The organism is Hoyosella subflava DQS3-9A1, from assembly GCF_000214175.1.
In the GTDB taxonomy this organism is placed as follows: Bacteria; Actinomycetota; Actinomycetes; order Mycobacteriales; family Mycobacteriaceae; genus Hoyosella; species Hoyosella subflava.
The window spans coordinates 4,694,928-4,738,809 of record NC_015564.1 but is presented as its reverse complement, the minus strand read 5'-3'; the positions used below and the strand labels follow the sequence as shown (position 1 = coordinate 4,738,809).

Here is a 43,882-nt window from a genome sequence, read left to right as displayed (position 1 = left end):
AGGTGTGGAGAACTATGAACGAACCCCGACCCTACACGCAGTGAGCTATCTCGTGCGCAGTGAGGTTCGAGGTTTCGAATGTGTGCAGTTTTCGGGCCCGTTGGGTAGTGGTCACCTGCTGGACCACTGACCGCAATGAGCATGTGACCTGAGACGCTAACAACATCAAGCGCGCCGTTGCAACGTTTTGGAGATAGTTGCAGTTCAGCACCCGCAAGGCGCATGATTGCGGCGACGGTCTGACGTACGTGGTGCTTGCGCGGGTATGTCAGTGTGCACTCAGTTTGACCCCACGTGCTGGGGTGAGTACTCTCGTGCAGTCACCAAACGTTACAAGAGTAGATGCATCTTTCGATGCAATCATGATTATGAGGAGTGTTGACCGTGGCGAAGGGCAAGCGGACGTTCCAGCCGAATAACCGGCGTCGCGCGCGTGTTCACGGCTTCCGACTCCGGATGCGTACGCGTGCTGGCCGTTCCATTATTTCAGCTCGCCGCCGCAAGGGGCGCGCAGAGCTAGCGGTGTAACACAGATTCGCGAGTGGCTGCGAGGTGCTGCCGCCAGCAAATCGGCTACGGTCGCATCGTGAGTTTACTAAGACGGTTCGCGGCGGCGTAAAAGTTGGCCAGCGCGATATCGTGCTGTACATCTTGCGGAGCGGTGAAACCGAACTGGCACGCACCGGAGGACCACGATTTGGACTCATCGTGAGTAAGGCTGTTGGAAACGCAGTTGAGAGGCATCGCGTGTCGCGCGTTCTGCGGCACGCGATGAGTCGTGTTTGCGCAAACGTTGATTGGCGGGCTGACGTGGTGGTCCGTGCCCTCCCGCGCTCACGTAATTCTTCTTATTTCGAGATGGTTCACCAGCTCGAGCGGGGTTTGACCAGGGCTGATGTTTTAGCGGGTGCACGGTGACAGACCAGGATGATTCAGCGACCGTCGAGATGTCGCGGCATTTACGCAGTTATCCAGCTAAGGTTCTTCTGGGCTTAGTGAGTTTCTACCAGAAATGGGTCTCTCCGTACCGGCTACCGTCGTGCCGGTTCGCACCCACTTGCAGTGATTACGCAGTCGAAGCATTGCAGCAGCACGGGGCCTTCAAAGGCGGCGCGCTTGCAATGCTAAGGCTGCTGAAATGCGGGCCATGGCATCCGGGTGGCTGGGATCCGGTGCCCGAACGTAAGAACAATGACGATCCTTGCGTCAGTTGCGCTGCGGAGGCGAGTGACGAAGTGAAGAGGAGTGCCTAGACCAGTGCTCAATTTCATCTACTATCCAGTCTCCGGAATTCTCTGGTTCTGGCACAAGGTGTTTGGGTTCATTCCCGGCCTTGGTCCCGATAACGGGATTACATGGGCACTCTCGGTAATTTTCCTTGTCTTCACCATTCGTGCGCTTCTCTACAAGCCGTTCGTCAAACAGGTGCGGACGACGCGGAAGATGCAGGAACTCCAGCCACAAATTAAGGCGCTTCGAAAGAAGTACGGCAAGGACCGTCAGCGCATGGCGCTGGAAATGCAGAAATTGCAGAAGGAGCACGGCTTCAATCCGCTCCTTGGCTGTTTGCCAATGCTCGCCCAGGTGCCTGTGTTTATTGGTCTTTACCACGTTCTTATGTCTTTCAACAGGACCGGCGGCTACGGCCCGGGCCGCCTGCATCTCGATCCTGAGCTCAACGCGAATCTCGGCAACTATGTATTCAGCGTTGATGACGTGCGTTCATTCCTTGACGCAAGGCTCCTTGGTTCCCCGCTCTCGGCGGCCATCGCACATGGTGACGATGTATTCAGTGCGTTCGACGCATCAGCGCTGTCCTCGGCACCACCGAGCCGAGTCGCAATTGGTTTCATCGCCGTCCCGCTGATGATCATTGCGTCGATCATGACGCACTTGAATGCGAAGCATTCGGTCTCCAGACAATCCGCTGCCGTTGCTGATCAGCCTCAAACGGCGATCATGAACCGGCTCGCGCTCTATGTTTTCCCACTCGGTGTCTTGGTCGGTGGTCCTTTCCTTCCCGTGGCTATTCTCCTGTACTGGGTTGCGAACAACTCGTGGACCTACTTGCAGCAGAAGATCGTTTACAAGTCCATTGATGCTGAAGAGGAGCAGAAGCGACTCGATGTTATCGAACGTCGTGATAGCTATGCCCCGAAGCCTGGCGCAAAGCCGACGAGCGGAAAGAAAACCGCCGCGAGCCAAGATGACGACGTAGTTGACCCTGAAGATGCTTCGGGTGACGCCGACCCCTCCCCTACTGCGGACCGACGCAAACCTCAGGCCGGAGCACGGCCAAGTACTCCAAATCGGACACGCGGGTCGAAATCGAGGAAGAAAAAGCGCAGGGGTCGGTAGGCACGTTTTCTGAGGATTCAGCACGATCCGCAGAGTGCTTATTTCACAAGCAATTGGGTACTGATCGTTTTGTAGGTGGCGGGGAAGGCTCCGCTGTAAGTCAGGAGATGGCGACGTGACAAACGCCGAGTCAACGGTTACTAGCGATGCTGGTGACGATCTCGAGGAACGGTTAGTAGAAGAGGGTGAACTAGCCGGCGATTACTTGGAGCAACTGCTCGATATCCTTGATTACGATGGTGACATCGATCTGGATGTCGAAGGCGATCGGGCTATCGTGGCGATCGATGGCAGCGAAGACCTTACTAAACTGGTGGGACGACATGGTGAGGTCCTGGATGCGCTTCAGGAGCTGACGCGCCTGGCAGTACAACAGGGCACCGGTGTCCGCAGTCGCTTGATGCTTGATGTTGCGGGCTGGCGCGCGCAGCGTCGCAACGATCTGGCCGCTCATGGGGCGACAGTCGCCCAACGGGTTCTGAACACGGGCGTTCAAGAATCACTGAAGCCCATGACCCCCTTTGAACGGAAGATCGTGCACGATGCCGTCGCCGGTGTCGAGGGTGTTAGGAGTGAAAGCGAAGGCGAAGAGCCGAACAGGCGTGTCGTCGTTATGAAGGTCTAATTTCTCCCGACTTTTGACGTTGTTCCGAGGGGGTGCGGCTTTAAAGCCGCACCCCTTCTGGGTCTGTAGGCATAATCCGACAGCCCTCTGCCCGGTCCGTGCCTATTACGTCATGTGACGTAACCTTTCCGCTTGTCGCGAGTGCATGCTCTGGATTTGTCCACGTGGCTGAGCCAGTTTGGGTGGCTCTCCGGGAAGTAGTCTCGCGCGGCCCGCTACTGTGACCTAGACTGAATGCGGAACTACATACATGTAGTTCGTCCCTCAACACCACACTGGGCGTTTCACGTGAAACATATTCCGGATCACTTGCAGGCTGCGGTCACCGAAATCTTCGGTGACCGTATCGACAATGCGACGAAATACCACGATTACCTCGCAAGCGAAGGTGTGACGCGGGGAGTTATTGGCCCGCGTGAAACTGATCGCATATGGGATCGTCATATCCTCAATAGCGCTGCAATCGGTGAACTGATACCCGAGAACAGCAGCGTCGTTGATATCGGGAGCGGCGGTGGCTTGCCGGGCATCCCCTTGGCGATCGCCAGACCCGATCTTCAAGTCACGTTGGTCGAACCGATGCTTCGCCGCACGCAATTCCTACTGGACTTTCTCGAGACGGCTGAGCTCAATGTAGTGGTGGTACGTGGGCGTGCGGAGCAGAAAGAAGTAGTGACAGAGGTGGGGGGCGCAGACATCGTGACATCGCGTGCGGTTGCGCCGCTGCTGCAACTCATGCGCTGGTCACTTCCTCTCCTGCACGACGAGGGTGTTGCGCTCGCCGTGAAGGGGGAAAGCGCCCGCGAGGAAGTTGCGCGAGATATGAAGGGCCTCCCTGCGATCGGCGCCGGTGAAGTCGATGTGCTCCTGTGTGGTCAGGGCGTTCTGGAAGTGCCTACCACTGTGGTGCGTGTGAGGAAGAGCGGGCATCGAAAGCGTTCACTACGTCGGAAGGGAAACTAGTCCGTGATGCCAACCGAGACTGATGGCCCTGTTTCACGTGAAACCAGCGGCAGCCTCGACTATGCGACATTGCCGAACGCCAAAGCAGAAGGTGGCAGCGTGATCGACGACATTCTTGCCGACAGCCCCATTGCGGCCGCAGCCCAGCGCGCGACCCGTGTTCTTCATGGAGCGTACTCACAACTCCCCCGACCAGAACGACAGCGCATTCTCACAGTTGCGAACCAGAAGGGTGGCGTGGGGAAGACGACGACAACCGTGAATCTTGCTGCCGCGCTGTCCGTGCACGGACTCCGCGTCCTTGTCATAGATCTGGATCCACAAGGAAACGCGAGCACCGCGCTGGGTGTGGACCACCGAGCCGGCGTACCGTCCAGCTATGAAGTGCTGATCGGTGAACTAGCCCTCGGTGAAGCGGTTCAGTCGTGTCCACTGAACGACAATCTGTTTTGCGTCCCGGCTACGATCGACCTTGCGGGCGCTGAGATTGAACTGGTGTCGCTCGAGCAGCGCGAATCCCGGTTGAAGGCGGCACTCGTAGCGGACAGCATCCGTGAACTCGAATTGGACTACATCATTATTGATTGTCCACCTTCACTGGGTTTGCTCACGCTCAACGCTATGGTCGGCGCCACAGAGGTCGTCATTCCCATTCAGTGTGAGTACTACGCGCTGGAAGGCGTGGGTCAATTGCTTCGTAACATCGAACTTGTGAGCGCACACCTCAATACGGATCTACATATTTCAGCGATTCTATTGACGATGTACGACGCGCGCACGAAGCTGGCGGAGCAGGTAGCGACCGAGGTTAAGCAGCACTTCGGGGAGGTGGTGTTGCGAACGTCGATTCCGCGGAGCGTCAAGGTTTCAGAGGCGCCCGGATACGGGATGACTGTCATCGAATACGACCCTGGATCCCGTGGTGCGATGAGCTACCTCGATGCAGGTCGCGAGCTGGCCACCCGTGGTGTTCAGAAACCTACTCGAATGAACGGCGACGCCAAATGAACCAGAATCGCAACAGAGGTGGCCTAGGTCGCGGTCTCGCCGCACTCATACCCACTGGCCCGACCAATGCACCGCAGCTCGGAAACGCGGCGGCGGATGTGATTATCGGCGGCGAGCACCGGACAAGCGCACCGTCGAGGCCGGGCAGCGGCGAGTATGAGGCGTCCACAACCAGGGTCACCAGCGTTCCGAAGCCCACAGCCGCCGTTTCACGTGAAACACGCACAACCGAAATCGCGGCTGTCTATCGGGAACTCGATCCCAGGCTGATTGAGCCGAACCCGCGACAGCCGCGGCAGGTCTTCGATGATGAAGCCGAGCATGAACTCATCCATTCCATTCGGGAATTTGGGATGATGCAGCCCATCGTTGTGCGGGAAATCGGCGACCGGTACCAGCTGGTCATGGGCGAGCGACGCTGGCGGGCGTGTACTGCGCTGGGGATGGAGTCGGTCCCAGCGATCGTGCGTGCGACTACTGATGACGCGTTGTTGCGCGACGCGCTCCTAGAGAACATCCACCGGGTGCAGCTGAACCCACTTGAAGAAGCTGCTGCATACCAGCAGCTCCTGGAGGAATTCGGCGTCACACATGACGAACTTGCTGCGCGCATTGGACGGTCCCGACCCGTGGTGACGAACATGATCCGTCTGTTACGCCTCCCCATCGCAGTTCAGCGCAGGGTTGCCGCGGGAGTTCTCTCTGCGGGTCACGCACGCGCACTCCTGGGCCTCGACGGAGGAGCGGGGGCACAGGAGGAACTCGCCGCACGCATCGTGGCCGAAGGTATGTCCGTCCGTGCGACGGAAGAAGCGGTGACGCTGATGAACAGGCGCAACGGGACGCCCAATGCAGCGGCTGAGCGGCCTAAAGTGCAGCAGCCCCCAGAACTTGGTGATCTGGCCACCCAATTGTCCGACAACTTCGACACGAAGGTGACAGTCAGCCTTGGGAAACGTAAGGGCAAGATTGTGGTCGAGTTCGGTAATGTCGACGATCTGCAGCGCATAGTTTCGCTGATGCAATCGGAGAGCTGACAGCCCGGTATCCTTGGAGCGGGAGGGTGAATCTCCCCGTCGAGGCCGCACGGTATTCGGCGGTGTCGAGCGAGGACATGGAGGAAAGCGAGAGCTGTGTCCACACGGGTTGCGCCCCTGACGCTCGAGACTTTGAACCTACTCCCCCACCACACACGTCGTTGTGTGTTCTGGGAGATGGATCCGGGCGCGGTGATCGACACACAAGCCTTCTGCGACACCGAACTGGAGAAGGAAGCGTGGCTGTCCTCGGTCTTATTGAACTGGGGTTCCTGCGGCCAGTTGCTGTACCTCAATCAAGGGGAAGCAGCTCACCTTCCGAAGGTTTCGGGATGCGCTCTCTATGCCCCGCCGAGTGTGGTTCCACGCGCAGGGCTCTTCCCCACTTCCCCAGTAAGTGCCGACGCGATCCTGCTTACCACGCTCTATGTCGACGGGATCGCTGAAGCAGAAGGCTTCCATGAAGTTCTCATTCGCGGGGTACTCGACGACCTGATCAAGCGCGGCGTGCGCGCGATTGAAGCATTCGGTCACATCCGTGAGGGTGAGTGCACGTCGCACGCATACTCACTGGTTCACCGCAAGCCAGGTGACTGTACACCGGAAACGTGCATGATCTCCGCGGAGCGGCTATTGGACGCGGAGTTCAAGGTTGTTGCGCCACATCACTATTTCCCGCGCTTCCGGCTCGAGCTTGATCGTGATCACGGCTGGAAGGCTGACGTTGAAGCGGCGCTTATGCGCCTCCTGGAGAGCTCAACGCTGTCGATGGCGGGACCGCCACCACCGGGAACCGTTTAACTCGCGAGAATCGATCTCAGTCCCGTTTTCCCTCAACGGCGAGCTCGTGTGCAAGCAGTTCTGCAAAGGTAAACGTGCCGGTGGGCTGGTCATCTTTTCCAAGAAGGTAGAGACGCTTCACTGCCACCACGATGGACTCCGCGATTGTGTCGCGCATCGCGGGGTCCGCGAGCAGAGCCGTGTCGTCTTCATTCGTGATGTACCCCACGTCAAGCTGCACGGTAGGCATCTTGGTCATCCGCAGAATGTCCCAGGTGCGTCCATGTGAGCGGCAGTCGAGAAGCTGTGTACGAGCAACGATTTCACGCTGAAGGAACCCGGCGAGCACTGCACCGATCATCGATTCAGAGCCATCGGGCACACCGTAATGGAATGTCGCAACCCCCCGCGCTAGAGGTGATTCGCTATGTGCACACTGCAGCGAGATCATGAGATCAGCATTGAGGTTGTTGGCCATGGCTGCTCGGTCAGCGACGGAAGGATCCTTGTGGCGGGGACGCGACAGGAACGTTTCCATGCCGGTCGCCCCCATGCGCCCTTCAAGCCGATTCGCAAGGTCCCAGAGGATGTCCGCTTCGGAAACACTCCCGCGGGGGCCCCGCACGATGCGGCCTGTGTTTCGGCCACCGAGACCGGGATCGAGAATGATCCGTTTGTTTCGAAGTTGCGGACCCGATTGGCGGACAACCTCTTCGGCGAGAATCGCGTGGGGTGAGCCACCGGTCACTCGGGTGCCAAGCATTTCGAGGGAACGGAGGGTTTCGGGCCCGCATATCCCGTCCACAACAAGACCGAATTCGCGCTGATAGGAGCTGAGAGCGCGATGAAGTCCAGGGCCGAAATAGCCGTCGATAAGGCCGGTGTAGAAGCCGAGGTCCTGCAACCGGGTTTGAAGAGCAGCGACATCATCGCCGTATTGGGGAGCTGACACGTGATACGCGAGTATGCGCGCCCCTAGCCGGTAGCCGGCCTCCTGGAGGGCACGAGAAGTGGCTTTGCCAACGAGCCCGTCTACAAGAAGGCCACGTTCCTGCTGGAAGCCACGCACCGCCGAATCCATTGCTGAATCGAAGACGGTACGGGCTTCAGCGAGGTCATCGTCGTCGTGGAGGAAGCCGAGGCTGATCAGTTTTGCCCGCACCTCGGCGACATCTGGACCAGAGTCTCCGAGCTGTAGAAATGGCATCCTGCGGGCCTCACTCTCGAGATCGGGTCTGGCTTTCAAGCGGGAATGACGTACGAACGAACAATCAAACTTCTGCTTGTGAGCCAGCGATCGGTCAGCAGCATCCCCATCTTAATGGGTATACGCCCGCAACCGTGACCTCTAGAGGAGGTCTTCGATTTCTTTGAGCAGAGCGGCCTTCGACTTTGCTCCGACGATCTGCTTCACCGGCTCGCCATCCTTGAAAAGGATCATCGTCGGGATCGACAGAATCTGAAAATCGCGCGGTACGCCGGGGTTCGCGTCGATGTCGAGCTTTGCGATAGTCAGCGTCTCAGCCTTCTCGTTCGAGATCTCTTCGAGCACCGGCGCGACCATACGGCATGGTCCGCACCACGTCGCCCAGAAGTCAACGAGCACAGGTTTCTCACTCTGAAGGACATCACTGGCGAACGTTGAGTCAGTGACGTTGATTGTGGACATTTTCCGGTTCTCCCTCGGAATTCGGATGGCAGGCTTGTGTAGGCGGCGGTGGCTAGGTGAGGGCCATGGCGGGATCCGCGGCCGCGGAACTCGCAGCATGCTCAGCGAGCCAGCGCTCGGCGTCAATCGCGGCAGCACAGCCAGTGCCCGCCGCAGTGATCGCCTGGCGGTAGGTGCGGTCCACGAGGTCGCCGGCAGCGAAGACTCCAGGCAGTGAGGCATGCGTCGTGGGTGTCTTCACAAGAACGTAGCCGTCTTCATCAACGTCGAGCTGATCGCGCACCAGTTCGCTGCGCGGATCGTGTCCAACCGCCACAAACATCCCAGTAACAGCAAGCTCACGTGATTCGCCTGTGACTGTGTCGGAGAGACGCAGCCCGGTGACGCTGTTATCGCCGAGCACCTCCTCGACCTTGGCGTTGGTAATGAAGGTGATCTTCTCGTTCGCCTTCGCCCGCTCGAGCATGATTCGGGACGCCCGGAACTCCTCGCGACGGTGGACAATCGTCACGCTGCGCGCAAATCGCGTCAGGAAGGTGGCCTCTTCCATCGCTGAATCCCCGCCGCCGATAATCGCGATGTCCTGGTCGCGGAAGAAGAAGCCATCGCATGTCGCACACGAACTGACACCGCGGCCGAGGAGACGTTCTTCGCCAGCTACACCGAGATAACGCGCGGCCGCACCCATCGCAAGGATGACGGCGCGTGCACGATAGTCGACCCCACCGGCGCTGACTATCTTCACGTCTCCGTCGAGCGTCACCGATTCGACGTCTTCCGTGCGAATATCAGTACCGAAGCGGAGTGCTTGTTCACGCATCTCGTCCATCAAAGCGGGACCCATGATGCCCTCACGGAAGCCGGGGAAGTTCTCGACCTCGGTGGTGGTCATGAGGGCGCCACCAAATTGAGTGCCCTCGAACATCAGGGGGTTCAGCTGCGCGCGTGCGGCGTAGACAGCAGCTGTGTATCCCGCTGGTCCTGACCCAATAATGATGACGTCATGCACGTCAGCAGATTCATTGCTGGTGCTGCGCTGGGCGGTAGTCATACAGGCCTTCCGGTCATTGCGATTCGCTCGTTATCGTGCTTCGCACTCGTAACGTGGTCAACAACAGGGTAGTCCGCGATGTTCCCGTAGGCGCGTTGTGGCACCTCAAACTGAGGGAACCGTGAAGGCGGAATGGTAGATACTTAGTGCGGTGCGATTTCTTCGGCAATTCCAGAGATCATTATTCGCAGCTTGCTTTCCAGCCACTCGTGCGGTTCTACCCCGATAGCCGCACGCCCCGCAGCGATAATCTCACTAAGCGACGGTTCCTCTGGATCGGCCGGATCAGACCAGTCTTCGGCCAATTTGTCACGTGACGGCATTGATTGCGACGGCACCCTGCCGTCGAGTTGCTCAGTTTTTCGTACATGGTCAACGACGAGGTCGGTGACGAATTCCATGGCAAGTACCGCCTTGTTCGGCTCGAACCCCAACGCCACCAAGCCAGCCATCATTTCAGCGCCACGCCTGAGCACCTGGTGAGTGAATGTCCCCCCCGCCAGTTCTGTCGCTATGCCTGGGTAGCGATCGAGCATCCCAGTCAGTGCGGCGGCTGTGTCCCAGAGGAACTGCCGCCAGTCTGCGGTACTGGGTTCGGGAAAGTCCGTGCGCTGGATCGCAAGATCAATAGCTTGCCGCACGAGATCATCACGGCTGACGACATAGCGGTAGAGGGTTGCGTGGTTGACGCCCAGTCGGCTTGCTACGGAAGTCATCGTGATGGTTGCCACGCCCATCTCCAGCGCGGTCTCGCAAATCTGTTCCCCGGTGACGATCGCGGGTCGCCCGCGCTTCCGCTTGACCGGCGCGGGTGAATCGTCCGAGCTGGTCTCAGAAAGGGCGGACTCCAAGTCGTCTGAACGTGTCACAAATTACACGTTACAGGTTTCGGACAGGACCTGACTAATTTCAATTATCATATTTTCGCACGTCACGGCTAACAACCTGTAGCTATGACCCAAGCACAGTGCGACTTATGAGTGCCGGATTACCGGCACCGCAACTTGGGCGGACTGTCAGCGCAATAACTCGAGCCGAGTGGGTTTCCGGCAACAGCAGGCGCACCGCCTGTTCACCGCTCACAATTTCTACGCTCGAGCCGAGCAGGGGCGTATCCCCCGAGAAGCCGTGCTCGCCCAGACACGCTGCAAGCGCGGAGCCACTGAGCAGACCGGTCTCCGCGCGCGAACCAATCGCCGAGAGTGGGCCGGTGCTCGCGGCGTCGGTCCCCTGATGCGATGGCTGCGCACTGAACGCAGGCGACTCAGATGGCGGCGCATCGAGAACAGCCGCCCCGGCAAAGACCGCAATGCCGGCTGCCGCGGTCCCGGCGAGGACCGCGACAACTGGACGGGTCCAGCGACGAGTGCGAAGCAGCGGGGCCACATTCTCAGGTGACGATTCCGCCGTTGCCCGTTCGATCGCCGCGGTGAGCCGGGCGGAAATGTCTGCAGGAATGTCCTCACATGCGCCCGTCGGGTTTCGCAACTGCGAGAGTTCACTACGGACAGTGCGAAGCGCGGAGAGCACCGGGGCCGCGTACGGATCTGCCTGAATGTGCGCCCGCATGTGCGATGCCACCGCATCTGGATACACGCCAGAGTCGAGATCGGCGAGGACCTCTCGACTGAAAGGGGGTTCGGGCACAACGGTAGGTACGTTGTGAGACAGGTGCGCGTCCTCCGGCATGACGTCCTCCTTCCCAGGCCTGTTCTTGTGCTCCCCTACCCCGGGAACAATTTCTCTACGTGGTGGCACATCAGGGATAGACGCTCCGGTCAATCGTCTGGTTCCCTTCCACTCGCAAATAGTTCAACGACTCTGCGAGCTTCAGCCGCGCGCGAGCACATCGGCTCTTGATGGTTCCGGTGGGAACGCCCAAACGCTCGGCGGCTTCGGCTACAGAGAGGCCCTCAACATCGACCGCGACGACAGCTGCGCGCTGCTCACGCGGCAACTGGAACAGCGCACGTTCGACATCGAGAGTGAACTCGAGCTCCCCGATAGGATCGTCCCGCCGGCGGATATGCGCAGACAGCTCCTCGTCGAGTGGCACTGTAGCTCGCACACGATTCCGGCGAATCCGGTCGAGACATGCGTTGACCACGATGCGGTGCAGCCAGCTCAGCACTGCGGCATCGGCCCGAAAAGACCCGGCCATGCGGTGCGCTGACAGAAGCGCATCCTGAAGCGCGTCGGCAGCGTCATCGACGCTATAACTTGTTCGTTTTGCTACCCGCCACAAGTAGTTGCGATGCCTCTGGACGAGTTCGGTGAAGGCCCGCGAGTCCCCCGACACATGCGCGGCCAACAATTCCGAGTCCGACATCTCCCCTGCGGCGACCCCCCATGTGTGTCGCACCACGGAAGAATAACCCGGAGTGATTCAGAATACGAATCAAACGGACAGAAGCTACAACCTACGCAGTTCGGACTTCCGAGGGAATGCTCGCTAGGAAGCAGCCCCCCAGAAGTGAATCTCACCGCCGGGCAGTGAATCTCAGTTCGTTGATGCTCGACTGCATGCGGCCCTCAGCCTCACTCAACTCATCAATCCAGATCAGGATGTACTGGCTTGCGGGCGCCGCACCCATTTGAATCTGCGTGACCTCGTCCTCCAGGACTGTGGTCGCAACGACGTCCGTGGAGTCAAAATCAGGATCGGTGCTGTCTGCTGTGCGAATTTCGACATTCGACCCGGGACGGTCCGTCCGAACCTCGACTTGTGATAGCTCGAAAGCATCATCAAACGCGACGATAAGGCCCACGCCGCTCTTGAAGGCCGGGAACTGCTGAAAGTACTGCGATGTCGTCCACGCGGTGTCCGGGTCGCCATCGATGGCAAGTTCAGCCAGTCCAGGGTTGTCAGCCTGCTGCTGCGGTGAGTAGACAGTGACGCTGGACGGGAAGACGGAAAACGTGACTTGCCGCGTATTGCCTTGATCCCCGGGAGCTTGCTCCTCTGCCGTGAACCCGAGTGGCTGACGCGAAACCGGCGTGTTTGTGCCCGACCCCATCAGCAACTGAGTGAGCTGCGTTATCGCGATCGTCAGAATTAGCACGGTAGCGATCGCGAGCAGGGTGAGAACCGCGACCACCCGGATTGACCGGCTACGCCGCTCCTCCGGCGTCATGAGGACCGCCTGCGGCTTGATACGAACGGCTCGGGGACGCACCTTGGCTTGCGAGGCGCGAATCACCGGGATCATGTCGGTAGCCTGGTCGGCCATCGTCGCCTGATCCAGAATCTGCTGAACGGTGGCCGCGGTCCGGATTCCGCTGCTCGGCTGGAGTGCACGGAGAGCGACAGCGGAGATTTCGTAGGGCACCTCGGGCCGTATACGTCGCGGATCAACGGGCGATCCGTCCTCGGCGAAATCAGCCGCTGGCAGGCCACCGACACTTGTGCCGGGCTTGGCGAACGCCGCGCCGGTGTGGCGCCGCTGGGTATGCGTGGCGACGAGCGCGGGGCCCAGCTCGGCGAGCGGCCAGTGGCCGGTAACAAGCGTGTAGAGCGCCGCGCCAAGGCCGTGTACGTCGGAGGACTGGTCTGCGTCCGCGGCCGTACCGGGGAAGGCGAGTACAGCATCCCCGGAAGAGTTGATCCTAATCCGGTCCGGGTGGTCGATGGACAGCGCGGTACCCGTCCGGTGGGCAGCCTCAGCAGCGCCCGCCAGTGTCCGCACAGCCCGCGCCGCGCCTGCGGGCGAAGGATTGGTCCGGGCAATATCACCCAGGGACTGGCCTGGCGTCCACTCAGAAATCACGATGCCACCGGCGCGGCCCTTCACTACGTCGAGGACACGGGCCAGGCCGGGCGAATCGATCCGTGCAAGCCGCAGCGTCCGCGCGAGCAGCGCATCATGCCGCTCGCCGGATGGGCTGCCCTCTGCTGTCGCCGCCGTGACAAAGGTCAGCGCCACATCGCGCTCGAGTTTCAGGTCCCAGGCTTGCCAGAATCGGAGACCCCGTGCGCGGCCGTGCTCCTCGACCAGGCGGTAACGCCCACCTGCGACGATGGTTCCGGGCATCAGTCGTGGCCGACGGGTGCCGTGAGCACCGTTCTGGGCGTCGCGGTTTTCGCCCGATTCCTCTGGATGCCCGGCACTTTCCTGAGCACGGGACTCGCCCGAGTGGTTATCACCCTCGTTATCTGGCGCTGGTGTGTTCTCCAGCTCTGTCAGGGCGTCAGTTGAGTCCTTCATGTTCATTCCTTCAGCCACACGGGGTGACACATTGGCACGGTTTGCGGCGTCGCTTTGTTCGCTTGACTGAGTCTCTTCCGGCCCAGCGTACGGCAGGTTGCGACCGGAATCAGCGTGCTGTTGCGGAGCGTCACGCGTTTCCTTGCTTGTAGACCCTCCTGTGGCGGTCATCACAGGCTTTCGACGGACTTTTCCAGCAATACGGCCCACCAGGCTCCACACGAGGCGCACCTCGGGAACTCCGAGTTTCAGCAGGATGACGTACGTGATGCCAAAGATAATCACGGCCGAGTAGACGACGCTGACGAGGTCACCCGCCCTGCCCCATGACTCGGTCACACTAGGAAGGCCGAATAGCAGCGAGGAGAACAGCATTACTACTGCACCGACCAGCGATGCGCTGAACACGACGAACATAGAACTGAACGTGTAGCGCAATCGGAGCGGGCCTAGGCTGCGGCGCAGCAAGGCTGCTCCCACCACCGCTCCCGCAAGAAAGCCAGCGCCGTTGGCGAAGTGCAGCAGTGCAACGACTTGCGTCGGGTCATTGGCGACCGTTGGGGCCAGCAACGACAGGATGACCTTCACGACTGTGATGCCCACGATGATGAAGTTGGGAATCCATGCTTCATGCCGCGCGTAGAAGACTCGAAGATGAAGGAGTACGAGGGCATACGGGACGAGTGTGAACGCCGAAATAGCCAGCGTTTGGCCGAGTACCGTCGCGTCGTCGTACGAGAAGTTGCCACCCGTAAAGAGGAGTCGACCGATCGGAATGCCGCTGACGGTCAGGAACATGATGACCGGTATGAGGGCCACCATTGTGATCCGCGTGGCGGTCGTCAGATCATCGATAACGGCTTTGTTGTCCCCTGCAGCAGCGTTCCGGCTCATCCGCGGCATGATGGCCGTAAGCACCGCTACCCCAAGGACACCGTATGGGACCTGCAGCAGGAGCCACACTGTCGTGTAGATCAGTGCCGCACCCTCAGCGGAACCCGACGCGACGTTCATCGTGACGAAGAGTCCTACCTGGCTGATCGCGACGTAGACGACGATCGCGAGCGCCATACCGCCGAATTTCTTCAGACGGTCGTCTAGACCCCAGAGGGGCCGCAGCGGGACGTTCGCCTTGCGCAGGAACGGAATCAGAACGAGGACCTGCGCGATTACGCCTAGCGTGGTCCCGACACCCAGGAATGCGATCTCGCCTACGGACAGTTCAGCGGGGTCGTTCCAGATGATGTAGTACCCACCGAGCGTTGCGATTGCAATGATGTTGTTCACGACCGGCGCCCAAGCGCCGGGCCCGAAGATCCCCCGCGTGTTGAGGACAGCCGCGAAGACTGCCGTGAGGCCGTAGAACAAGATCTGCGGCAGCAACAGATACGCGAACGCTGTCGCCATGCTCTTGTCGACCACAGATTCGGTCTTGTTCAGAATCAGTGTCACAAGTAGTGGAGCGCATAATGTCGCAACGACTGTTGCTCCAACAAGGAGTGTTCCTGCCAGCGTGATCAGCTGGCGGGTGAACCTCTCGCCCCCGTCAGGGTCTTCGCGTTCCGCACGAACAAGCACCGGAACGACGATGGCCGCAAGTACGGCACCGAGGACGAGTTCGGCCACCATGTTCGGTAGCTGGTTGGCGACACTGAACGCATCGCCCACGAACTTGCCGAGAACCATGACGAGCAGCAAGGTCCGCAGGAATCCGGTGAGGCGGCTGATTAGCGTGGGGAGCGCCATTGAGCCTGTCGAGCGCATCAAGCTGCGGTCAGCTTCACCGTGCTTGTTCACCTGAACAGCGGCGGGTGGCGCGCCGGCAGGCGAATCGGGCGGCTGTCCCGGCAGTGCGATGGGCGTGGATTGACCAGCAGATTCAGTGGCAATCCGGTGACCGGGCAGGGGTTCGGACGGGCTATCGGGCATGTCCGCGAGCGGGGAGGTTTCCGATGGCCGACTCTGGCTGGTCTTCGGGCGAACCCCTTGCCGCGCTCTTGGAGACCGGTACATCGAAGCCGGATAGCGTTCCCACGGCGGTCTGAGGCCGTGGTGCGGCGACGCGGGCTCAGCGGCGTCCGAACTGGTCGTGCCTTCACTACTTGAGGGCAGACCGTCGGGTGTTGTGCCGTCTGTCATGGGCGTTCGTGACCTTCATCTGCAGGATCGGGCTGTCCACGGAAGCGGTGCCAAAGTCGACGGCCGGCGAGTGCCAGCAACAACGCACCCGCGCAGGCGGTCAGGATCGTCATTATCTGTCCGTACGCGGTGGAGCGTACCGAGATCCGGATGGCTTCCCCGAGCACATGGTGGTCAGGTGTGGTGAGTTGAATATCCACCGCGAATTGTCGCGTGTGGCTCACCTCTGTGGGAATGGAGAGCTGTCTGTGGCTTCTCGGTGGCAACTGTTCGACCCCGAGGTCCGCGATCTCGATGCCTGGCGGCGCCGATACTTGCAATCGCACCTGCACGGGTACAGGAAGATCGTTTCGCGCAACGAGGAGCAGTGGGCTCTGGCCTGACGCCAGTGTGTACACGCCACCAGGGTTGAGCACCGTCACCTGAGTGTGGAGGAAGTTAAGTGTGTTTTGCACTGTGTCGAGGCGCAACCGTGCCGCAGCGTCAGCGGAGCTGTGATCGGTTCCGCCCGCTGGCGTGATCACACGGCGATCGGCCGAGGTGAGGGCGCGCAAGAGGTCTCCCCACAACGGGGCGAGAAAAGCGTCGGGAGTGAGTGGCAGGTTCGGATCGGTGACCAGCGCAGAGCGCAGCTGCTCCAGCTCTCGAGCCGTAACACTGAGCGGCTCGAGTACGTCGTCCGACACCCGGTCGCTGTCATTCTGCTGGGGGTACTGAACGATTCCTTCTGGATGATTATTGCGCGCGGCCGCCGCCGTGACGCCGTCCAGTGGCGCCGGGACTATCAGACCTGCGCTGAACAGCTGGGTCACGGTCTGCAGTATCGCCGAGCCCTCAGCGATGTCTATCCGCCAGTTCTGCGGAGGCACAACCATCAGCGACTGGGGTCCGGGTCCATCGGGTCCATTTCCGTTCGCCGCGAGCGCCGGCCACACCAGTGCTCCGAGCGCGTCGTGCATCCGCTGCAATCGGGGTGCCTGCGCGGCATCTCGAGAGCCCCCCGAAACGTACGACGGGACCTGAGGGGACCCGCCCACAGCCGCCAAGGCGCCGGCTGTTGCCGGATCGAACAACGTCGCGGTCAGTGCTCGATCAGGATTCGCTGCATCCGGCAGGCTCACGCGCGCGAAGCTGTTCCGTACCTGGTCAGCGCTGTCTAGCGCTACCTGGTTGGACGCGACCAACGCGGTGCCTCCGGTGGTGTCCGCGAGCATGCCCGCGCTCTGCTCGCTGAGCAGCCCGGACTCGGGCAGGGTGACCGCTCGAACCGGCTCCGTACCAAGAACCGCAGCGAGGATGTCGCTAGGCGTCACGAGAGCACGTGCGGTGAAGTCGCTGTTGCCGAGACGAGCTAGCGCCTCGAGGTCAACCTGCCCATACGGTAGTGCCACCGTACATACGTCTTCACTGAGCTGACGCAGACGAGCAAGCCACTCCGATGCGGCGGCAGCGCCGGCACCTGGGCGGGTGACTCCGGTGGGATCTGCTGGGTCTACGGCAACTTGATATCCCGGCTGCATTGCGTCGACAGCGATAAGAAGATCGGGGTCGATCGCGAGGCAGACAGACTCCGCGAGCTGCGCGGCGGATTCGCCATTGCGGCCAATCGCATCCTCGAGTGCAGTAAGCGCTTCGTCTAAGTGTCCCCCTGCGCTCAGGGAGCCTGCGAGGGAATCGTCGAGGAGGCGCAGGTTTCGGCCGTCGCCCGTACCGCCGGGCGCGATTTTCGGAGTTTCTGCCAGTGGCCACAGCAAGGTGATCGGAAGGGGGCGTCTGACCGTCGGCATCACGGGGGCGTCTGACACAGCACCGTTGGCACTATCCGATTCTGGCGCTTCACTCACTGAACGGGGCAAACCGATAACCGGGAGCAGGAACCTCGCGGTGTCGGAACGAAGTCCGACTCCCCCACTCGTTGTGGCTGTCGTGCTGACGAGCAGCGGATACACGCCAGGTGCGGGGATGTGCAGCGCATTCCCGGTTTCCGATCTGTAGGGAAACGTGATCGTGAAACGCGCCGATTCCCCTGGATCGATTGAAGCGCCCACCGGGACCGTGGGCGTGATGATGCGATAATCAGCCTCAGTCAGTTCTCCCGTCCTGCGGAGGCCTTCACTCTCGTTCACCGCCGCGGCTCGCTGCAAGCGAACGGCCGCGTCCGAAATCGTACTGCCGCTGTTGTTGGTGATCGTTCCGGTAACAACCAGGGTGGGCGATGAGTTGGGGGTCACAACTGGCGGCGCTACCGAATCGATTGCGACGGTGAGGGGGTCAGCCGCGGTGCGCGCGTCGTCTGCACCTGGTTGCCCGAATGCCGACCCCGACGTGACGGTGAGTATCAGTCCCAGCGCCAGCAGAAAGGCACAGCCCGCCCGTCCCATGCTTCTCCAGGAACTGGCCTTGCGAAGGTCGCCGGGCCGTGGTGTCTGCAACGAGGTCATATTTGGGGCTTGTCCAGTGACTCCGAAGGTTCTGGATCGTTCTGGTGCCGCTGACCCTGGAGCTGTGGCGTAGCGCCTTCATCGCTCATACCCTCGTGGTCCGGCTTCGCGGCACTCGCCGCGTCTGCGGCTAGGTTCCTCAGTCCGTCGAGAGAAGACGCCATACTTGCAATTAACTCCGCGGCCATGCGCGCCAGTTTCCGCTCATCCGCGTAGGCAAGGCGCGAATCGAGTTCAGAAAGCGGAACCCATGCGACTTCTGATACTTCCAGATCTGCGTCGGACAGCTCGCCTCCAAGGAACCGCATCAGATAGTGGTGAACTGTTTTGTGGACTCTGCGTCCTTCAGTTACAAACCAGTAGTCGATACTGCCCAGCGACGCGAGAATCCTTCCCTGGATGCCAGTTTCCTCGGCCACCTCGCGCATCGCGGTCTGCTCAGCTGTTTCGCCCCGCTCGATGTGCCCCTTTGGCAACGACCAAAGGAGTCGGCCACGCCGGTCGAGCCGCCCGATCAGCGCAGCACGGAGCTTGTCGCGGCCACCATCCCATCCCGTGATGACGAGCCCTCCCGCCGATGTTTCGCGGACGGTCCGCAGCCGACGGCCCCGGTGCCCGCGGTGACCGGACGAACTGCCGTTTTTCGGCTTCGGGCGCGGCTTGCCGGATGGAGTCGCTTCGTGCTCGCTGGAAGACTGCTGCCCACTGGTCGTGTGGACGTTCGCCTCTGTGTCACTGGTGCCGGAATCAGTACCGCTGTGGGGCGTTGTGCCGGGAGAATCGTGCGTAGCGTGGCGCTGGCCCCGACCGCCGCGGCGCCGTGGGCGGCGTCTGCGGTGCCTCGGGTGCGCTGCACGATCATCAGGGGACACTTTGACATGGTAGCCGGAAGCGAGCTGTGTCCTTGCGAACTCTACTCTGATGTGCGACCCGGTGCCGGCCGTAGTACCACTGAACTGGGTAAATCCGGTTCTTGTCGCGGCGCCCGGTAGGGTGTCTTGGCGTGGTTCCACCGTTGAGCGATGACACGCACCTGGAAAGCCTCGCCGCGCAGCAGCTTGCGACCGCGGCGGTCGCCTTACGTGACCACGACGCGCTCTTCACGGAGCTCGGCCGGCGCTTCGATGCGATCGGGAGTGAGCTCTATCTGGTGGGCGGATCCGTCCGCGACGCCATGCTCGGGCGCTTGGGCAAGGATCTGGATTTTACGACGAACGCTCTGCCAGAGACTGTGCGGGAAGCCCTTCGCGGGTGGGCTGATGCCGTGTGGGAGACCGGAATCGCATTTGGCACCATCAGTGCGAGCAAGCAGGGTGTGCAGGTTGAGATCACCACGTATCGGACCGATTCGTACGACAGGGTGGGACGCAAGCCTGAGGTAAGTTACGGCGATTCCCTGAATGACGACCTGGTTCGGCGGGATTTTCGCGTGAATGCGATGGCAGTCCAGGTTCGGGTGAGCGGAATTGGTTCGTTCACCGACCCCCTCAACGGTCTGGCCGATCTCGCGGCGGGGGTACTTGATACGCCCGCCGCGCCGGAGGACTCCTTCAACGACGATCCGCTGCGCATGCTCCGCGCCGCGCGGTTTGCCTCCCAGCTGGGTTTGCAGCTCACGCCCCGGGTTGATCAGGCAATCCGTGAGATGGCGGACCAGATCAAGAGAGTGACCGCAGAGCGCATTCGGGCCGAACTCGACAAGCTCATGGAAGGCAGTGACCCTATCGCTGGCCTCGAGGTTCTCGTAAGCACTGGGCTAGCAGAACACGTACTGCCGGAGGTTCCCGCGATGCAACTCGAGATCGATGAGCATCACCAGCACAAAGACGTCTATACGCATTCGCTGACGGTGCTGCGGCAGGCCATCGAACGCGAGGATAACGGGCCCGATCTTGTACTGCGCTGGGCCGCTCTCCTGCACGACATCGGTAAGCCAGCGACTCGGAAGCATGAACCGGGCGGCGGTGTTAGCTTTCACCACCACGAGGTCGTCGGCGCGAAAATGACGCGAAAGCGCATGCGTGCACTGCGCTACTCGAAGCAAATGATCGAGGACGTGTCACGCCTTGTTTATCTGCATCTGCGCTTTCACGGTTACGGCAAGGGCCAGTGGACGGACTCCGCGGTGCGCAGGTACGTCACGGACGCGGGGCCCCTGCTAGACCGACTTAACAAGCTTGTCCGCGCCGACTGCACCACTCGCAACAAGCGTCGGGCGCTCGCGCTGCAGCGCGCTTATGACGATCTAGAAGCCCGGATCGCGCGGATTCAGGAGCAGGAAGACCTCGCGCGCGTTCGTCCGGACCTTGACGGCAACGCCATCATGGAGCTGCTGGGGCTGCCACCGGGACCTGAGGTTGGTAAAGCGTGGAAGTTCTTAAAGGAACTGCGCCTAGAGCGAGGTCCGCTCAGTAGGGATGAGGCCGAAGCCGCGCTGCGCGAGTGGTGGGACGGGTCGAGCGAACCCCGCGACAACTAAGTGCTGTTTGCCTCACCGCCACCACCGATGATGCACACGCCGCCGGGCGTTGAGCGTGATCCCGGCTAGCGCGAGGGCATATATCAGCGCGCCCGCGTAGACAAGGGAAAGCGATCTTCCGTCCGGAGCGACGAATGATGCCGCGATAGCGATTGCGGCGACGAACGCCGCATTGAAGACCATGTCTTGCAGCGCGAAAACCCGTCCACGCTTCGCGTCTGGTATCTCAATCTGCATCGCGGCGTCACTGCTTAGTTTGATCGACTGTCCCGCGATCCCAAACAGGAATGCGGCGACAATCAGAGAATCTTGATCGAGCATGCGGACGAACACGAGCTGCGCTGCGAGGGCGAGAACCACTCCCGAGACGATCGTTTTTGTGCGGCCTAGGCGTGGAATAACGAACGGCATGAGGACTGCTGCTATGACCATGCCGCTCGCGGTCGCGGCAATCGCGAGACCGAACCCCGCGAGTCCTCCAGGGAGTCGCAGTGACCCTTCAGGGTCCTGCAGAAGCAGAACCATAATCAGCGTGTTGATTCCGAATGTGATGCGGTGGGCGCCGAGTGCTGAAAGCGCTGTGGTAACGCCAGGTGAGTGCCAGACCGCACGTGCACCGGTGACGAGGCCGCTGGCCACGGCAGCAACTTCAGTACGCCACGTTCGTTGTGAGCGGGTCAGCAACATCGTCAGTCGGCCAGGCCCGAGTGCCCCCTGCGCGAACCCCCAGGCGGCCGCCCCACCAGCGAGGGGCGCGAGAATGGAAACCGCGGTTGCTGTGCCCGATCCGACGTCCCCCTCCCCCACCACCGAGACAACCAGGATTGATGCGGAGGCGCCGAGTCCGGCAAACCCAGCACCGAGCGTCACAAGTACCGCGTTGGCTGGCACTAGGTGCTGTTGCGCCACCACATTGGGTAGCGATGCGGACAGGCCCGAGAGCACGAACCTGCTCACACCTATCGCGGCTAGGGCGATCAGCAGGAGTACGGGACCATTGATGGACGCAAAAAGCACCACACTCGCAGCGGCGACGAGGCCACACCGGATCACCGCAGCCCAGACTATAACTAGGCGGCGATCCCATCGATCGAGCATGGTGCCGATGAACGGGCCGATCAATGAATACGGCAGCAGCAGGACGACGAAGCCTACTGCGATCGCGACGGGTTCGGTCTGCCGCTCAGGATTGAACAGAATCGCTCCGCCAAGCGCGGCCTGAAAGAACCCGTCGCCGAACTGATTGACCCAGCGCACGACAGCGAGCCGGGCAAGCCCGGGAGAATGACGCATCGCGTCGGCAAATTCCGACATCCGATTCGTCAACGTTCCTCATTCCTCTGGACCTGACTTGCTGTTTACGAAAGGTGCGGCGATCACCAAGAACTCTTCGCCTTACGGTGCCATGATAGGGATGTGTCGAGCTGGGAAGATCCTGAGGACTATCGGGCACGACTCGATCGGACAGTGAAACCGGGCAGCCTGCTGCTTGCTTCGACGGACCTGCTTGAGCCTACGTTCCGTCGCACGGTTATCTATGTCATCGAGCACAACGAGTCGGGCAGCCTGGGTGTTGTGCTTAACCGCGCAAGCGAAACTGCGGTGCACAACGTACTTCCACAGTGGACCTCACTGTCGGCGCGCCCGAAGGCGCTTTTCATCGGTGGGCCTGTCAAACGCGATTCAGCAATCTGCCTGGGAGTGTTGCGTGCCGGAACCCACATTGACGGTCTAGAGGGTATTAGGGCAGTCGAGGGCCGCGTTGTGATGATCGACCTCGACGCCGACCCTGAGGACATGGCTCCGGTGCTGACCGGTCTGCGGATCTTTGTCGGATATGCCGGATGGACAACCGGACAGCTAGATTCTGAACTCGCCCGCGACGACTGGATGGTCATGCCCAGCCTGCCCGCGGACGTGCTCGCACCTGCCCGCGCTGACCTTTGGGGCCGAGTGCTTCGACGCCAGTCCGTGCCCCTGGCTATGCTTGCGACCCACCCGATAGAGCTGGACCGCAACTGATCAGTGGTGGCGGATCAGTGTGCGGTCTAAGGCAGATACTGCGGCATCAAGCTCTTCCCTTGTGACGGTGAGCGATGGGCGGAACCGCACACTGCGCTCCCCGCAGGGAAGCAGGAGGACGTGTTCGACGAGGCGCAGTTCTCGGACTATTTCGTCCCGCACTCCCCCGTCCGCGAGCGTGACCGCACACATGAGCCCCCGCCCACGTGGATCAGTCACGATCGGGTGCCGCGACGCCATCTCCACGAGACGCCCGAAAAGGTGCGCACCGAGATTCGCGGCTCTCGTGATGAGGTGACTGGCTTCAATAATTTCGAGGATGCGGCGTGCGCGCACCATGTCCGTCAGGCTTGCCCCGAACGTGGAGTTAATTCGTGAACTCACGTGGAAGACGTTGTCGGGTACCTCGTCGACCCGACCGCCCGCCATTATTCCGCAGACATGAGTCTTCTTGCCGAACGCAACGACATCCGGTTCCAACCCAAGCTGCTGGTACGCCCACGCTGAGCCGGTCATCCCGCAACCGGTCTGGACCTCGTCGAGGATAAAAAGTGCGTCATGCTTGTGACACAGGTCCTGCATCGCTTGCAGAAACTGTGGCCGTAAATGATGGTCGCCACCTTCCCCCTGGATTGGCTCGGCGATGAAGCACGCGATGTCATGGGGGTTCTCGGCGAACACTGCCCGAGCCTGCCCGAGCGCCTGTTCCTCCAATCTTTCCACGTCACGATCCTGCCCGCTCCGATAAGTACCTGGATACGGATTGGCAATTCGTGGCCACTCGAACTTTGGAAAGCGAGCAGTCTTGATCTGCTCCGTGTTCGTGAGCGACAAGGTGTATCCAGTCCGCCCGTGAAATGCATCTTGAAGATGCATTACCTGTGTCCCGAGTTTGGGGTCCCGACCGTACGCTTCGTTGAGTCGGCTCTTCCAATCGAATGCAGTTTTGAGAGCGTTCTCAACGGCGTTTGCGCCACCCTCAATGAAGAATAGGTGCGGCAATCGCTCATCACCGAGCACGCGAGCGAACGTCTGAACGAACTCAGCCATGGCGACGGTGTACATATCTGAGTTGGAAGGCTTGTTGTACGCGGCGAGCAGTAGTTCACCTCGGAACTGCTCGTCCTCGGTAAGTCCGGGGTGATTCATTCCGAGTGCCGATGACGCGAAGAACGTGAACATATCGAGATAGCGGGTTCCGGTCTGTGCATCGACGATCCACGATCCGTGTGAGCGGGCTAAGTCGAGGACAATGTCGAAGCCGTCCGCGAGCATCGACCGAGCGATCGTGGGATGGACCTCGCTTGGCACCAGGCTCATCTCTCTATGGTATTGCTACCGGGCCTCTCCCCTCCCCTATTGCGGTGGGTGCGCTCGATCAGTAGCCCGATCACCTGTCCGGGCGGGGTGTGCGTGCAGGCCTGATCGTGGGCATGCCCGCGCGTGTCCGCGTCCACCTACGTTATACATCGGAGCGGATGAAACCCCTGATCAATCGGTACGATCGCCCTGCTCGTGGGCATGTCCGATTCGTGACGCCAGGATCGCGCATACAACCAGCTGGATCTGATGGAAGATCATCAGCGGAAGGATGATCAGACCGACGGACTGTCCGGCGAAGAGCACGGTAGCCATCGGCAGCCCGCTTGCAAGGGATTTCTTGGATCCGCAGAAGAGGATGACGATCTGATCCTCTCGCGAGAACTTCAGCAATCGACCGGCGAATGCGGTCAGGAGAAGGACAACGCTCAAGAGGACGCAACTGATGAACACGATGATGATGACGTGGCGGACCTCGACGATCTGCCAGATACCTTCACGCATGCTCTCGCTAAATGCCGCATACACGACCAGTACGATTGACGTCCGGTCAACCAAGCGCGTCGGGCGTGCGTGCTTGATGAGAAATCCGCCAATAAATGGCCGAGCCAGCTGACCAACCAAAAAGGGCAAGAGAATCTGCAGAACAATGTTGATTACCGCGCTGGGACTGACTTGAGCATGCCCGGTCGTGTTCATGAGCATGATCACGAGCAGGGGGGTCAGGAAGACACCGATCAGGTTCGACGCGGATGCACTGACTATTGCTCCGGCTACATTTCCACGCGCGATTGAGGTAAAGGCGATTGAGGACTGCACAGTAGAAGGGAGCAGACACAGGAATAGCAGTCCTGCGTAGAGCCCGGGGGTGACTATTCCTGGCTCGAGTGGCTTCATTGCCATTCCTAGGAGGGGAAATACCACGAAAGTTGCAGCAAGTACGACGATATGGAGTCGCCAATGTGTGAGTCCCTTTAGCGCGTCTTGTGGGGCAAGGCGCGTGCCATACAGAAAGAAAAGCAACGCGATACAAAAGCGTGTTGCCCAAGTGGCGACGGTTTCCCATACTCCTGTGGCAGGAAGAAGGCTCGCGATGACAACGGCACCAAAAATCGCAAGGATGAAGCCATCAATGCCGTAGCGCGAGAGTCTTTTCACGAACACAACGCTAATACCTCGATACGCGCAGTGTTCTGCGAGGTCTATCACTGATGGTGCGTGAAGCAAACGCTGTCACGTGACGGAATTGGTTCGTACGCCTCTGCACCGGGGTTCCGAGCGTGAGTGGCGACGGCTACTGTTACCTAGAGGTGACGTCCTCGAGTGTGGTCTGTGATGGTCATGCTTGAGCCTGCTCGTGGGCATGTTCGGTCAGCAACCGGGCACGTCACCGAGCATGCCCGATCAGGAAGGGTTTACTGGCCCGCCTGCCGGTGCCGCCCGCGGGCATGTCCGGGCAGTATGCGGGCCGTCGTCCGGCCATGGCCGCGGGGGAGTAGCGGATTAAGTCGCGTCGGACAGCGGCTGGTTGAGCAGAATCAGGTTCCCGCATCCGTCATCGAGCATCGCCTGGAGATTCGCTCCCATTTCGGTGGGGCGCATGGTGAAAACCACACCTAGCGATGCGAGCCGACGGTGCTCGGCCACCAAGTCGTCTACAGCAAAAACGGCCGCAGGGATGCGTGCGTCGTAGAGGTTCTTCTGGTACTCCGCGGCAATTGGATTGCCATTGGGCTCAAGGAGGAGCTCCGTTCCATCGACGTGTGCAGAGGGAACTATGGTTAGCCATCGTGCACCACCGACGAGAAGGTCGTTCTTCTTGGTGAACCCCAGTAGTTCGGTGTAGAAGCGCAGTGCCCGGTCTTGATCATCAACGTAGATGCTGAAAGCGCCGAAGGTGATCACGCGCAGCCGTCCTGTGGCGAGCAAGCTTCCGCAATGGAACAGCCGCTGCAGGTCGAGCAGGCACCGCCTGTCGCGGCGGGCACTGCGCGGGCTGCGCGAATACCGAGGTTAGCCCCCGCCCCGGCAACCAGAATCGCGGCGACGACAGCGGCCAGCATGGCGACCACGGTCAGCCAGCCGGACAACACCACGCCGCCTGTTGCCCCGAAGACCAGAATGGTGCCCGCGCCAATCATTGTGGGCGCCGCGACCTTGTTGGCGACCCGAAAGGTGTCATCATCGCGGAGCGTTTCAGGGGAACGCACCCCGGCGAAACGGTTGCGTGGGAGACGTTCGATGGCGCCCGCTATCCCGGCGGTGATGAAGAACGCAGCGAGCACAAGGAGGACGATTGCAGCGACAAGCACGGTCACCAGCATACGGCGGAAGGCGGCGGAGTCGGAATCTGGGCAGTGTAGCCATTAGTCTTATCGGGGCACAGTGTCCGCCCCATTGGTGGACCATCGGCGCGACGACTCGGTAGGTAGACAGCCACAGTGAGTGATTCAGGGACAAACACGAGGACTGGTACGGACACATCCGCACGCGATCTCACTCCGCAATTCCGGTATACAGCTGAATTGGCAGGAGAGATCGAGCGCCGCTGGCAGGAGCGCTGGAACGAACTCGGGTCGTTCCATGCGCCAAACCCGACGGGACCACTCGCAGGGGATGTCCCCGAGGACAAGCTTTTTGTTCTGGACATGTTCCCGTATCCCTCGGGCGCCGGGCTCCACGTCGGGCACCCGCTCGGATTCATCGCAACCGATGTCTACGCCCGGTATCACCGTATGCGCGGCCACAACGTACTCCACACGATGGGCTTCGACAGCTTTGGGCTTCCGGCGGAACAGTATGCGGTGCAAACCGGGACCCACCCCCGCACCACCACGGAAGCGAATATCGAGCGCTACCTGGCTCAGATCCGGCGTCTCGGCCTGGGGCACGACGAGCGTCGCCGGGTCGCGACAACGGACACAGATTTCTACCACTGGACACAGTGGATCTTCCTCCAGATCTACAACTCGTGGTACGACGGCGAACTCGGGCGTGCCCGCAGCATCGGGGAACTGATCGCGGAGTTCGAGTCAGGTGCCCGGGCGGTGCCCGGTGGACGTGACTGGGCAGAGCTGACGAGAGCTGAGCGCGACGCTGTCCTCGAAGAGTTTCGCCTGGTGTATCACTCGAACGCTCAGGTCAACTGGTGCCCTGGTCTCGGCACCGTTCTGGCGAATGAGGAGGTAACTGCGGACGGACGCAGTGAGCGCGGCAACTTCCCCGTTTTCCGCAAAGAGTTGAAGCAGTGGATGATGCGCATCACCACCTACGCTGACCGCCTCCTCGACGATCTTGATCTACTTGATTGGCCCGACAAGGTCAAGACGATGCAGCGCAACTGGATCGGCCGTTCGCGTGGTGCCAACGTGGAGTTCGCGACCGACTCTGGACGTGACATCGAAGTCTTCACCACGCGCCCAGACACATTGTTCGGTGCGACGTACATGGTCCTCGCACCCGAGCATGAACTTGTTGACACGCTGATTTCGGCCGAGTGGCCGACCGGCACAGACGCCCGATGGACCGGGGGAGCGGCAAGCCCAGCAGAAGCTGTAGCCAAATACCGGGCCTCCATCGCATCGAAAACTGATTTGGAACGCCAAGAGAACAAAGAAAAGACGGGTGTCTTCCTCGGTAGCTTTGCCACGAACCCCGTCAATGGTCACAAGATCCCGGTCTTCATCGCAGATTATGTGTTGACCGGCTACGGGACCGGCGCGATCATGGCAGTTCCTGCGCACGACGTTCGTGACTTCGAGTTCGCTACGACTTTCGGTCTGGAAATCGTCCGGGTGATTGCTGCCGACACAGAGGGTTCCGACACTTCGGCACCGGAAACGCTCGACGCAGCGTTCACTGGGGATGGAGTGGGTATCAACTCGGCGAACGATAGCGGGCTTAACATCAACGGCCTTCGTGTAGACGAGGCGAAAACCCGTGCGATCTCGTGGCTCGAAGAGCAGGGCAGAGGGAAGGGCACCGTTCAGTACAAGCTGCGGGACTGGCTTTTCGCTCGTCAGCGTTATTGGGGCGAACCCTTCCCCATCGTGTATGACGAAGACGGTGTCACCTACGCGCTACCAGACTCGATGTTGCCGGTCGAACTCCCCGACCTGACGGACTACGCACCTGTCACTTTCGATCCCGATGATGCGAACTCGGAGCCGTCGCCTCCGCTTGCTAAGGCAACCGACTGGGTGAACGTCGAGCTTGACTTGGGTGACGGCCTGAAGACCTACCGCCGGGACACCAATGTCATGCCTCAGTGGGCGGGCAGTTCCTGGTATCAGCTCAGGTACATCGATCCGACAAATCAGGACGAGTTCTGTGCCAAGGACAACGAGGCTTACTGGGTCGGCCCGCGCCCCGAGATTCACGGTCCACACGACCCCGGAGGAATCGACCTGTATGTCGGTGGCGTCGAACATGCCGTGCTGCACCTCTTGTACGCGCGCTTCTGGCACAAGGTGCTCCATGACCTGGGGCACGTGAGCTCAGTCGAACCTTATCGGCGTCTGTTTAACCAGGGTTACATTCAAGCGTTTGCCTACACCGATTCGCGTGGTGTGTACGTTCCGGCCGATGAGGTCGAGGAAAAGGGCGATAAGTTCTTCTGGACTGGACCGGACGGGCAGACCGTTGAGGTCAATCAAGAGTACGGAAAGATGGGTAAGAGCCTTAAGAATTCCGTCACTCCTGATGAAATAGCCGAAGACTTCGGTGCCGACACGTTGCGCGTGTACGAGATGTCGATGGGACCTCTCGACGCCTCCCGGCCGTGGGCTACCAAGGACGTCATCGGCGCCCATCGATTCCTGCAGCGCGTATGGCGCCTTGTCATCGATGAAGAATCGGGCGCTATGAAAGTCGTCGAGCGAGAGCTCGACGAGACCACGCTTCGCGTCGTAAATCGGACGATCGCCGGAGTCGATGAGGAGTATGCGTCCCTGCGCATGAACACCGCTGGTGCGAAGCTCATCGAGCTGACAAACCACCTCACCAAGGCCTACCCGAATGGCGCTCCTCGATCAGCCGTCGAACCGCTCGTATTGATGATGGCGCCACTTGCCCCACACGTTGCGGAGGAGTTGTGGTCTCGGCTCGGCCACGAAACCCCGCTTGCCCACGGACCCTTCCCGACGGCAGACGAACGATGGCTGGCGGATGAGACCCTCGAATACCCCATCCAGGTGAATGGAAAGGTCCGCGGCCGCATCAACGTGCCAGCGGATTCATCCCGCGAGCACGTGGAACAGGTGGCACTGGCAGACGACAAGATCGCCACGTTGATCGAGGGAAAGACACCGCGGAAGGTGATTGTTGTGCCCGGAAAAATGGTCAACATCGTCCTTTAAGCGCCGCCGCTTATCCCGTTCACGCCTCAGTTCTGAACACCAACTAGCGTGTGGCTGGCCGGAGCATCACTTCTGTCGGGTGGGCATCGCGGGGAGTGCGAATGGCATTTCCCACGGCCAGCGCAACCGTCGATGTCTTGAGGAAATCGTCAGGGTTGTACTCGTCCTTCCCCTCGGCGCTGATGATCGCGCGCTGCATATCGGTGTCGATTCGGCCCGGGTGGATCGAGGTAACCCGCAGCGATGGCTCTTCGGCTCGCAAGGCGTCGGAGAACGCTCTCAACGCAAACTTCGAGGCAGCGTAAGCGCTCCAGCCAGGGTTGACGCGCAGTCCGGCTCCTGAGTTGATGAGAACTACGTGACCCCCCGCCCGTCGCAGCGCCGGGAGCAGGACGCGTGTGAGGTGGACTACCGCAAAGAGGTTCACTTCCATTGTGGTGCGCCATGTGTCTAGCGATGTGTCTTCGATGGATCCGATACGCGCAAAACCGGCGTTGTGCACCAGAACGTCGAGCTCTTCGATTTGGCGTGCTGCTCGCTCAACTGCGTCGTGGTCGGTCAGATCCACTGTCCAGGGTTGAGCGTTCGGCAGATGATCTGCCAGGGGTGTCAGCGCCTCAGCATCGCGGCCACCGAGGAGGAGGCTGTGTGTGGATTCGAGTTCCTGGGCGATCGCAGCACCTAAGCCGCGGCTTGCTCCGGTAATGAGGGCGACAGGCATAGGTGCCAGGCTAGTCGCTGCTGAATCATCCCTCTGTATGTGGGCGACTTCGACGTGCCTACATGAGCGCAGTGCGTCGAGCGGGTTGTTCGAGAACCGGAACCCAACCTTGATGCGGTTGCGACCAACCCACGCAAGGGTGGTACGCGTGGCCCGTAACGCCACTGGGCAGCACCATTACCCTGACCAGTCACATGACCGCTGCCTGCTCGCGGGCATGCCCGGGCGCATGACCGGACGCATGACCGGACGGGTGCCCGGAAATTGGCACTCGAATGAAAACTCATAAAACCCCTTTTCAAGTAGGGTGAACCACCTGCTCGCTGAGCCGCCCGATTTGCGGATCGGGCACCCGACCGACGGAGATGGCATGACAGCTGCGCCGCTGCTCACGATGCTCGTTCCGGACTTCCCGTTCTCGTACGACGAGTACCTATCGCATCGAGCGGGTCTCGGCTCCATACCTCAGGATGCCCAGGGGACGGAAGTGGCGGTCATCGGAGCCGGAATGGCCGGTCTCGTCGCGGCCCATGAACTAATGCGCCTCGGTTTACGTCCCGTCGTGTACGAATCTGCTCACCTCGGCGGTCGGATGCGCAGCGTACGGTTCGATGGCCCAGAATCCCCGGCGGCTGATCTCGGGGCCATGCGTTTCCCCGCGTCAGGCCGAGCGTTCTTCCACTACGTCGATGCGTGCGACGTCAGCACGAGGCCTTTCCCGAATCCGCTGTCGCAAGCGACATCCAGCACCGTCATCGAACTTGCCGGAGTGCGGCACTACGCGCAGACGATTCAGGACCTTCCTCCGCTTTTCCGCGACGTCGCCGCAGCCTGGGCAGACTGCCTCGATGAGGTAGGCCGCGAAACGATCCAGGCCGCAATCAGTGCGCGTGACACGCGTGCGATCAAACTGCTCTGGAACGAGCTCGTCGGTCGACTCGATGACGAGTCCTTCTACGGATTCTTAGCCCGATCACGTGCTTTCCGGGCTGCCCCATTTTCGTTCCGCGAGACATTCGGTCAAGTCGGATTCGGCACGGGCGGATGGGATACCGATTTCCCTAACTCCATCCTTGAAGTACTGCGGGTGGTGTTCACCAACGCGGACATCGATCAACGGCGCATCATCGGGGGAGCGGACACCGTCGCGCGCGCGCTGTGGAAGCACCCAGCACAGGGCCTGATGCACTGGCCACACGGAACTTCGCTCGCCGCGTTGCACCCAGCTGGTCCACGGGTAGGTGTGAAGGCGGTGCACCGCGTATCACCCACAGCAATCAGCGTCGAGGACCGCCTGGGGAACTCGGCCACGTACCCGGCCGTCGTCGCGACATGCCAGACGTGGTTGCTTTCTGCACAAATCGACTGCGACGAATCCCTTTTCAGTCAGGAACTCTGGGCGGCAATGGAACGCAGTCACTACATGCAGTCGTCCAAAACGTTCGTGATGGTGGACCGGCCGTTCTGGCTTGACCGGGACCCAAGCACCGGCCGGGACGTCATGAGCATGACGCTCACGGACCGGCTAACCAGAGCAACCTACCTCCTCGACGACGGGCCAGACCGGCCGGCCTTGATTTGCCTGAGCTACACCTGGAATGACGATGCGTTGAAGTGGCTCGCGCTGGACCCAGATGAACGTGTTCGCCTCATGCTGCACTCATTACGGAAGATCTACCCTGACGTCGACATAGCAGCGCACATTCGTGGCAAACCGATCACCGTCTCGTGGGAAAGCGATCCGAACTTCATGGGTGCCTTCGGAAATAATCTTCCCGGGCACTACAGATACCAGCGCCGGTTGTTTACCCACTTTATGCAGGACAACTTCCTCGACCGCCACCGCGGCATCTACATCGCGGGAGATGACATCTCATTCACGTCTGGCTGGGCGGAGGGAGCAGTAACCACTGCCCTGAACGCAGTATGGGCGGTCCAGAAACAGCTTGGCGGGCAGTCTCATTCCGAGAATCCAGGCCCGGGTGACCGGTTTCACGAGCTTGCACCCGTGGATCTCGATAGCATTTCCGAACAGACCAAATGACGAAGGGATCAGCGCTATGGGGAAAATCGTGAGGCTGATGGCCGCTGGGGCATGCGCGGGCGTGGTCGCGGCCGGGACGATGCTCGCCGCGGCTGCGACAGGTCAAGCGCAACAACCCGCCGACTGCCCGTACCTTCCGATGGGAGTGGCAGGGCTTTCGCTCTGTCTGGAAGGAACTGGCGAGCACCGGATCGTCATGGATTGTGTAGACCGGGTCTTCCCGCAGATCGGTGGCAGCAGCCACGGTTTCACGACGATGCGAGTGACTGGGCCGTGGATGCCAGTAGGGCAGCCATCATTCGCCACATGCCTAGGCGAGGGGGGCATGCTGCCCATCACGCAGATGCTGTGGTCAGAAACCCGCTAACCGTTCCACACAGCGACAACTGCCGGGCGGGGCTGCGAGGTGCCCCCGTCCGGCCAGTGTGAAGCCGGCGTTTCCGCCGTGTAGTTGTCGCTTTCACCGGGGTGCTGGACGCAAACGAGCACGCGCTCCTCGGTCACGATCGGTCCGCACGTCTCTGCTCCGACAGGAACTGTTAGAAACTGTTTCGTCTCGCCGCGGCGCGGGCCGTCCAGCACAACGGAGAAGAGACCTTCGTTAGTTCCCAGCGCGTTTCCATCCGTGGCGATCCAGAGGTTGCCAAAAGGATCGAAGGCAACATTGTCGGGGCATGAAATCGGACTGACCCGGGACTTGTCGAAACCACCAAAGTACGAGTCGGCAGTCGCGGGGTCACCGCAAACAAGCAGGATGTTCCAGGTGAACGTGGTGCCTGCGTGGTCGTCCTCTAACTCGAGCACGTGACCATTCTTGTTGCCGTGGCGGGGGTTGGCCTCGTCGGCGCGTGGATAGCCTCCGGAACCACGCCGGGTGTTATTCGTCAGCGCCGCGTAGACCTTTCCAGTCTTTGGATTCGCCTCGACGTCTTCGGGACGGTCCATTTTTGTCGCCCCTACTTTGTCCGCGGCCAGGCGCGTGAAAACGGCCACTTCCTCAGCGCTGAAGCCCTCCACAAATGACGTGGCAGTCTCGCCTTCTGAGCGCAGCAAGGGCAGCCACTCGCCGCTGCCATCGAACCTGTCATCCGCTGGCAGACGGCCTGAACCGTCGATCTCCGCCGCTGGTGAATTTCCCTGGAATCGCGCGACATACAGGGTGCCCTCATCGAGAATCGTCATGTTGTGACGCATGGACGCCGCCCCGTCACCCGGCATGATCTTCTTCGACGAAACGAATTTGTAGATGTAGTCGAATCGCTCGTCGTCGCCCATGTACGAGACGACCGTACCGTCACCCGTGACGTAAATCGTCGCGCCTTCATGTTTGAACCGCCCCATCGCGGTGTGCTTCACCGGCATCGACGCGGGATCCCACGGGTCGATCTCGACGATGTACCCAAACCGGTTGGGCTCGTTGAGTTCTCTGGTCACATCAAACCGGGAATCGAAACTCTCCCAGCGACGGTTCGACGCTTCGCCTGTGATGCCGTACCGGCGCAACCGGGTACGAGCGGGCTCCGCAGTCACTCCGTCACCGTTGCCAAAATATTGGTTGAAGTTCTCCTCGCCGGAAAGAACAGTTCCCCACGGGGTTACACCGCCTGCGCAGTTGTTCAGCGTACCGAGTACCCGTGTTCCAGTGGGATCCGCGGTAGTACGCACCAACGAGCTTCCGGCTGCGGGACCTGTCAACCGGAACTCGGAAGTCGCGGTGAGGCGGCGGTTCAGATTCGACATCATGGGGACGAGCGCGCCACCGCCCGGATGCCCCTCCACCTTGACGACCGAGAGTCCATGCGCGGCCCACGCAATCCGGACTTGATCCTCAGTCGGTTCGTCCTCGTCGTACCCGAAGAACATCGCCGGCTCCGTGGTGTACTCGTGGCTGACGACCAGGAGGTACTCGTTCAGAGCTCCGGCGATCGGCAAAAGTGCGGCGAAATCGTTGTTGTAGCCGAACTGCTTTTCCTGGGCTGCCGCTGTTTGATTGCCGAAATCGAACTCCGGCGCTCCTGGCATCACCGGATCGCCCCACCGGATGACGACACCACTGGAATAGCCGGGAGGGACCACAACTGCGTCTCGATTGTTCGGCACGACGGCCTCGAAATCCAGTCCGGGAGGAGGAGGTACGAGATCTAGTAATAAATCCCCGGATCCGACGTCGATCGAGCCTGGCTGCGCTGCAGCCGAACCGGTGCCCACGGAGAGGAGCGAACCACCGGCACTCGCCGTGAGCACAGCGAGCGCACCCCGGCGAAGGACGGTACGCCGATCGAGGGCCATGCGTGCGACATCGCGAAAGTACGGATTCTCGGACGTATTCGGAACGGGCTGAGAGCATGCGTCGCCGCAGCGATACTGGCACGTCAGGTGTGAACGGGAGGACGTCCCATCATGTTTGACGAAGAGGTATAGGGGCTGCAGTGTCACGAATCGCTCCTACGACGGCTCACGGGCTGCTGATCGTCCCGGACAGTAGAGAGGTGAGGTGAGCAGCAGGGGAGGGTGCGGTAACGGCTAAGAAGACGCCCGAAGAACACGGATGCAGTAGGCCGCAAAACAGGTCTGTTCTGTAGGCGGGCACGCTGATCGATGCGGTGTCGAGACGCAAATGCCGCTATTTGTTGGTGTGAGAGGGCACACTGTTTGCCGACGGTGATTGCTGCGTAACACGGTGTGGCACTGTGAGGCACGATAGAACTGGAGTGACAATGTCTTTGATCCCACGAGCGCTACTCGCAGCGGGTGCGGCGACTGCGCTGCTGCTGACAGGGTGTTCTAACCCCTTGAGCGCTGATCAGGCGGCCGAGGAAAACCTCGATGGCCGCGGGCCAATTTCCTTCGCGATGGGCAGGAATGACGCCGCGGTGATGATGCAGGTCATCGATCGCTGGAACGAAGACAACCCGGACGAGCAGGTCGAGTTCATCGAACTTCCTGGTGAAGCCGATGAGCAACGCAACGCCCTCGTGCAATCACTGCAGGCCCAGGACGGTCAGTACGACGTGATGGCGCTAGACGTCGTGTGGACCGCGGAGTTCGCAGCAGAGGGCTGGCTGCAGCCCCTCGAAGACGAACTTGCGATAGAGACGTCGGGACTCCTCCCTGCAACCGTGGAGAGCGCCACCTACCGCGACACCCTCTACGCGGCACCCCAGAACACAAACGGCGCACTTCTCTTTTACCGGACTGACCTTGTGGAGACTCCTCCGGAGACGTGGGATGAGCTGATTGAATCGTGCCCCGCAGCCTTCGATGAAGGAATCGACTGCTACATCGGTCAGTTCCGCAACTATGAGGGACTCACGGTGAATGTGTCGGAGGCTGTAAACGCCTTCGGCGGCGCGATTGTCGGTGAGGACGGCCAGACACCCGAGGTTGACACTCCCGAGGTTCATGAAGCACTTCAACTGCTTGTCGACTCGTTCGCAGATGGCGTGATCCCACAGCGCGCAACAGGATTCTCCGAAGAAGAAACACACTTGACCTTCACGGGCGGTGACGCGATGTACGCGCGCAACTGGCCGTACATGTATGCCATCGGTGAGAGTGAGGAGTCAGAGATCGCAGGCGACTTTGCTGTCGCTCCGCTTCCAGGCAAGGATGGCGTCGGAGCGTCGACGCTGGGTGGATACAACAACGGCATCAGCGTTTTCTCCGAGAACAAAGCCACCGCGCGCGACTTCATCGAGTTCGTACAGAGTGAAGAGAACCAGCGCTCCTTTATGGAGGCCGCGTTCCCGCCGGTCCTCGAATCGGTCTATGACGACGAAGAACTTCTCGAGGAATACCCCTACCTGCAGGCGCTGAAAGAATCACTGCAGAACGCGGAGCCGCGCCCAGTCACCCCGTTCTACGAGGCCATCTCGACTGCGATCCGCGACAATGCCTATGCTGCAATCCGTGGCGACAAGTCTGTGGATGAAGCGATTGCTGACATGCAATCCGCGATCGACGCCGCAGGACGCTAACTCCTGGGGGACTGAAGGAGATTCACTTGGCTGAATCGGCTAGGGCCGGAGGTGCAAATGCCTCCGGCCCTTCGCTGCCTCCGCAGCAGGCTGGCCCTTCGCTGCCTCCGCAGCAGGCTGGCCCTTCGCGCAGGAAACGCGACTGGCGCCCCGTATACCTGATCGCCCCGTCGATGGTCATCCTCGCTGTGGTCATCATGTACCCGGTGCTCCGCGCGGTGTACTTGTCATTCCAGAGTGACCGGGGGTTCGATCAGGACACGGGCCGGTTCATCGATGGCGGTTTCGCGGGCATCGCGCACTACACCAGGTGGATCTTCCAGCAGACCACAAGTTCTCTCGGGGAGACGATCTCCTGCCCGCCGGGAACGTTGTGCTCGAACTTCTGGGAATCAGTCGGCGTCACGTTCTTCTTCGCGGGTGTCACCGTCACGGTGGAGGTCGTGCTTGGGTTCTGGATGGCCATCATTATGAGCCGGACGTTCATGGGGCGTTCGCTGCTCCGAGCGAGCGTTCTGATCCCGTGGGCCATACCGACAGCAGTCACCGCGAAGCTCTGGTACTTCATTTTCGCCGATCAGGGCATCGCGAATCGGATAATGGGCCGCCAGGTCGGCTGGCTCACCGACGACTGGGCTGCCCGATTCGCGGTCATCATTTCGGATGTATGGAAAACTACGCCATTCGTGGCTCTTCTGATTCTCGCTGGGCTGCAAATGATTCCGCAGGATGTTTATGAGGCGGCGAAGGTTGATGGCGCCAACGCCTGGCAGCGATTCACCCAGATCACGCTTCCTCTCGTCAAGCCCGCGCTCATGGTCGCGATCTTGTTCCGAACCCTTGATGTGCTGCGCATGTACGATTTGCCCGCAATTTTGCACGGAGTTTCCGGAGCGTCGCCGACCACGACGGTGTCGATTCTGGTGGTCGCTGACATCAGGCAGGGGAACTTCAATAGCGCGTCAGCGTTGTCCACGCTCGTATTTCTCATGATATTCGGCGTTGCATTCATCATGGTGAAATGGCTGGGTGCGAATGCTATTCGTACACAGGACGCGGAGCGAAAGGGCGCATGACGTGGTAAGTGCAACAACGGCGCCGCCTAGTCCGCACTCGCGCGAAAATGCTGGAAAGGTCACGGCAGCAAAGGCGATCGCACAGCGTAAGCGCAGGAGTCAGATTCTGCGAACCTACCTAGGCGTGGGGTTCATCCTAGTGTGGGGGCTCGCGCCCTTCTACTGGATGGTGGTTACCGCGTTCCGTGATTACCGGTACACCTTCGACACGACCCCGTGGCCGACCCACATCACATTCGATAACTTCCGCAGCGCACTCACGCCGCGTGCCGGGAATGACTTCATGGGCGCGATCATCAACAGCCTGATAATCGGTGCGGCCACCACTGCTATCGCGTTGCTGCTGGGGATCTTCACCGCCTATGCACTGGCGCGTCTTGACTTTCGCGGGAAGTACGTCGTCACGGGTGTGATTCTTGGAGCCGCAATGTTCCCCACCGTTTCGCTGGTCACGCCACTGTTCCAGCTCTTCACGGATATCAACTGGATCGGAACGTACCAGGCCCTCGTCATTCCGAACATTTCCTTCGTTCTGCCGCTGACCGTATATACGCTCACGTCTTTCTTCGGGGACCTGCCATGGGAACTCGAGGAAGCAGCTCGCGTCGACGGCGCTACACGGGCGCAGGCATTCCGGATCATCATGCTTCCCCTGGCTGCGCCTGCACTGTTCACTACCGCCATCCTGGCCTTCATCTTCACGTGGAATGAGTTCCTGTTAGCAAGCCTCCTCTCGAACCGATCTACTGAGCCCGTCACGGTCGCGATTGCCCGGTTCGCCGGAGACAATCCGTTCGCGCAGCCGTACTCGGCGATCATGGCCGCGGGAACCTTGGTGACCATTCCGCTCGTGATCATGGTGCTCATCTTCCAGCGCCGGATCGTCTCCGGATTGACGGCTGGCGGTGTGAAGAGCTGATGCACCCGGTCGGATTGCGGCAACGACTCGAAGTGCTCCTTGGATTCTTGAGCTTCTTCACAGCGATAGCCTTCTTCAGTGCAGTTGCTGTCATCTTTCGGGGCGATGTGGCACTCGGCCCATCGGTGATTCTGCTCGTGTGTGTGACGTTGCTGTGGTTCACATACCGGAAGTGGCGGCGACTCCGTGAACCTGCGCGCACCAGACACCCAGACTCCTGACCACACACCGCCTGTAGGCGGGTCCTGGTCGGGGCAGAGGGTGTATGGCCGAAGGGGTCTGTCCACCCCCGTGCCGACTCCACCGGGCGAGCGGCGATAATCGGGGCATGGACCTCGCGTACCGCGTATTCGGCAAGGGCCCCACTCTGGTGCTGATCCATGGGATTGTGCACTGTCAGGATGTATGGAATCCGGTGATCCCGTTGCTGGCGAAGCACCGTCGCGTAGTCACAATCGACTTGCCGAGCCATGGGCAGTCCCCCCAACTGCCCAAAGGGGAGAAGTGTCTGCAGGCCCTCGCGGATGAGGTCGAAGCGTTTCTTCCGAAAATCACGCCGGAAGGCGATGAGGTCCACGTCGCGGGGAACTCGCTCGGTGGCTGGCTTGCGCTGGAACTGGCCGCCCGGGGCGTTGTCGCGTCAGCGACCGCCCTTTCGCCGGGCGGCTTCTGGGTCAGCAAACTAGACCAGGTACGAACGAATAAGACGTTCCTAGCGATGCGGGCAGTTGCACGGGTAGCGAAGCCGGTCAGCCGCCCGTTGCTGAACACCAAGATCGGGCGCAGCGTTGCACTCGGGGCGTTCTTCGGACGGCCGTGGCGGGTAAGCCCCGATGACGCACTACGCGATCTCAACTCATTGACCTCGAACTCCCTGATCGATGTTATCCAGGGCGAAGACTGGGCGTACTCACCGCAGGTCGACCCATCGGTCCCGGTCACGGTGCAGTGGGGTGGTGGCGATCTCATTCTTCCCGTCTACGAGTCCGCGAAAGTGCGCGATACGTTTCCGCAGGCGCGCGTCATCGTGATGCCGTGGATTGGGCACGTACCGATGATCGACGATCCAGAGGAGATCGCCGCCATTCTCATCGAAGGCAGCAGCGGACGCTAATCGTCACCTCGAGCCCCGCCATTTGATCGCCTCGATGACTGGTGCCATGTCGTAGTGCGGGCCGTTAATGGGAACGGTGAAGAAGGACGCGCCAGCAGCGACGAAGTCGTCGGCGTCGGCCACGCCGGGGAACTGGATTGACCGCTCGATTTCGCTGGAGTGGCGGCCCTCGGCCCCGCAGTGTTCGGCGAGCACGCCGGACTTGTATGTGAAAGTTTCCAGGTCGCCGAAGCTGTGCCAGATGTCTGCATGCCGAGCGACAAGGCGCAATGTTTTCTTGACGCCACCACCGCCGATCAGGACAGGCATGTTCCGCGTGGGTGGCGGGTTGAGCTTTTTCCAGCGCTCTTCGATCCGGGGCAGGTACTCGCCGAGCAGGTTGAGGCGGGAAACCTTGGTGCCGAATTCGTAGCCGTATTCGTCGAAGTCACGCTCGAACCAGCCGGAGCCGATACCGAAGATCAGTCGACCACCGGACATGTGGTCGACGGTCCGCGCCATGTCGGCAAGCAAATCAGGGTTGCGATATGCACCGCATGTGACGAGCGCGCCGAACTCGACTCGCTCGGTTTGCTCGGCCCACGCACCGAGCATGGTCCAGCATTCGAAATGGGGGCCATCGGGTTCGCCGTAGAGGGGGAAGAAGTGGTCCCAGTTGAAAACGACGTCGACTCCGGCATCTTCAGCGCGGAGCACAGCGTCACGGATAAGCCTGTAGTCGGGGGCGTGCTGGGGCTGGATCTGTACACCGATTCGAAGGGGGCGGTCCATGCTTCCACTAATACCGTGGCGGGCGCCGTTGCGCATCATGACCCATGGATGGCGGCGATCCGATTGCCTCCGCGCAGCGTGTCTTCGGCCGAGGTGATTGGCCTGCACAACGGTTGACGGCGAATTGTCAGCGTTAATTCTGTAGGCTTTCGACCATTATCACGCAAAACAAACTTTTCGTCACTAATTGCGCTATTGACACACGGGGATAGGCAGGCGCACCGTTAGATCAACTACGGCTAAACCTGAGGTGCCCGATGCCCGAGGATCTGGTTGAGCAACTTCCGCGAGCTTTGCTCGAAGTATCATTCTTGCTGGGTGCAGCCGTTCTGATCAGCCTGATCACCCGTAAGATCCACATTCAGCTCACAGTTGTTCTCGCGGTCGCGGGACTTCTCGCATCAGAAATGGGAGCCAATCTCGCCGTTTCTGAACTGCTGAGTGGCGAGGGGTTCAAGGAACTACTCATCAATCTGTTCTTACCTATCCTCATCTTTGAAGCCGCGTTAGGTCTATCTACGCGCGAGTTTATGAGAAATCTTCTCGCTATCAGTGCTCTCGCATCTGCCGCCCTCGTGATTTCTGCACTCATTGTCGGGGCGAGTCTGACGGCGTTCCTCGGTGTCCCCATTTTTGCGGCGCTACTTTTCGGCGTGCTGATTTCCGCTACCGACCCGGTCGCTGTGGTCGCGATCTTCCGGGAACTCGGTGTGCCGAGGCGGCTGCTCACCCTGGTGGAGGGGGAGAGTCTGCTCAACGACGGTGTTGCGATTGTGCTGTACAACATTCTCGCTGTCGCAGCCGTAACTGGAGCCCTATCGGCAGGGGCCGGTGCTGTTGATTTCGTCGTGGTGGTAGCCGGCGGGATATTGACGGGTGCGATTGTCGGCACACTAGCGGTGTTGCTGCTGCCGCTACTGGATCGCCTCGCTGCCGCTGCAATGTCAATCGCGGTCGCGTACGGATCGTTCGTCTTCGCTGAAGCGATCCTGCATGCTTCTGGCGTAATGGCTGCCGTTGCGGCCGGTATCACCGTCGGTGGTCTCCTCGAAAGCCGCGCCCAGCACGCCGCACGCGACCTGCTCCATGAGCTGTGGGAGTCCCTTGGCTATATGGCAAACGCACTGCTGTTTCTCTTCATTGGCCTCGCCCTCGACTTCCAGTTGATCCGGGACAACTTGGCGGCGATCGGTTTGGGTATCGCCGCGGTGCTGATTTCGCGTCCCCTCGGCGTCATTCCTGTTGTATTGACGCTGGAGCGGCTCGCGCGGATACCGAGGGTGGGGAACCGGAACTCCGCTGTTGTCATTTGGGGTGGTCTGCGGGGCGGTGTCGCTCTAGCCCTAGCTCTCGCGCTGCCCCTGGAACTAGGGGACCTGCGTGACCAGTTCATCGCTATGACGGGGGGAGTGGTACTTGCCACGTTACTCATAAACGCAACGACCATCTCTTTTGTGGTCCATGCGCTTGGGCTGGATAAACCGAGCCGCAAGGATGAGTATCTGGAGGCACTCGCCCGCATGGTTGGTGTTCGATCCGCGCGAGAGCGGCTCGCGGATCTGAATTTCAGCGATGAACTCGTCACGGCCCACCTCGATGTGGCAGAAGCCGATGCCCGTGATCAGCTCGCTCGCACCCGCCTCACAGCCCAGGAGCAAGTGGACGTCCTGGAGCTGCGCGGTTTGCATATCCAGCGCGAGAGTTATCAGAACCTCAGTGACGCGGGGTTGTTGCCGCCGATCGCGACTCGCACCCTCATGCAGGAGATTGACGACGAGATCGAGGAGGTCAGCGCGGGCGGGCTTCGGGTGGATGAGGCCCGACGGGCCTGCCTTCCGTGGTACGCCAGGCTGCATCGGTGGACGCTGGGGAAACTCCCGCCCCCGCTCGGCGAGGACCTCGACGAAGTCGGCTATATCGAAATCTGTGCCCGGCGGCTCGCATCGCACAATGCAGCGGATGAGTTGGAGTTGTTTAAGTCCCTTCCGAATGTGGAGGTCGCGAACGTCGACATCGCGAAGGGGCTCTTTGCCCACTGGGAGGAGATGGCGAGCCAGACGCTGGAGAATCTTGGTATCTCCGAGAAACTCGACGAGCGCGTGCTGCGCCGCCGTCAGGCTAAGGCGCTGAGCCGTATCGCGATCGTCGAGGCTCTGCAGCAGATGGTGTCCGCCGGAGTGCTTGCACAACAGGTCGCGGACGAAGCAGCCGAGCGCGTCTCCGCGGAGGTTCAGCAGGCAGGCGAGTGAGGCGTCATTCCTCGGTTTCCGACTCCGCTTCCTTGCGCTCCTCGTAGTCCTTGATGATGTCTTCGTTTTCCTCGTGGTCAGCAAAGTCTTCAGCGAAGGCAGTCCCGGTGACTGTGCCTCCAGTGTCGGGCACCTTGACCGTGGGGCGGGCACCCGGCTTGTACTTCTTGTTGACTCCCGCGACCTCCTCCTCGGCCTTCCGGAGGACTTCGGGGTCTAGCTCAGACGTATCTGGGACGGCGCCCGCAGCCTTACTGCTGCTGCTTTTCGTAGTGTCCTCTTTGTCGACGCGCTGAGATTCCTCTTCCTCAATTGCCTCTTCTGGGGTGGTGTGGACTGGGTCGCCGCCAGTGGTGTCCCCAGGCTGGCCTTTGTTCTGATCGCTCACGGTCGCTCCTCTCGGGCTGTGGTGCGCTGTCTGCCGTTGGAGTAGTACCCGATTCGGCCTAAGCGATACTTGCGCGCAACAAAGCGGGGCCACAGTCCACGTGACCGTGACCCCGCTTTCTGCAGGCTGTGAGGCTTATTCGCCTTCGATGAAACTCTCGAGCTGCGTACGTGCCACGTCGTCTGCAAGCTGCTTTGGTGGCGACTTCATGAGGTACGAAGAAGCGGAGAACACTGGTCCGCCTACGCCGCGGTCAAGGGCGATCTTCGCCGCACGGACAGCGTCGATGATGATGCCAGCGGAGTTGGGCGAGTCCCATACCTCGAGCTTGTACTCGAGGTTCAGTGGCACATCACCGAACGCGCGGCCTTCGAGCCGTACGTACGCCCATTTGCGGTCATCGAGCCAGCCGACGTAGTCGGAGGGTCCAATGTGAACGTCCTTGGCGACTAGTTCACGCTTAATGTTGGACGTTACTGCCTGAGTCTTGGAGATCTTTTTCGACTCGAGGCGCTCGCGCTCGAGCATGTTCTTGAAGTCCATGTTGCCGCCGACGTTCAGCTGCATCGTGCGGTCGAGTTGCACACCGCGATCCTCGAACAGCTTCGCCATGACGCGGTGGGTAATTGTCGCGCCCACCTGGGACTTGATGTCGTCACCAACAATTGGCACGCCAGCGTCCTCGAACTTCTTCGCCCAGACCGGGTCTGAAGCGATAAACACGGGCAATGCGTTGACGAACGCTACGCCAGCGTCGATGGCGCACTGTGCGTAGAACTTGTCGGCTTCTTCCGATCCGACAGGTAGATATGACACGAGGACATCTACCTGCGCTTCTTTGAGCGCCTGGACAACGTCGACGGCCTCGGCGTCCGATTCCTCGATGGTGGCGCGGTAATACTTGCCTAGGCCATCGAGGGTGGGGCCACGCTGGACGGTGATGCCACTCGGCGGAACGTCAGCGATCTTGATGGTGTTGTTCTCACTCGCGTTGATTGCTTCCGCGAGATCAATACCCACCTTCTTGGCGTCCACGTCGAACGCAGCAACGAACTCGACATCGTTGATGTGGTAAGGGCCTAGACGAACGTGCATAAGCCCGGGAACGGTGGCGGTATCATCTGCGTTCTTGTAGTACTCAACGCCCTGGACCAGCGATGAGGCGCAGT

39 protein-coding genes (1 of these 39 running past the window's edge) are annotated in these 43,882 nt (G+C 60.6%); 20 read left to right on the top strand and 19 right to left on the bottom strand.

Annotated elements, in window-relative coordinates; all coding sequences use genetic code 11:
- Window positions 1–384: 384 nt before the first annotated feature.
- The 9 genes from rpmH to AS9A_RS21890 all read left to right on the top strand — a co-directional run bounded on the left by rpmH (window position 385) and on the right by AS9A_RS21890 (window position 6,792).
- Window positions 385–528, top strand: a complete 144-nt coding sequence (gene rpmH / locus AS9A_RS23505; RefSeq protein WP_013809365.1) for a 50S ribosomal protein L34 — start codon at window positions 385–387, stop codon at window positions 526–528.
- A gap of 24 nt (window positions 529–552) precedes the next feature.
- Window positions 553–918, top strand: coding sequence for a ribonuclease P protein component (gene rnpA / locus AS9A_RS23500; RefSeq protein ID WP_083826636.1), 366 nt, complete (start codon window positions 553–555; stop codon window positions 916–918).
- Between the two features lie 29 nt (window positions 919–947).
- Complete coding sequence (yidD, locus tag AS9A_RS23495; RefSeq protein ID WP_083826720.1) at window positions 948–1,253, top strand: membrane protein insertion efficiency factor YidD; 306 nt, start codon at window positions 948–950, stop codon at window positions 1,251–1,253.
- A 4-nt stretch (window positions 1,254–1,257) separates the two neighbouring features.
- Window positions 1,258–2,358 (top strand): membrane protein insertase YidC, encoded by a 1,101-nt coding sequence (yidC, locus tag AS9A_RS21915; protein WP_013809363.1) that lies wholly within the window; start codon window positions 1,258–1,260, stop codon window positions 2,356–2,358.
- A 115-nt stretch (window positions 2,359–2,473) separates the two neighbouring features.
- Window positions 2,474–2,983, top strand: coding sequence for a Jag family protein (locus AS9A_RS21910; RefSeq protein WP_013809362.1), 510 nt, complete (start codon window positions 2,474–2,476; stop codon window positions 2,981–2,983).
- 288 nt (window positions 2,984–3,271) lie between these two features.
- The gene (gene rsmG / locus AS9A_RS21905; protein ID WP_013809361.1) at window positions 3,272–3,946 is read left to right on the top strand and encodes a 16S rRNA (guanine(527)-N(7))-methyltransferase RsmG; all 675 of its coding nucleotides are present in this window, start codon (window positions 3,272–3,274) and stop codon (window positions 3,944–3,946) included.
- 6 nt (window positions 3,947–3,952) lie between these two features.
- Window positions 3,953–4,954, top strand: coding sequence for a ParA family protein (locus tag AS9A_RS21900; protein ID WP_041451292.1), 1,002 nt, complete (start codon window positions 3,953–3,955; stop codon window positions 4,952–4,954).
- Entirely contained in the window at window positions 4,951–5,991 is a 1,041-nt protein-coding gene (locus tag AS9A_RS21895) for a ParB/RepB/Spo0J family partition protein (RefSeq protein ID WP_013809359.1), read from the top strand. Before AS9A_RS21900 ends, AS9A_RS21895 begins: the two co-directional genes overlap by 4 nt.
- A 96-nt stretch (window positions 5,992–6,087) precedes the next feature.
- Entirely contained in the window at window positions 6,088–6,792 is a 705-nt protein-coding gene (locus tag AS9A_RS21890; protein ID WP_041451291.1) for a hypothetical protein, read from the top strand.
- 16 nt (window positions 6,793–6,808) lie between these two features.
- Here AS9A_RS21890 and AS9A_RS21885 read toward each other — a convergent pair whose 3' ends face one another.
- From AS9A_RS21885 to AS9A_RS23490, 9 genes are all read right to left on the bottom strand, one after another.
- On the bottom strand, window positions 6,809–7,978 hold the full coding sequence (locus tag AS9A_RS21885) for an N-acetylmuramoyl-L-alanine amidase (protein ID WP_013809357.1): 1,170 nt from the start codon (window positions 7,976–7,978) through the stop codon (window positions 6,809–6,811).
- Window positions 7,979–8,119: 141 nt separating this feature from the next.
- Window positions 8,120–8,440: a thioredoxin gene (gene trxA, locus AS9A_RS21880; protein ID WP_013809356.1), complete on the bottom strand. Its 321-nt coding sequence runs from the start codon at window positions 8,438–8,440 to the stop codon at window positions 8,120–8,122.
- 52 nt (window positions 8,441–8,492) lie between these two features.
- Window positions 8,493–9,491: a thioredoxin-disulfide reductase gene (trxB, locus tag AS9A_RS21875; RefSeq protein WP_013809355.1), complete on the bottom strand. Its 999-nt coding sequence runs from the start codon at window positions 9,489–9,491 to the stop codon at window positions 8,493–8,495.
- A 143-nt stretch (window positions 9,492–9,634) separates the two neighbouring features.
- Entirely contained in the window at window positions 9,635–10,360 is a 726-nt protein-coding gene (locus AS9A_RS22975) for a TetR/AcrR family transcriptional regulator (RefSeq protein WP_013809354.1), read from the bottom strand.
- An 82-nt stretch (window positions 10,361–10,442) separates the two neighbouring features.
- Window positions 10,443–11,180 (bottom strand): hypothetical protein, encoded by a 738-nt coding sequence (locus AS9A_RS21865; protein ID WP_013809353.1) that lies wholly within the window; start codon window positions 11,178–11,180, stop codon window positions 10,443–10,445.
- 70 nt (window positions 11,181–11,250) lie between these two features.
- Window positions 11,251–11,820 (bottom strand): RNA polymerase sigma factor SigM, encoded by a 570-nt coding sequence (gene sigM / locus AS9A_RS21860; protein ID WP_041451290.1) that lies wholly within the window; start codon window positions 11,818–11,820, stop codon window positions 11,251–11,253.
- Between the two features lie 151 nt (window positions 11,821–11,971).
- A complete protein-coding gene (gene murJ / locus AS9A_RS21855; RefSeq protein ID WP_013809351.1) occupies window positions 11,972–15,835 on the bottom strand; it encodes a murein biosynthesis integral membrane protein MurJ in 3,864 nt (1,287 codons plus the stop codon).
- Window positions 15,832–18,276, bottom strand: a complete 2,445-nt coding sequence (locus AS9A_RS21850; protein WP_148262531.1) for a DUF6049 family protein — start codon at window positions 18,274–18,276, stop codon at window positions 15,832–15,834. The genes murJ and AS9A_RS21850 overlap by 4 nt, the downstream gene beginning before the upstream one ends.
- Window positions 18,273–19,148, bottom strand: coding sequence for an NUDIX hydrolase (locus tag AS9A_RS23490; RefSeq protein WP_083826634.1), 876 nt, complete (start codon window positions 19,146–19,148; stop codon window positions 18,273–18,275). The genes AS9A_RS21850 and AS9A_RS23490 overlap by 4 nt, the downstream gene beginning before the upstream one ends.
- Window positions 19,149–19,279: 131 nt before the next feature.
- Between AS9A_RS23490 and AS9A_RS21840 the strand changes: the two genes are divergently transcribed.
- Window positions 19,280–20,755 carry a CCA tRNA nucleotidyltransferase gene (locus AS9A_RS21840; RefSeq protein ID WP_013809348.1) on the top strand — a complete coding sequence of 492 codons (1,476 nt, stop codon included), beginning with the start codon at window positions 19,280–19,282 and terminating at the stop codon, window positions 20,753–20,755.
- 12 nt (window positions 20,756–20,767) lie between these two features.
- Here the strand turns inward: AS9A_RS21840 and AS9A_RS21835 are convergent, their stop codons facing one another.
- A complete protein-coding gene (locus AS9A_RS21835; protein WP_013809347.1) occupies window positions 20,768–22,069 on the bottom strand; it encodes an MFS transporter in 1,302 nt (433 codons plus the stop codon).
- Between the two features lie 102 nt (window positions 22,070–22,171).
- Here AS9A_RS21835 and AS9A_RS21830 point away from each other — a divergent pair, with 102 nt between their 5' ends.
- Complete coding sequence (locus tag AS9A_RS21830; protein ID WP_013809346.1) at window positions 22,172–22,777, top strand: YqgE/AlgH family protein; 606 nt, start codon at window positions 22,172–22,174, stop codon at window positions 22,775–22,777.
- Here AS9A_RS21830 and lat read toward each other — a convergent pair whose 3' ends face one another.
- The 4 genes from lat to AS9A_RS21810 form a co-directional block, all read right to left on the bottom strand.
- Window positions 22,778–24,097 (bottom strand): L-lysine 6-transaminase, encoded by a 1,320-nt coding sequence (gene lat, locus AS9A_RS21825; RefSeq protein ID WP_041451289.1) that lies wholly within the window; start codon window positions 24,095–24,097, stop codon window positions 22,778–22,780.
- Window positions 24,098–24,268: 171 nt separating this feature from the next.
- Window positions 24,269–25,255 carry a bile acid:sodium symporter family protein gene (locus AS9A_RS21820; RefSeq protein WP_041452381.1) on the bottom strand — a complete coding sequence of 329 codons (987 nt, stop codon included), beginning with the start codon at window positions 25,253–25,255 and terminating at the stop codon, window positions 24,269–24,271.
- 345 nt (window positions 25,256–25,600) lie between these two features.
- Window positions 25,601–26,002 (bottom strand): VOC family protein, encoded by a 402-nt coding sequence (locus tag AS9A_RS21815; protein WP_013809342.1) that lies wholly within the window; start codon window positions 26,000–26,002, stop codon window positions 25,601–25,603.
- Window positions 25,999–26,409, bottom strand: coding sequence for an SdpI family protein (locus AS9A_RS21810; RefSeq protein ID WP_041452379.1), 411 nt, complete (start codon window positions 26,407–26,409; stop codon window positions 25,999–26,001). The genes AS9A_RS21815 and AS9A_RS21810 overlap by 4 nt, the downstream gene beginning before the upstream one ends.
- Window positions 26,410–26,538: 129 nt before the next feature.
- Here AS9A_RS21810 and leuS point away from each other — a divergent pair, with 129 nt between their 5' ends.
- Window positions 26,539–29,454 carry a leucine--tRNA ligase gene (gene leuS, locus AS9A_RS21805; RefSeq protein ID WP_013809340.1) on the top strand — a complete coding sequence of 972 codons (2,916 nt, stop codon included), beginning with the start codon at window positions 26,539–26,541 and terminating at the stop codon, window positions 29,452–29,454.
- A 43-nt stretch (window positions 29,455–29,497) separates the two neighbouring features.
- Here the strand turns inward: leuS and AS9A_RS21800 are convergent, their stop codons facing one another.
- Window positions 29,498–30,175 carry an SDR family oxidoreductase gene (locus tag AS9A_RS21800; protein ID WP_041452378.1) on the bottom strand — a complete coding sequence of 226 codons (678 nt, stop codon included), beginning with the start codon at window positions 30,173–30,175 and terminating at the stop codon, window positions 29,498–29,500.
- Window positions 30,176–30,545: 370 nt separating this feature from the next.
- Here AS9A_RS21800 and AS9A_RS21795 point away from each other — a divergent pair, with 370 nt between their 5' ends.
- Window positions 30,546–32,219 (top strand): flavin monoamine oxidase family protein, encoded by a 1,674-nt coding sequence (locus AS9A_RS21795; protein ID WP_041452377.1) that lies wholly within the window; start codon window positions 30,546–30,548, stop codon window positions 32,217–32,219.
- 16 nt (window positions 32,220–32,235) lie between these two features.
- Complete coding sequence (locus tag AS9A_RS21790) at window positions 32,236–32,586, top strand: hypothetical protein (RefSeq protein WP_013809337.1); 351 nt, start codon at window positions 32,236–32,238, stop codon at window positions 32,584–32,586.
- Here AS9A_RS21790 and AS9A_RS21785 read toward each other — a convergent pair.
- Complete coding sequence (locus AS9A_RS21785) at window positions 32,583–34,655, bottom strand: PhoX family protein (RefSeq protein ID WP_013809336.1); 2,073 nt, start codon at window positions 34,653–34,655, stop codon at window positions 32,583–32,585. The genes AS9A_RS21790 and AS9A_RS21785 overlap by 4 nt on opposite strands.
- 281 nt (window positions 34,656–34,936) lie before the next feature.
- On the opposite strand from AS9A_RS21785, the gene AS9A_RS21780 reads away from it, so the two are divergent.
- The 5 genes from AS9A_RS21780 (at window position 34,937) to AS9A_RS21760 (ending at window position 39,305) form a co-directional block, all read left to right on the top strand.
- Window positions 34,937–36,196 carry an ABC transporter substrate-binding protein gene (locus AS9A_RS21780; protein ID WP_013809335.1) on the top strand — a complete coding sequence of 420 codons (1,260 nt, stop codon included), beginning with the start codon at window positions 34,937–34,939 and terminating at the stop codon, window positions 36,194–36,196.
- A gap of 26 nt (window positions 36,197–36,222) precedes the next feature.
- Entirely contained in the window at window positions 36,223–37,272 is a 1,050-nt protein-coding gene (locus tag AS9A_RS21775) for a carbohydrate ABC transporter permease (RefSeq protein WP_407636556.1), read from the top strand.
- A 1-nt stretch (window position 37,273) separates the two neighbouring features.
- Complete coding sequence (locus AS9A_RS21770) at window positions 37,274–38,191, top strand: carbohydrate ABC transporter permease (RefSeq protein ID WP_407636555.1); 918 nt, start codon at window positions 37,274–37,276, stop codon at window positions 38,189–38,191.
- Complete coding sequence (locus AS9A_RS21765; protein WP_013809332.1) at window positions 38,191–38,412, top strand: hypothetical protein; 222 nt, start codon at window positions 38,191–38,193, stop codon at window positions 38,410–38,412. Before AS9A_RS21770 ends, AS9A_RS21765 begins: the two co-directional genes overlap by 1 nt.
- Window positions 38,413–38,519: 107 nt before the next feature.
- On the top strand, window positions 38,520–39,305 hold the full coding sequence (locus AS9A_RS21760) for an alpha/beta fold hydrolase (protein WP_013809331.1): 786 nt from the start codon (window positions 38,520–38,522) through the stop codon (window positions 39,303–39,305).
- Between the two features lie 3 nt (window positions 39,306–39,308).
- Here AS9A_RS21760 and AS9A_RS21755 read toward each other — a convergent pair whose 3' ends face one another.
- Entirely contained in the window at window positions 39,309–40,076 is a 768-nt protein-coding gene (locus tag AS9A_RS21755; RefSeq protein WP_013809330.1) for an LLM class F420-dependent oxidoreductase, read from the bottom strand.
- A 257-nt stretch (window positions 40,077–40,333) separates the two neighbouring features.
- On the opposite strand from AS9A_RS21755, the gene AS9A_RS21745 reads away from it, so the two are divergent.
- Window positions 40,334–42,325 carry a cation:proton antiporter gene (locus tag AS9A_RS21745; protein ID WP_013809329.1) on the top strand — a complete coding sequence of 664 codons (1,992 nt, stop codon included), beginning with the start codon at window positions 40,334–40,336 and terminating at the stop codon, window positions 42,323–42,325.
- 4 nt (window positions 42,326–42,329) lie between these two features.
- On the opposite strand, the gene AS9A_RS21740 is transcribed toward AS9A_RS21745, so the two are convergent.
- Window positions 42,330–42,713, bottom strand: a complete 384-nt coding sequence (locus AS9A_RS21740) for a hypothetical protein (protein ID WP_013809328.1) — start codon at window positions 42,711–42,713, stop codon at window positions 42,330–42,332.
- Window positions 42,714–42,848: 135 nt separating this feature from the next.
- On the bottom strand, window positions 42,849–43,882 hold the 3' portion of the coding sequence (locus tag AS9A_RS21735; RefSeq protein WP_013809327.1) for an inositol-3-phosphate synthase. The gene runs 43 nt beyond the window's last position; 1,034 of the gene's 1,077 nt are visible here — the last part of the coding sequence; its start codon lies off the right edge, out of view; its stop codon occupies window positions 42,849–42,851.

Bases quoted from the DNA above. Each gene is read 5' to 3' on its own strand.
- AS9A_RS21745 (WP_013809329.1), top strand. From the start codon at position 40,334: ATGCCCGAGGATCTGGTTGAGCAACTTCCGCGAGCTTTGCTCGAAGTA.
- AS9A_RS21800 (WP_041452378.1), bottom strand. From the start codon at position 30,175: ATGCCTGTCGCCCTCATTACCGGAGCAAGCCGCGGCTTAGGTGCTGCG.
- AS9A_RS21755 (WP_013809330.1), bottom strand. From the start codon at position 40,076: ATGGACCGCCCCCTTCGAATCGGTGTACAGATCCAGCCCCAGCACGCC.
- trxA (WP_013809356.1), bottom strand. From the start codon at position 8,440: ATGTCCACAATCAACGTCACTGACTCAACGTTCGCCAGTGATGTCCTT.
- AS9A_RS21885 (WP_013809357.1), bottom strand. From the start codon at position 7,978: ATGCCATTTCTACAGCTCGGAGACTCTGGTCCAGATGTCGCCGAGGTG.
- AS9A_RS21850 (WP_148262531.1), bottom strand. From the start codon at position 18,276: ATGACCTCGTTGCAGACACCACGGCCCGGCGACCTTCGCAAGGCCAGT.
- AS9A_RS21765 (WP_013809332.1), top strand. From the start codon at position 38,191: ATGCACCCGGTCGGATTGCGGCAACGACTCGAAGTGCTCCTTGGATTC.
- AS9A_RS21865 (WP_013809353.1), bottom strand. From the start codon at position 11,180: ATGCCGGAGGACGCGCACCTGTCTCACAACGTACCTACCGTTGTGCCC.
- AS9A_RS21835 (WP_013809347.1), bottom strand. From the start codon at position 22,069: ATGTCGGAATTTGCCGACGCGATGCGTCATTCTCCCGGGCTTGCCCGG.
- murJ (WP_013809351.1), bottom strand. From the start codon at position 15,835: ATGACAGACGGCACAACACCCGACGGTCTGCCCTCAAGTAGTGAAGGC.
- AS9A_RS21760 (WP_013809331.1), top strand. From the start codon at position 38,520: ATGGACCTCGCGTACCGCGTATTCGGCAAGGGCCCCACTCTGGTGCTG.
- AS9A_RS21895 (WP_013809359.1), top strand. From the start codon at position 4,951: ATGAACCAGAATCGCAACAGAGGTGGCCTAGGTCGCGGTCTCGCCGCA.
- sigM (WP_041451290.1), bottom strand. From the start codon at position 11,820: ATGTCGGACTCGGAATTGTTGGCCGCGCATGTGTCGGGGGACTCGCGG.
- AS9A_RS21790 (WP_013809337.1), top strand. From the start codon at position 32,236: ATGGGGAAAATCGTGAGGCTGATGGCCGCTGGGGCATGCGCGGGCGTG.
- lat (WP_041451289.1), bottom strand. From the start codon at position 24,097: ATGAGCCTGGTGCCAAGCGAGGTCCATCCCACGATCGCTCGGTCGATG.
- AS9A_RS21900 (WP_041451292.1), top strand. From the start codon at position 3,953: ATGCCAACCGAGACTGATGGCCCTGTTTCACGTGAAACCAGCGGCAGC.
- AS9A_RS21795 (WP_041452377.1), top strand. From the start codon at position 30,546: ATGACAGCTGCGCCGCTGCTCACGATGCTCGTTCCGGACTTCCCGTTC.
- AS9A_RS21780 (WP_013809335.1), top strand. From the start codon at position 34,937: ATGTCTTTGATCCCACGAGCGCTACTCGCAGCGGGTGCGGCGACTGCG.
- yidD (WP_083826720.1), top strand. From the start codon at position 948: ATGTCGCGGCATTTACGCAGTTATCCAGCTAAGGTTCTTCTGGGCTTA.
- trxB (WP_013809355.1), bottom strand. From the start codon at position 9,491: ATGACTACCGCCCAGCGCAGCACCAGCAATGAATCTGCTGACGTGCAT.